The organism is Rossellomorea aquimaris (genome assembly GCF_003315075.1).
Taxonomy (GTDB): Bacteria; Bacillota; Bacilli; order Bacillales; family Bacillaceae_B; genus Rossellomorea; species Rossellomorea aquimaris_C.
In genome coordinates, this window is record NZ_QNRJ01000002.1 from 288,357 (window position 1) to 340,366 (window position 52,010).

Annotated in this window: 56 protein-coding genes (1 of these 56 only partly in view); 8 read left to right on the plus strand and 48 right to left on the minus strand. The window is 40.4% G+C overall.

Annotation, left to right across the window (positions count from 1 at the left end; translation table 11 throughout):
- The 30 genes from DET59_RS03880 to DET59_RS04025 form a co-directional block, all read right to left on the minus strand.
- Nucleotides 1–259, minus strand: the 5' portion of a protein-coding gene (locus tag DET59_RS03880) for a YggT family protein (protein ID WP_113968288.1). It extends 5 nt beyond the left edge of the window; the window shows 259 of its 264 coding nt (coding positions 1–259); its start codon is at nucleotides 257–259; the stop codon falls past the left edge of the window.
- 8 nt (nucleotides 260–267) lie between these two features.
- Nucleotides 268–711 carry a cell division protein SepF gene (locus tag DET59_RS03885; protein WP_113968289.1) on the minus strand — a complete coding sequence of 148 codons (444 nt, stop codon included), beginning with the start codon at nucleotides 709–711 and terminating at the stop codon, nucleotides 268–270.
- Between the two features lie 16 nt (nucleotides 712–727).
- Nucleotides 728–1,402 carry a YggS family pyridoxal phosphate-dependent enzyme gene (locus tag DET59_RS03890; protein ID WP_113968290.1) on the minus strand — a complete coding sequence of 225 codons (675 nt, stop codon included), beginning with the start codon at nucleotides 1,400–1,402 and terminating at the stop codon, nucleotides 728–730.
- The gene (pgeF, locus tag DET59_RS03895) at nucleotides 1,389–2,225 is read right to left on the minus strand and encodes a peptidoglycan editing factor PgeF (protein ID WP_113968291.1); all 837 of its coding nucleotides are present in this window, start codon (nucleotides 2,223–2,225) and stop codon (nucleotides 1,389–1,391) included. Before pgeF ends, DET59_RS03890 begins: the two co-directional genes overlap by 14 nt.
- Nucleotides 2,226–2,275: 50 nt before the next feature.
- The gene (locus tag DET59_RS03900) at nucleotides 2,276–2,563 is read right to left on the minus strand and encodes a YlmC/YmxH family sporulation protein (protein ID WP_113968292.1); all 288 of its coding nucleotides are present in this window, start codon (nucleotides 2,561–2,563) and stop codon (nucleotides 2,276–2,278) included.
- 145 nt (nucleotides 2,564–2,708) lie between these two features.
- Nucleotides 2,709–3,485 carry an RNA polymerase sporulation sigma factor SigG gene (gene sigG / locus DET59_RS03905; RefSeq protein WP_113968293.1) on the minus strand — a complete coding sequence of 259 codons (777 nt, stop codon included), beginning with the start codon at nucleotides 3,483–3,485 and terminating at the stop codon, nucleotides 2,709–2,711.
- 201 nt (nucleotides 3,486–3,686) lie between these two features.
- Nucleotides 3,687–4,406 (minus strand): RNA polymerase sporulation sigma factor SigE, encoded by a 720-nt coding sequence (gene sigE / locus DET59_RS03910; RefSeq protein WP_113968294.1) that lies wholly within the window; start codon nucleotides 4,404–4,406, stop codon nucleotides 3,687–3,689.
- Nucleotides 4,407–4,459: 53 nt separating this feature from the next.
- Nucleotides 4,460–5,386 carry a sigma-E processing peptidase SpoIIGA gene (gene spoIIGA / locus DET59_RS03915; RefSeq protein ID WP_113968295.1) on the minus strand — a complete coding sequence of 309 codons (927 nt, stop codon included), beginning with the start codon at nucleotides 5,384–5,386 and terminating at the stop codon, nucleotides 4,460–4,462.
- A gap of 302 nt (nucleotides 5,387–5,688) precedes the next feature.
- The gene (gene ftsZ / locus DET59_RS03920; RefSeq protein ID WP_113968296.1) at nucleotides 5,689–6,855 is read right to left on the minus strand and encodes a cell division protein FtsZ; all 1,167 of its coding nucleotides are present in this window, start codon (nucleotides 6,853–6,855) and stop codon (nucleotides 5,689–5,691) included.
- Nucleotides 6,856–6,896: 41 nt separating this feature from the next.
- Nucleotides 6,897–8,195 (minus strand): cell division protein FtsA, encoded by a 1,299-nt coding sequence (gene ftsA, locus DET59_RS03925; RefSeq protein WP_113968297.1) that lies wholly within the window; start codon nucleotides 8,193–8,195, stop codon nucleotides 6,897–6,899.
- A 115-nt stretch (nucleotides 8,196–8,310) separates the two neighbouring features.
- Entirely contained in the window at nucleotides 8,311–8,673 is a 363-nt protein-coding gene (locus DET59_RS03930; RefSeq protein WP_113968298.1) for a small basic family protein, read from the minus strand.
- A gap of 15 nt (nucleotides 8,674–8,688) precedes the next feature.
- The gene (locus tag DET59_RS03935; protein ID WP_113968299.1) at nucleotides 8,689–9,402 is read right to left on the minus strand and encodes a DUF881 domain-containing protein; all 714 of its coding nucleotides are present in this window, start codon (nucleotides 9,400–9,402) and stop codon (nucleotides 8,689–8,691) included.
- A gap of 72 nt (nucleotides 9,403–9,474) precedes the next feature.
- Complete coding sequence (locus DET59_RS03940; protein ID WP_258549570.1) at nucleotides 9,475–10,176, minus strand: DUF881 domain-containing protein; 702 nt, start codon at nucleotides 10,174–10,176, stop codon at nucleotides 9,475–9,477.
- Nucleotides 10,160–10,945 carry a cell division protein FtsQ/DivIB gene (locus DET59_RS03945; RefSeq protein ID WP_113968301.1) on the minus strand — a complete coding sequence of 262 codons (786 nt, stop codon included), beginning with the start codon at nucleotides 10,943–10,945 and terminating at the stop codon, nucleotides 10,160–10,162. The genes DET59_RS03940 and DET59_RS03945 overlap by 17 nt, the downstream gene beginning before the upstream one ends.
- Before the next feature lie 1,426 nt (nucleotides 10,946–12,371).
- Nucleotides 12,372–13,472, minus strand: a complete 1,101-nt coding sequence (spoVE, locus tag DET59_RS03950; RefSeq protein WP_113968302.1) for a stage V sporulation protein E — start codon at nucleotides 13,470–13,472, stop codon at nucleotides 12,372–12,374.
- Between the two features lie 112 nt (nucleotides 13,473–13,584).
- Nucleotides 13,585–14,934: a UDP-N-acetylmuramoyl-L-alanine--D-glutamate ligase gene (murD, locus tag DET59_RS03955; protein WP_113968303.1), complete on the minus strand. Its 1,350-nt coding sequence runs from the start codon at nucleotides 14,932–14,934 to the stop codon at nucleotides 13,585–13,587.
- Complete coding sequence (gene mraY / locus DET59_RS03960; RefSeq protein WP_113968468.1) at nucleotides 14,935–15,909, minus strand: phospho-N-acetylmuramoyl-pentapeptide-transferase; 975 nt, start codon at nucleotides 15,907–15,909, stop codon at nucleotides 14,935–14,937.
- Nucleotides 15,910–15,911: 2 nt separating this feature from the next.
- Entirely contained in the window at nucleotides 15,912–16,322 is a 411-nt protein-coding gene (locus DET59_RS03965) for a hypothetical protein (RefSeq protein ID WP_113968304.1), read from the minus strand.
- A gap of 2 nt (nucleotides 16,323–16,324) precedes the next feature.
- Complete coding sequence (locus DET59_RS03970) at nucleotides 16,325–17,785, minus strand: UDP-N-acetylmuramoyl-L-alanyl-D-glutamate--2,6-diaminopimelate ligase (protein WP_113968305.1); 1,461 nt, start codon at nucleotides 17,783–17,785, stop codon at nucleotides 16,325–16,327.
- A 219-nt stretch (nucleotides 17,786–18,004) separates the two neighbouring features.
- Nucleotides 18,005–19,921, minus strand: a complete 1,917-nt coding sequence (locus DET59_RS03975) for a stage V sporulation protein D (protein WP_258549561.1) — start codon at nucleotides 19,919–19,921, stop codon at nucleotides 18,005–18,007.
- 229 nt (nucleotides 19,922–20,150) lie between these two features.
- Nucleotides 20,151–22,346 (minus strand): penicillin-binding protein, encoded by a 2,196-nt coding sequence (locus tag DET59_RS03980; protein ID WP_113968307.1) that lies wholly within the window; start codon nucleotides 22,344–22,346, stop codon nucleotides 20,151–20,153.
- Nucleotides 22,346–22,714, minus strand: a complete 369-nt coding sequence (gene ftsL, locus DET59_RS03985) for a cell division protein FtsL (protein ID WP_113968308.1) — start codon at nucleotides 22,712–22,714, stop codon at nucleotides 22,346–22,348. The genes DET59_RS03980 and ftsL overlap by 1 nt, the downstream gene beginning before the upstream one ends.
- A 25-nt stretch (nucleotides 22,715–22,739) precedes the next feature.
- Nucleotides 22,740–23,675, minus strand: a complete 936-nt coding sequence (rsmH, locus tag DET59_RS03990) for a 16S rRNA (cytosine(1402)-N(4))-methyltransferase RsmH (RefSeq protein WP_113968309.1) — start codon at nucleotides 23,673–23,675, stop codon at nucleotides 22,740–22,742.
- Nucleotides 23,676–23,712: 37 nt separating this feature from the next.
- Nucleotides 23,713–24,144: a division/cell wall cluster transcriptional repressor MraZ gene (gene mraZ, locus DET59_RS03995; RefSeq protein WP_113968310.1), complete on the minus strand. Its 432-nt coding sequence runs from the start codon at nucleotides 24,142–24,144 to the stop codon at nucleotides 23,713–23,715.
- Nucleotides 24,145–24,394: 250 nt separating this feature from the next.
- Nucleotides 24,395–26,014: a bacillithiol biosynthesis cysteine-adding enzyme BshC gene (gene bshC / locus DET59_RS04000; protein ID WP_113968311.1), complete on the minus strand. Its 1,620-nt coding sequence runs from the start codon at nucleotides 26,012–26,014 to the stop codon at nucleotides 24,395–24,397.
- 90 nt (nucleotides 26,015–26,104) lie between these two features.
- On the minus strand, nucleotides 26,105–26,491 hold the full coding sequence (locus DET59_RS04005) for a DUF3397 domain-containing protein (protein ID WP_113968312.1): 387 nt from the start codon (nucleotides 26,489–26,491) through the stop codon (nucleotides 26,105–26,107).
- Between the two features lies 1 nt (nucleotide 26,492).
- Nucleotides 26,493–27,389 carry a 2-dehydropantoate 2-reductase gene (locus DET59_RS04010; RefSeq protein WP_113968313.1) on the minus strand — a complete coding sequence of 299 codons (897 nt, stop codon included), beginning with the start codon at nucleotides 27,387–27,389 and terminating at the stop codon, nucleotides 26,493–26,495.
- 137 nt (nucleotides 27,390–27,526) lie between these two features.
- On the minus strand, nucleotides 27,527–29,068 hold the full coding sequence (locus DET59_RS04015) for an acyl-CoA carboxylase subunit beta (protein WP_113968314.1): 1,542 nt from the start codon (nucleotides 29,066–29,068) through the stop codon (nucleotides 27,527–27,529).
- Nucleotides 29,069–29,153: 85 nt separating this feature from the next.
- Nucleotides 29,154–29,369 carry a biotin/lipoyl-binding carrier protein gene (locus tag DET59_RS04020; RefSeq protein WP_113968315.1) on the minus strand — a complete coding sequence of 72 codons (216 nt, stop codon included), beginning with the start codon at nucleotides 29,367–29,369 and terminating at the stop codon, nucleotides 29,154–29,156.
- Nucleotides 29,370–29,445: 76 nt separating this feature from the next.
- Nucleotides 29,446–30,795: an acetyl-CoA carboxylase biotin carboxylase subunit gene (locus DET59_RS04025; protein ID WP_113968316.1), complete on the minus strand. Its 1,350-nt coding sequence runs from the start codon at nucleotides 30,793–30,795 to the stop codon at nucleotides 29,446–29,448.
- A 231-nt stretch (nucleotides 30,796–31,026) separates the two neighbouring features.
- On the opposite strand from DET59_RS04025, the gene DET59_RS04030 reads away from it, so the two are divergent.
- The gene (locus tag DET59_RS04030) at nucleotides 31,027–31,503 is read left to right on the plus strand and encodes an N-acetyltransferase (protein WP_113968317.1); all 477 of its coding nucleotides are present in this window, start codon (nucleotides 31,027–31,029) and stop codon (nucleotides 31,501–31,503) included.
- Between the two features lie 52 nt (nucleotides 31,504–31,555).
- Here the strand turns inward: DET59_RS04030 and DET59_RS04035 are convergent, their stop codons facing one another.
- From DET59_RS04035 to DET59_RS04050, 4 genes are all read right to left on the minus strand, one after another.
- Nucleotides 31,556–32,179, minus strand: a complete 624-nt coding sequence (locus DET59_RS04035; RefSeq protein WP_113968318.1) for an RsfA family transcriptional regulator — start codon at nucleotides 32,177–32,179, stop codon at nucleotides 31,556–31,558.
- A 138-nt stretch (nucleotides 32,180–32,317) separates the two neighbouring features.
- Nucleotides 32,318–33,076, minus strand: coding sequence for an enoyl-CoA hydratase/isomerase family protein (locus DET59_RS04040; protein ID WP_113968319.1), 759 nt, complete (start codon nucleotides 33,074–33,076; stop codon nucleotides 32,318–32,320).
- A 134-nt stretch (nucleotides 33,077–33,210) separates the two neighbouring features.
- Nucleotides 33,211–33,384, minus strand: coding sequence for a 50S ribosomal protein L32 (gene rpmF / locus DET59_RS04045; RefSeq protein ID WP_044337494.1), 174 nt, complete (start codon nucleotides 33,382–33,384; stop codon nucleotides 33,211–33,213).
- 64 nt (nucleotides 33,385–33,448) lie between these two features.
- Nucleotides 33,449–33,991, minus strand: a complete 543-nt coding sequence (locus DET59_RS04050; protein WP_113968320.1) for a YceD family protein — start codon at nucleotides 33,989–33,991, stop codon at nucleotides 33,449–33,451.
- Between the two features lie 239 nt (nucleotides 33,992–34,230).
- Between DET59_RS04050 and DET59_RS04055 the strand changes: the two genes are divergently transcribed.
- Nucleotides 34,231–35,442, plus strand: a complete 1,212-nt coding sequence (locus DET59_RS04055; RefSeq protein ID WP_113968321.1) for a nucleotidyltransferase — start codon at nucleotides 34,231–34,233, stop codon at nucleotides 35,440–35,442.
- Nucleotides 35,443–35,480: 38 nt separating this feature from the next.
- Here DET59_RS04055 and DET59_RS04060 read toward each other — a convergent pair whose 3' ends face one another.
- Entirely contained in the window at nucleotides 35,481–36,524 is a 1,044-nt protein-coding gene (locus DET59_RS04060) for a SepM family pheromone-processing serine protease (protein WP_113968322.1), read from the minus strand.
- A gap of 5 nt (nucleotides 36,525–36,529) precedes the next feature.
- Nucleotides 36,530–37,309 carry a patatin-like phospholipase family protein gene (locus tag DET59_RS04065; protein WP_113968323.1) on the minus strand — a complete coding sequence of 260 codons (780 nt, stop codon included), beginning with the start codon at nucleotides 37,307–37,309 and terminating at the stop codon, nucleotides 36,530–36,532.
- Nucleotides 37,310–37,486: 177 nt separating this feature from the next.
- Between DET59_RS04065 and ylbJ the strand changes: the two genes are divergently transcribed.
- Nucleotides 37,487–38,701 carry a sporulation integral membrane protein YlbJ gene (ylbJ, locus tag DET59_RS04070; protein ID WP_113968324.1) on the plus strand — a complete coding sequence of 405 codons (1,215 nt, stop codon included), beginning with the start codon at nucleotides 37,487–37,489 and terminating at the stop codon, nucleotides 38,699–38,701.
- Between the two features lie 96 nt (nucleotides 38,702–38,797).
- On the opposite strand, the gene coaD is transcribed toward ylbJ, so the two are convergent.
- The 3 genes from coaD to DET59_RS04085 all read right to left on the minus strand — a co-directional run bounded on the left by coaD (nucleotide 38,798) and on the right by DET59_RS04085 (nucleotide 41,556).
- Nucleotides 38,798–39,295 (minus strand): pantetheine-phosphate adenylyltransferase, encoded by a 498-nt coding sequence (coaD, locus tag DET59_RS04075; RefSeq protein ID WP_113968325.1) that lies wholly within the window; start codon nucleotides 39,293–39,295, stop codon nucleotides 38,798–38,800.
- A gap of 15 nt (nucleotides 39,296–39,310) precedes the next feature.
- Complete coding sequence (gene rsmD, locus DET59_RS04080) at nucleotides 39,311–39,883, minus strand: 16S rRNA (guanine(966)-N(2))-methyltransferase RsmD (RefSeq protein WP_113968326.1); 573 nt, start codon at nucleotides 39,881–39,883, stop codon at nucleotides 39,311–39,313.
- 263 nt (nucleotides 39,884–40,146) lie between these two features.
- A complete protein-coding gene (locus DET59_RS04085; RefSeq protein ID WP_113968327.1) occupies nucleotides 40,147–41,556 on the minus strand; it encodes a hypothetical protein in 1,410 nt (469 codons plus the stop codon).
- 219 nt (nucleotides 41,557–41,775) lie between these two features.
- Here DET59_RS04085 and DET59_RS04090 point away from each other — a divergent pair, with 219 nt between their 5' ends.
- Entirely contained in the window at nucleotides 41,776–42,165 is a 390-nt protein-coding gene (locus DET59_RS04090; RefSeq protein ID WP_113968328.1) for a DUF7147 family protein, read from the plus strand.
- 89 nt (nucleotides 42,166–42,254) lie between these two features.
- Here DET59_RS04090 and DET59_RS04095 read toward each other — a convergent pair whose 3' ends face one another.
- Nucleotides 42,255–42,530, minus strand: a complete 276-nt coding sequence (locus DET59_RS04095) for a YlbG family protein (protein ID WP_113968329.1) — start codon at nucleotides 42,528–42,530, stop codon at nucleotides 42,255–42,257.
- 139 nt (nucleotides 42,531–42,669) lie between these two features.
- On the opposite strand from DET59_RS04095, the gene DET59_RS04100 reads away from it, so the two are divergent.
- Nucleotides 42,670–42,984 (plus strand): hypothetical protein, encoded by a 315-nt coding sequence (locus DET59_RS04100; RefSeq protein ID WP_113968330.1) that lies wholly within the window; start codon nucleotides 42,670–42,672, stop codon nucleotides 42,982–42,984.
- A 68-nt stretch (nucleotides 42,985–43,052) separates the two neighbouring features.
- Here DET59_RS04100 and DET59_RS04105 read toward each other — a convergent pair whose 3' ends face one another.
- The 4 genes from DET59_RS04105 to DET59_RS04120 all read right to left on the minus strand — a co-directional run bounded on the left by DET59_RS04105 (nucleotide 43,053) and on the right by DET59_RS04120 (nucleotide 44,822).
- Nucleotides 43,053–43,499: a YlbF/YmcA family competence regulator gene (locus tag DET59_RS04105; RefSeq protein WP_113968331.1), complete on the minus strand. Its 447-nt coding sequence runs from the start codon at nucleotides 43,497–43,499 to the stop codon at nucleotides 43,053–43,055.
- Between the two features lie 161 nt (nucleotides 43,500–43,660).
- On the minus strand, nucleotides 43,661–44,056 hold the full coding sequence (locus DET59_RS04110; RefSeq protein WP_113968332.1) for a hypothetical protein: 396 nt from the start codon (nucleotides 44,054–44,056) through the stop codon (nucleotides 43,661–43,663).
- Between the two features lie 92 nt (nucleotides 44,057–44,148).
- A complete protein-coding gene (locus DET59_RS04115) occupies nucleotides 44,149–44,391 on the minus strand; it encodes a YlbE-like family protein (RefSeq protein WP_113968333.1) in 243 nt (80 codons plus the stop codon).
- 14 nt (nucleotides 44,392–44,405) lie between these two features.
- Nucleotides 44,406–44,822: a YlbD family protein gene (locus DET59_RS04120; RefSeq protein ID WP_113968334.1), complete on the minus strand. Its 417-nt coding sequence runs from the start codon at nucleotides 44,820–44,822 to the stop codon at nucleotides 44,406–44,408.
- Between the two features lie 165 nt (nucleotides 44,823–44,987).
- Here DET59_RS04120 and DET59_RS04125 point away from each other — a divergent pair, with 165 nt between their 5' ends.
- The gene (locus DET59_RS04125; protein WP_113968335.1) at nucleotides 44,988–45,476 is read left to right on the plus strand and encodes a PaaI family thioesterase; all 489 of its coding nucleotides are present in this window, start codon (nucleotides 44,988–44,990) and stop codon (nucleotides 45,474–45,476) included.
- A 55-nt stretch (nucleotides 45,477–45,531) separates the two neighbouring features.
- On the opposite strand, the gene DET59_RS04130 is transcribed toward DET59_RS04125, so the two are convergent.
- Nucleotides 45,532–46,584, minus strand: coding sequence for a CAP domain-containing protein (locus DET59_RS04130; RefSeq protein WP_258549562.1), 1,053 nt, complete (start codon nucleotides 46,582–46,584; stop codon nucleotides 45,532–45,534).
- A gap of 414 nt (nucleotides 46,585–46,998) precedes the next feature.
- Here DET59_RS04130 and DET59_RS04135 point away from each other — a divergent pair, with 414 nt between their 5' ends.
- Both DET59_RS04135 and ytvI read left to right on the plus strand, forming a co-directional pair.
- Nucleotides 46,999–47,358, plus strand: a complete 360-nt coding sequence (locus DET59_RS04135; RefSeq protein WP_113968337.1) for a YugN family protein — start codon at nucleotides 46,999–47,001, stop codon at nucleotides 47,356–47,358.
- Between the two features lie 220 nt (nucleotides 47,359–47,578).
- Nucleotides 47,579–48,637 (plus strand): sporulation integral membrane protein YtvI, encoded by a 1,059-nt coding sequence (ytvI, locus tag DET59_RS04140; protein ID WP_113968338.1) that lies wholly within the window; start codon nucleotides 47,579–47,581, stop codon nucleotides 48,635–48,637.
- A gap of 53 nt (nucleotides 48,638–48,690) precedes the next feature.
- Here the strand turns inward: ytvI and DET59_RS04145 are convergent, their stop codons facing one another.
- The 3 genes from DET59_RS04145 to ctaG form a co-directional block, all read right to left on the minus strand.
- Nucleotides 48,691–49,836 carry a GNAT family N-acetyltransferase gene (locus DET59_RS04145; RefSeq protein ID WP_113968339.1) on the minus strand — a complete coding sequence of 382 codons (1,146 nt, stop codon included), beginning with the start codon at nucleotides 49,834–49,836 and terminating at the stop codon, nucleotides 48,691–48,693.
- A 123-nt stretch (nucleotides 49,837–49,959) separates the two neighbouring features.
- Nucleotides 49,960–50,421, minus strand: coding sequence for a DUF420 domain-containing protein (locus DET59_RS04150; protein ID WP_113968340.1), 462 nt, complete (start codon nucleotides 50,419–50,421; stop codon nucleotides 49,960–49,962).
- 72 nt (nucleotides 50,422–50,493) lie between these two features.
- Nucleotides 50,494–51,399, minus strand: coding sequence for a cytochrome c oxidase assembly factor CtaG (gene ctaG / locus DET59_RS04155; RefSeq protein WP_113968341.1), 906 nt, complete (start codon nucleotides 51,397–51,399; stop codon nucleotides 50,494–50,496).
- Nucleotides 51,400–52,010 lie beyond the last annotated feature (611 nt).

The window sequence follows — 52,010 nt, forward strand, 5'->3', positions numbered from 1 at the left end:
TCAGCCATCTAAATAATTGGTATAAACCAGATTGTGCCAGGTTCAATACAATGAATGCCACGATTGGTGAAATATCAATCATCCCGATTGAAGGAACAAAACGTCTGAACGGCTCTAAATACGGTTCGCATATTCTTGATAGGAACTGACCAATCGCCGTCTCCCTTGCATTTGGAAACCAGGACATCAGGATATAAATGATAAGTGCCCAGGAGTAAATTTGAATAAGGTTCGATAAAATATCATAAAGCAACACCATAATTTACATTACCACCTCGAATCTGATAGATCTTCTTCTTTTAAGAATTCAGAGATATTCCCGCTCACTTCCACATTATCAGGCGTACAAAGAAAAATATTATCTCCAACACGCTGAATGTCGCCGCCAATTGCGTACACAGTCCCACTTAAAAAGTCGACAATGCGTTTCGCTTGATCATGTTGAATCCGCTGTAAGTTTACCAGGACAGAGCGTCTATTCTTTAAATGATCAGCAATCTCTTGAGCTTCTGCGTATACTCTCGGCTCAACCAGAATCATTTTGGAAGACTTTTGAACACTTTGAAGACTTACAACATTTTGTTTCGAATTTGAAAGCTGCGACTTCATGGGCTTTTTCTCCTCGTATTCTTCTTCAAACTTTTCTTCTTCATAATCATATTCATCTTCATCCAGCAAAAAGAACGTTTTAAACTTTGACTTGATACCCATTTGTATTCATCCCCTCTCAGTCATTTCCAACTAATGCAGTTCCAATACGAATAAACGTAGCTCCCTCTTCGATTGCAATCATGTAATCATTGCTCATCCCCATGGATAATTCTGTACAAGGGGCGTAAGGAAGGTTTAATGCGTTGATTTCTTCCTGGATTGTTTTCAACTGTCTAAAACAAGTCCTTAAGAATGGTTCATCGTCCGTATGTGGAGCCATCGTCATTAATCCTATGACTTTAATATTTGTGAAGTCTTTTAGACTCCCGATAAATGGTTTTACTTCTTGAGGAGATAACCCATGTTTAGAATCTTCTCCCGAAACGTTCACTTGAACAAAACAAGACACAGGCTTGTCCGCTCTTTTATGAATTTCTTTGGCTAATGACAGACGATCCAGAGAATGTATGTATGATACTTTATCAATGATGTTTTTTACTTTTCTAGTTTGCAGAGATCCGATAAAATGCCACTGAGGTTTGTCCTGTAGAACATCCCACTTGGATAGCAGTCCTTCGTCACGGTTCTCACCTAAGTGTATGAGACCGGCTTCAACCGCTTCTTCGGCTCTCTCAATTGAAACGTATTTAGTGACCGCTACAACATGTACGTCGTCAGAATTTCTTCCACTGCTTTCACATGCATTTTTAATATTTTTCCTGATGATTTTAAATTTTTCAGATACCTTCATCATTTTTCTCCTTCCAGCCAATGAAGCTCATGATTCTTCCTGTATTCCCACCATCTCTTCTGTAGGAGAAAAACTCATTGTGACAGGATGAACAATAACTAGAAGTGTGGATTTGTTCAGCATTTAAACCAGTTTGCACTAAAAGCTGTTCATTCAGCTTCTTTAAATCGAGGTAATATTGTCCCTCTTCCTTTAAATTATAGGGTAAGTCGTTTTCATCTTCTAGTGTTTTTTTCACTTTATCGATCACGTAGTCATCAACTACATAGCAATTCTTACATATGGATGGCCCGATCACAACCTCCAGGGAAGACATGGAGGCCCCTTTCTCCATATATGCATCGACCATTTTGGGCCCTATTTGTGAAACAGTACCTTTCCATCCGGCATGTGCCAATCCGATTGTACCCGAATCTTTGTCCAGGAAATAGAGGGGAACACAATCCGCATAGCACATCGTTAAAAGAATATTTCCATCTCCTGTAATAAAACCATCGGTATCCTTGATGCTCGTGTGATAGTGCTTTGAACCTTTTCCCATGTCTACTTCTCCAACTTTATGAATATTGTTTCCATGGGTTTGTTCAGCAGCTGCCCACGATTCAACAGGCATCATTAAACTGGAAGCAAGTAATTGACGATTACGAACCACTGAACATTCATCGTCTCCCACGTGCAATCCCATATTTAGAGATTGAAATGGTCCTGTACTGACACCACCCCATCTGGTCGTGATCCCTGCAACTAGACCAGGATTATCTTTCGTCCATGAATTTATTGAATAATAAGATTCTGTTTCTCTATTGAAAGGCTCCTTAGACACGTTGAATCTCCTTCGTTTTTATTAAGTGTACCATAGTCTCCAAAGATTCGTCATGTATCGGGGGCTTGTTTCGGTTCCTGCAGTTGACCTTGAATATAAGAACTTTCTTTATATCTGACCAGAATAACGTCTTCCCCTATTTTCACAATACTGCTCCAAGGAATCACAATATCTTCATCTTTTCCGAAGAAACCCAGTATCTTCCCTCCACTTCCGATGACAATGGCCTCGATTCTTCCAGTATCCAGGTTAATTTCTATATCCCCTATATTCCCTAATTTCCGACCGTCTGATATACTCACGACATCTTTCACCTGAAATTCAGATATACGCACCATCTGATTTCACCCTCTCTTCTTGTTGTTTCTCCTTGTGTACTATCTATTCAAAAGACTGTTCATTTACCCAATTCAAGTAGTTATTACTAGTATATGCAACAAAAAAAAAGGCAGACCTACCCGAAGGAGATCCGCTTTTCTTTTCTTATTGAATATTTTTGTTCATTTGTTTGATTGCTGCTTTTTCGAGTCTTGATACTTGTGCTTGTGAGATGCCGATCTCGTCAGCCACTTCCATTTGTGTTTTCCCTTGAAAGAAGCGTTTGCTGATAATCAATTTTTCACGATCATTTAATCGTCTCATTCCTTCTTGAAGAGCTATTTCCTCAATCCAATGGAAATCGCGATTCTTTTCGTCGCTTAGTTGATCCATCACAAATATTGGGTCTCCCCCATCATTATAAATGGGTTCAAACAAAGAGACGGGATCTTGTATGGCATCCAATGCAAATACGATTTCCTCGTGGGATACATCAAGAACTTTGGCAATTTCTTCTGCAGTCGGTTCCTTGGATGTTTCCCCCATTAATTTCTCTCTAACTTGTAAAGCCTTATACGCAATATCTCGTAGTGAACGGGACACTCTTATTGGATTATTGTCTCTTAAATATCGACGGATCTCCCCGATGATCATCGGAACCGCGTATGTAGAGAATCGAACGTTTTGACCTAAATCAAAATTATCGATGGATTTCATTAATCCGATACACCCTACTTGAAATAAATCATCAACATACTCACCACGGTTATTAAAGCGTTGAATTACACTTAAGACGAGGCGTAAATTCCCATTTACAAGTTTTTCTCTTGCGGTAATGTCGCCGGCTTGCATTTGCTTGAATAGTACTCTCATTTCATCATTTTTGAGAACTGGTAATTTGGAAGTATCTACACCACAAATCTCGACTTTATTACGTGTCATTCTTTCCCCTCCTTGTAGGAGCTGCTGTACAAAATTCAGTATTTCCTTGAAGAGGAAAAATATGCATTTCATTCTGGCAAGCAATGGTTCATACTCTCCAAATCCCTTAAGATATCTGGATAAATTCATATAAAAAAATTTATAATGGTTTTAAACAAAAAAAACTGACCTCCTCTATTGAGAAGGTCAGTTCTTGACAGGTTATACCATTTTATTGAATTCCTTCTTCAGACGCTTAATAATCCTCTTTTCTAAACGGGAGATATAGGACTGGGAGATTCCCAGCATATCCGCTACATCCTTTTGGGTTTTTTCTTCTTCTCCCATTAGACCGAACCGGAGCTCCATGATCTGTTTTTCACGATCAGAAAGCTGGTGAAGAGCGTTAAAGAGCAGTTTTTTGTCTACGGTCGCCTCAAGATCTTTTGTTATAATATCTTCATCTGTTCCGAGTACGTCCGATAATAGTAATTCATTCCCGTCCCAATCAATATTGAGTGGCTCATCAAACGAAACTTCAGAACGGATTTTATTATTTCTTCTTAAGTACATAAGGATTTCATTTTCTATACATCTGGAAGCATACGTAGCTAATTTGATTTTTTTCTCTGGATTGAAAGTGTTTACTGCCTTAATCAGGCCGATCGTACCAATGCTGATCAGGTCTTCAATATTAATTCCTGTGTTTTCAAACTTCCTGGCGATATACACGACTAACCTTAAGTTTCGTTCAATCAACAGAGAGCGGGCAGCTTTATCACCTTTAGGCAATTTATTGAGTAATACTTCTTCCTCCTCTTTCGTCAATGGAGGGGGAAGTGCTTCACTACCACCTATGTAGTAAATTTCATCTGTCTTCAGTCCAAGTTTGATTAACAGTTTGTACCAATAGTATAAAAATTTGAATTTGAATTTTTTCATTGTTGCTCCCCCTTCTATTTCTTTAAATTGTGAGTATAGTAGTAATAATTGATTTAAGAAACGTTTAGTACCGGCTTACGCGAAGCCATTTTCGGATGAACGATCGCTTGAAAATTCCCATCTGCTGAAAGCGGTTCCTCCCTGAAGGCAATCAGTCCATTCGGGATCGCCCACTCTGATTCATGATCCTTTAGGATGAGAGAATCAGGCTTTATAGCAGCCAGAAGTTGACTTTTTCTTCCAACTGATTGGGCGGGGACAATTCTCATCCGGTCAGACCAGCGTGTGTCGATATTTTTCTCTCCAGAGAAGATTTCATCAACATCATGGCATAGTGCCCTCACTTCTTCTGGAATTCCCCCCTCTATCTCAGCGATGGAGAGTATCATGACCGGACTTTTGGATATGGGGTCCTGAAGTTGGTTTCCACTGTCAACAAGACCGTTTACGGTACATTGAAAATCTTCAATTTTTATGGTTACTTTCAGAAGCTGATCATACTGAAGCTTCACATGCTCAATGCTATCCACTCTGCCCTTAGAAAAATACCAGGCAAGAGGCAGGGCCAGCATAACAAATACCCAGCTTATCGGATCTCCAAATCCACGGATGCTTGCAAGCAACATGGAGGATTCTGTACCAGGGTCGAAACTTATAAAATAATGAGTCCCAATTAATATCCCACCTGTAAAAAAGGTAACAAAATAGAACATAAGAAGATTTGTTAAGTAATAGCGCAATCTTCTATACCCAAAAGCTGAGTACACCATGATAATTGAAAATAATAATTTTATAAGAGGGTTTCCTATTAGAGTTGCAAATGGTGAAAAGGCCAGAAGAATTATGATCGATCCTATCAAACTGCCAAGTCCAATTCTCCAAAGGGCATATTGTCTTTTTAAGATGATTCCAGTTAACCATAATAAGAAAAAGTCTACCAACAGATTTAACAACCAGATGACATCCAGATATAAGGTCAATCTCTACCCTCCTTTTGAAACTTCACCCAGTGACAGTTATTTAAATTTCAAGATAGGAATGACTTATCAGAAGTATATCGTACATACCCTTTAAAAGGTTGTCATTTTTTGTATGCTTTAGAGGAAAACTTTTCAGAGATAAGAGCGAAATATGTCACTAAATATATCCCTGAATCGAGGTATAAAAATGCTTTTGGGAGTGGATTTTAATTTGATGGATATGAGGAAATAAATATGCAAGCAAACAGCCCCGAAGGCATCGATGCCTTCGGGGCTGTTTAACTTTTCTTATGGTCAAGCAATTATCTGCGACGGTTACGGTTGCGTAGGAAGGTTGGGATATCCAGTGTTTCTTCCGCTCCCTGATTTTGATTGGAAGAGGTTCTCACCGGCTCTTGGTGTTGAGGCTCTTCACGTTTAGGTTGTTCGCGCTTGATAGATTGGCTTGGGTTTGGACTTTGATTTGGTTTCATTCCACCAAATGTTGGTCGAGTTTGCTTTGGAGGTTGAATGACCTCTTCATTAAACCCGGTTGCAATAACGGTTACGACGATATCATCTTTTAATTCTTCATTAATTACGGAACCGAAAATCATGTTTACTTCTTGATCTGAAGCAGATGCAACAATGTCCGCAGCTTCTTGAACTTCATATAGACTTAAAGATGTGCCGCCTGTAATGTTCATCAGTACACCTTGAGCTCCATCAATGGATGTCTCAAGTAATGGACTTGAAACGGCTTTTTTTGCAGCTTCCGTAGCACGATTCTCACCAGATGCTGCACCGATACCCATGAGGGCTGAACCTTTGTTAGACATAATTGTCTTTACATCGGCAAAGTCAAGGTTAATAAGACCAGGAGTTGCGATTAGATCTGAGATACCTTGAACACCTTGTCTTAATACGTTATCTGCTTCTCTGAATGCTTCAAGCATTGGCGTGCTCTTATCTACGATCTCAAGCAGACGATCGTTTGGAATAACGATAAGAGTATCTACTCCTTCTTTCATTGCAGCGATACCACCGCTTGCTTGATTTGAACGCTTTCTGCCTTCAAAGGTGAAAGGTCGTGTCACAACACCGACCGTCAATGCTCCGATTTCTCGGGCAATTTGAGCGATTACCGGGGCTGCACCAGTTCCGGTTCCCCCACCCATTCCAGCCGTAACGAAGACCATATCCGCTCCTCTCAGAGCCTCTTCGATCTGTTCTTTACTTTCTTCAGCAGCTTTTTTACCCACTTCCGGATTGGCACCTGCTCCTAATCCTCTGGTTAATTTACCACCGATTTGCATTTTTATTTCAGCTTTTGATAGATTCAAAGCTTGTGCATCTGTATTGACAGCGATAAATTCAACACCCTGTACACCATGCTCAATCATGCGGTTTACAGCGTTGTTACCTCCACCACCGACACCGATAACTTTTATTGTCGCTAAAGAATCTAAATTTGTATCAAACTCCAACATGACAAATCCTCCTAACTCGTCGAATCTATGGATTCCTTTATTTATTCAAAGAAGTATCCAAAGAACTTTTTCACTTTTGACATGGCCTTTTCATCTTCATGTTCTTCTTCTTTTACCTTCGCAGGTTTTGGCTTTTTATTAGCTGGTTTCGATTGACGCTTCTCAGCAGCCTCTACAGGCACTGGCTCTGCACTAACAGATCTTCCTTGTAATCTAGCATTCTTTTGAGCGTATTTAATTAAACCTACTGCAGTCGTATACTGAGGTTCCCTAACTCCAATATAATCAGGGATTGCCACCCGTACACGATTTTGGAAAACGATTTGTGCTAATTCTAACACACCTGGAAGATTTGCTACACCACCAGTTAACACATATCCACCTGGCAGGTCTCTGATTCCCATTCGTTTCAGCTCATGGCTAATGAGGTCTAAAATCTCTTCCAGCCTTGCTTCTATGATATCAGAAATTTCTAATTGATTAAATTGCTGGTGTTGATCGCTACCAATAATTGGCACACTGAACACTTCATCTTCTGATGCATGGTCATAATAAGCATGTCCATATTTTGTTTTGATTTTCTCTGCATCGTCTGTTGAGGTTCTTAATCCAATCGATAAATCTTTAGTAATATGTTCTCCCCCAACAGGCAGTACAGTTGTGGCTTTAAGGTGACCATGTTCAAAAACCGCTATCGTTGTAGAGCCGCCGCCAATATCGATTAACGCAGCACCCAGGCTCTTCTCATCCTTTGACAAAGCAACTGAACCAGCTGCAAGTGGTTGAAGAACGATATCGACAATTTCAAGGCCGGCCTTTTCTACACAACGGAGAGTATTATGTAAAATCGTCTTAGATCCCGTAATGATGGTGCCTTCCATTTCCAATCGAACACCAATCATTCCCCGGGGATCTGTAATCTCATCCAATCCATCAACAATGAATTGTCTTGGGATTACATTGATGATTTCTCTTTCTGGAGGAATAGAAACAACCTGGGCTGCATCCATCACTCTTAGAACATCTTCATCACCGATTTCCCGATTATCACTTGATACTGCCACTACACCATGACACGATTGAAGCGACACATGGTTCCCGGTAATACCTACGATGACCTGGCTTATAGATAAACCAACCATCCTTTCCGCTTGTTCAACTGCTTTCTTAATTGTATGAACAGTTTCGTCTATATCTACGATGGAACCTTTTCTGATTCCTTCTGAGTTCACATTTCCTACACCGATAATGTTTAAGGAATCATTTGTCATTTCACCAATGATTACTTTTACTGTGGATGTACCGATGTCTAGGCTAACGTAAATTTCATTGCTGTTCACTCTATGGCACCTCCTTAAAGAATGTTTATTTGGAACAACAACCCTAGAAAAACACTATTCTAAGTATATCTTATTATGATATTCGTCGTAACAAAAACGATTCCCTTTTAAAATTCTAATTTTTTTCTCTTTTTTCTTGATTATTTGACCAATTGCTAATAAGTATTCGTCTAATCACTGCAATGTTCTGGAATAACCTTACCCCAAAAGCAAATACAGCCGCCAGATATAAGTCTACACCAAGATGTACACCTAGAAAAGCTAAACTTGCTGCTAGTAAAATATTAAAAAAGAATCCAGAAACAAAGACCTTATCATCATAAATATTCTGGAGGTGGGCACGTATGCCGCCAAATAATGTATCCAACGCTGCCAGGACGGCGATCGATAAATAATTCGAGTACTCATCTGGAATTCTAATATCTGTAAGAAGCCCCAATACGACCCCTACCAGCAACCCTAAAAGGGGAAGCCACATATTACCCGTTCCCTCCTATTCCTTCACCGGTTCCATTAAACGGACCCGGATGGTATCTTCATATGGTGGAACCACCACTTTTTCTAAAGGCTTTGAAATTGAGACTCGAAGATTATCGATAAAGAAGTCCTCAACAGACTGGGATACCTGCATTCGGTTATACAACCCTTTAGCAGTCTCTAAGTCTTTGGTTAATACTCTCACTTCAAATGGTATTTTCTTTATTGAAAATCCATCCACCTTGGTTTCTCCATTAATATCCCGAATGACAGAGGTATTGATTAAACGATGACCATCGATGGAAATATCCATTGCTTCATATTGATTCAGTTCATTTACCAGTCTTTCCAGCAGTTCCGGCGATATATTCTGAACTTTTTCGCCAAGGAGGATCTCTTCCATGGCAGGTTCAATCGTTAATATGACACCAGGTCCTGTTTTCTCAGTCAAACCTGCTTCTGTTTTCAATTCCTCTAACGTTTGTTTTAACGCACGTTCCGGGCTCGACTGTTGCTCTGTCTTATATTGTTCCAACTTTGCTTCAACTGCACGCATTTCTGCATAGAGATCGGAATTGACTTCTTTTTCTTTTAATAATGCATTTCTTAGTTCCCATATATCTCGTGTATCCCGGACAACAGGTTCTTTGACTGTTTGGAACTGTATAGCAATCATAAACCCAATAATAATCGTAATAATGGTAAAACTTATTTTTAATTTGTTGTCCATTCATTGCACCTTACTTTCACAGCTAACCCTTTCTCGGTAACAGTCCGATTATTCCTTGGGACCATTCACTGCTTATGATTCACTAATGCTAGGTTCTAAAATTACTGCATTCTTTTTTTCCAGTTTAAAAATGATATTATCATTTACAAGCTGGTCTTTAACGCCGCCTGTGATATTCATGGCTGATGATAGTACTTCGGGATCTCCAATAGCTGTAATTTCAAATGGAGCGGGATATTCGATTCCATCAATTTGAATAACGGGACCGTTACACAGTATGTATGAATCATGCTTTAGCCTTTGTCCATTTATAGCTACGACAGAAGCTCCCGCAATGTATAATTCATTGATCACCTTAAAGACATGGTGTTCATGAACAATATAATTATTGGCGTTTTCTTCATTGGAATCGTAGTCAGCGTCTGATAACGTCACGTTTATCCCAGGGCCTTTCACTTTTGTTTTGCCCAGGTACATACGATATTTCTCCGCATCTTCTGCCAGGTTAAAATATATTTGTTTCTCTTTAGAGAATTCCTTCTCCATGTTGACGACCTTTTCCTGTTTTTCATAGAGTTCTTCTTGCAGATTATTATTTTTCTGCTGATACTCAAGGATTTGATCCCTCAATGCTTCTTCCTGTTTCCACTGACCATTCGTTCGATTCCCAAGTTCCGCTTGCTCTGTGTTAGCCAGACTGAATGAAAAAGCAAGGATGAAACCTAACACCAGACAAACAAGAGAGAGGATTACGTGCTTACCTCTCACCCTCATCCTCTTCATCGCTTTGTTCACCTTCCGTTTCATATGCCCTGAAATAAGAACCTACCTCTAAATCGATGACACCTTTCACTGAAGGGTCCAATTGACTGACAATAGAGGGATAATGCACCATTTTCTCTGAAAAGGTCCGGATGGTGGCACTGACTTCAAATCCATCATTCATGAATAGGGTCAAGTGATATTGATCTGTTTTCTTTGGAACCAGGTTAATCTCAGATATGAGGTGCTGAACTTCTTTCGGAAGCTCCCCTAATTCTTCTACCATTTTCACTAAAGCCTTGTCTTCCTCGAAACCTCTGAGTAAAGGAGCATCAACGGGTATTGACTCTGTACCTTTATTCAGAACGTTCCCATTCTCTAATATGACAAAGAATTTATTATCTTTCGATAGATATGCCTTTTTATCATATTCTTGGATGTGTATTTCATAGGAATTCGGAAAGGACATTTTTACCGTCGCATTTTTTACTTCAGGAAGTTTCTTTAGTTGTTTCACGGTTTTATCTTTGTTTACACTCCACAAATTCATGCCGCTGTCAATTCCACTTTTCTGAAGAACCGCCTCATTTGAAACAAGTTCATTCCCGTGCACCACCACTTCTTTTACATGACTTAAAGGTGATTGAAAGTAAACAACCGATAGAATCATAAGCAAGAACAAAGAAAGTAAAAACAGCAGTCTGCGATTCGCTTTCTTTTTTCGGTGTTGTTTTAATTTAGGAATACGATCTTCAAGGGAAACAACATTTTCTTTTTTCATTTCGTTCTCCTCAATTTCACTTTGTATTCATTAAGTCATGAATAAGAGAATTCTCACCACGTCTTATAATGAAAGTACTCTTTACATTGGGATACCTTACATTCTATATGAAGGCAGCAAATGTTAAAAGAGGAACAGAACGTTATTTTCTGCCATATGACATAATGTTGAACAAGAAACCATTATGGTAGAGTTGAAGGATGGATATACCGGTGTTTGTTCTCAGATAACGAATCAAGGTAATCCAGCATTTTCTAAGCTACATTGTCCATACACCTTTTCGTATATGTACGTCCGTTCCTTTTCAGAAAGAAGCCATCCTATTTAATACACTCTTGCACTCTATTTTAAACACCAATTTCGACATAAAGAAGGTATGTCATTGAATTGTAAAAGATTTGGTTAACAAAAGTAATAAACTCTCCTTTATTTTGAAAAGGTCTGATCATAATGCATTACGTATATGTAATTAATTGTAACATCTCACCAATGATTATCCTATCGTTATTTCAATAAAAACAAGGAATTTCAGCGTTTTTTCTTTCATTCAAAAAGCTCTTTCGTCAACATTGTTATTTACACACAGAAAGAACGGCCGTTGAGTATACTTGTCGCTCCTTTAGAATCTCGCCCACCCATTAATGCGCGAAATACAATAAAAGTGAATTTTCCTTTTGAATGAGTGCTAGTGTGAAACATAGTCCGTTCCTTTTCGCTCCAGGCACTTGCTTTCCGCGGGGAGGAAGTCAAGCCTCCTCGGGCTTTGCCCTGTGGGGTCTCGACCTTTCCTCTATTACCCGCAGGAGTCAAGTGCCTTCCGCTACAATCCACTCTGTGCTACTAAATCCTTACTGCTTGTATGTATAGATACACAAATACAAAAACAGCTCCTATTCTAAGTATGTTAAGAGTTTCTCCCCCTAAAACAAAGTATCTACAAAGGAATAAAAGAAGATTTTATGTTAACACCTAAATCAATGAATCATTGAACAATCTTTCAAATGAATCAAACAATGCTCCAACGGTAAATAACTTCTTGTAAAGAGAACGATAGTCCGTATTCTCTAGATTGTTTTTGTGACTGTTAAGCTTTGTCACGAAATTTTCTTATAGATGGTGAGGGGAACTGTGTAGACTCCTCCGGAAGTACGGGCGTGCGAAGACCCCATTCGGCTAAGCTTAGGATGCATGGTCGAACGCTTGCTGCAAGCGGAGCAGTTCCTTTCACCGTCCCATCATAAACTAATTTGACTGAGCTCCATGCAGTTCTTATGTTATAGAACAACAATCTTTGCAAAAAAACCATTCAAAAAGAGACTGACCGTAAATAACAGGGGAGGATGTGAATGATGGGTTCCTGGCTATCAGGATTTTGCCCTTCACTTCTTCCGAGCTGTTTTTCACAGTCAGTCTCTTTATTAAGTCATTACCGTCTCGTATAGCGGCTAATATTCAGGAGCACTCCGACAGCCATTAGCATGAGGGTCAATGAGGAGCCCCCATAGCTTAGAAAGGGGAGTGTGATGCCCGTAACCGGCATGAGGCCGGTTACGACCCCAACATTGATCATCACTTGGATCGCAATCATTGAAACGATCCCCAACGCGAGAAAGCTTCCGAATAAGTCAGGAGCCCCTAGTGCAATTCTGATCCCTCTCCATAAAATCAAAGAAAACAGAAGAAGGACCAGTGTTCCCCCGATAAAACCGAGCTCTTCTGCTAAAATGGCAAAAATAAAATCGTTTTGAGGTTCGGGCAAATAGAAGAACTTCTGCCTGCTCTGTCCCAGGCCCAATCCGAACAAACCTCCCGGGCCGATTGCATATAGTGACTGAATGATCTGGAAGCCGCTATTCAATGGATCCTGCCATGGATCCAGAAAGGAGGTTATCCGTGCAATGCGATAAGGTGCAGATATAACAAGTCCAATGAAGCCGACTAATCCAATCATCCCGAGACCGACAAAATGCATGATCCTCGCTCCTGCAATAAAGATCATCACTACTGAAGTACCAACCATGACAGTACCCGTACCCAGATCCGGCTGGAGCATTATCATTCCAAAAGCAGCGAATACCAAGAGAAGCGCCGGCAGGACTCCTTTTCTAAAAGAAGTAATATACTTCTGGTTTTCCGATAAATACTTTGAGAGAAACGCAATCATGGCAAGTTTCATAAATTCTGAAGGCTGAATGGAAAACGCCCCTACTCCTATCCAGCTCCTGGAACCATTTCTTAGAACCCCGATACCCGGGATTAACACCAGTACAAGAAGGACAAAGCAGATGATGATGATGATTTTCGCCCAATTTTTCCAAGTCCAATACTCTACATTCATGATGAAAAACATAGCGAATAACCCTACGCCCGCAAAGAGCACTTGCCTTTTGGCAAAGAAAAACGAGTCATCAAATTTGTAGTCAGCCCATACAGCGCTTGCGCTGTATACCATAATCAGTCCAATCGCAAGTAAAGTGAGTGTAACCATAATGAGGATAAAATCGGGAGTCGATTTTTTTAAAGGCAATCTTAAACACCTCGAATAGACAAATTTTGAGCCGTTCGAGCAAGGAAACTACTTATCTTGGATTGGTATGCTGGTTGTTAAAGTATGGATGCTCTTTATGGACAAGCCCTTATTAAAGCTTATGCACCGCTTCAATAAAAATGTCACCACGTTCTTCAAAAGTTCGATATTGATCCCAACTTGCACATGCTGGGGATAGTAACACAACATCTCCCTCTTCGGCATGTCCAAAAGCAACAGGAACTGCCTTTTCAACATTATCGACAGGAATAATGGTTTGTATCCCTGCCTTTTCTCCTGTTTTCACGAACTTCTCAGACGTTTCCCCGAAGGTGATCAACGTTTTTACATTCTTCAAATATGGAATCAGGTCATCAAAATCATTTCCACGGTCCAAGCCTCCAGCAAGCAGGATCGTAGGACCCTCAAACGCATGAAGAGCACTTTTCGTTGCCAGGCTATTCGTTGCTTTCGAATCATTATAAAACTTTACACCCTTCACTTCCCTGACAAATTGCGTTCGATGCTTCACCCCCGTAAAGGTGCCGAGGACCTTCTTAATACTTTCATTTGGCACTCCATAGATTTTACACGCCGCAACCGCACAAAGGATATTCTCCAGGTTATGGGCACCAGGTAATACAATTGAATCAACTTCAACAACCAACTCATCTTTGAAATAGACTGCCCCGTTTTTAATATAGGCCCCTTCCGCTACTTCTTTCTCCGTTGAAAATGGAATCAATTGCGCTTTTGTAAAGGCAACTGAATCTTTCACATGCTCTTGATCAGCATTAAAGATGAGATAATCATGTTGTGTTTGATTTTTCGTTATATTGGATTTCGCTTTCCAGTATTCATTCAGGTTTCCATGGTAATCCAGATGGGCATCATATAAATTCGTTATGATGGCAATATGAGGAGCGAATTCTTCGATCCCCATCAGTTGGAAAGATGAAAGCTCAACTACCATTTTTTCATTTTCTTTCGCTTCCTGGGCTACTTCAGAAGCGACCGTTCCGATATTTCCTGCAATAAGAGGCTTTTGATCGGCCTCTTTAAGCATTTCAAACAGAAGTGTCGTCGTCGTGGTTTTTCCATTTGTTCCTGTAATCCCGATCAATTCTGCCTCAGAAATTAAGTAGGCAAGCTCAACTTCTGTCAGGACGGGTATGTTCTTTTCGATTGCTTTCTTAATCAATGGGTTGTTATAAGGTATACCTGGATTCTTAATCACATACTGAAAACCTTCATCAAGAAGTTCGATGGGATGACTTCCGCAAATCACTTTAATACCTTCCTGAAGAAGCCCTTGAGCTTCCGGGTTTTCAGCTAAGGGCTTTTGATCGTTCACCGTTACAAATGCTTCTAACTTATGTAGAAGAGAGGCAGCACTTACCCCACTTTTTGCTAATCCTAATACAAGAACTTTTTTATGTTTGAACTTCGTTATCTTCTTCAATTATAACCACACCTCAATATAGATTCCTAAAACGGCAAATAGCAAACCGACGGTCCAAAACGTTACAACGACCCGCCATTCAGACCAACCGACTAACTCATAATGGTGGTGCAACGGGCTCATTTTGAATATTCGCTTTCCAGTTGTCTTAAATGATGCGACCTGTAAGATGACGGATAGTGTCTCGATGACAAATACTCCACCAATAAGAATTAAGATGATTTCCAATTTGGTTAAAATGGCAATCGTCGCGATCGCTCCACCTAATGCTAAAGATCCTGTATCTCCCATAAATACTTTAGCAGGATGGGCATTGAATACTAAGAATCCGAGTACCGCCCCGACTACTGCCACTCCGAATATCGCGACATCATACTGGGATTGATTCCAGGCTAATACGGCTAGTGCACCAAAAGCAATGGCGCTCGTTCCTGATACTAATCCATCTAATCCATCCGTTAAATTGACAGCATTTGAAAATCCTACAAGCCAAAAGATAATGAATAAACAATAAAACCAACCTAATTCAAATGAAAAATCCGTTAAAGGAATCGAAACTGTAGTCGGAAAGTCATTTTGCTTAAAGATTAGATAAAAAATGACAGAGATGACAATCTGACCTAAAAGCTTTTGCTTGGATGTGAGTCCTAAGTTCCTCTTCATTACCACTTTAATAAAGTCATCAAGGAAGCCTAATAGCCCAAAACCGACGGTCACTAGAATCATTAAATAGGTTTCAGGACCAGGCTCTGAATATTTACCAGTCATGACAAATGTGGTAATCACGATGGAGACCAGGAAGACAATTCCACCCATTGTAGGTGTGCCTGTCTTTTTCTGGTGAGACTGAGGTCCTTCATCACGGATACTCTGCCCAAACTTCAATCTTCTCAGGAAAGGGATGAAAACGGGGGCAAGCAATACTGTTACAAGAAATGCCATAATGATTGTAAAAAAGATCACTTGTTCCATCATCATCATTCCCCTCCCTTTCCGTTACCGGATTCGCTCGATGATACGTCTGTTACTTGGTTTTGTTCAGATTCGCTGTTAAAAATAAACTTCGTCATAATTTCCCACTTTTCTTGATTGTAATTTTGTGTGTAATCCTCTAGTAAGTCAATGTAAGCTTTATAAACATCTTCAACCATAAACAATGGAAAGTGGTTCGGAACAAATGAAGGTACTTCTTCATTCTTCGGCCAAAGTGAAGCAATCGCTCCTAAATCAATACTTTCGAAAAGGTTTATTTCATCACCAAAAGGGACATATAGTCCCTTCTCCATTCCCATACTAGTTGAATTTGAAACTACTAGAAACGTAAAGCCGGGTAGATGTATTCCTGATGTTTCAGGAAATAATTTCTTTACATCATCATAAAAGAGCATTCTTACATCCCCTTTATGATTTGTCTGGCCACTTCGCGGTCATCGAAATCGTATACGTTGTTTCCTATAATTTGATAGGTTTCATGACCTTTCCCGGCGATCAGGACAATATCGTCAACTTTTGCAAGACTTAAAGCCTCTTTAATTGCTTCTTTCCGATCAACTATTAATTGATACTGTTTGCCGACCACTCCAGATTCCATATCCCCAAGTATACTTTCAGGATCCTCCGTTCTTGGGTTATCAGAGGTGAAGATAGCAAAGTCCCCGTATTCACAGGCAATCTCTGCCATTATAGGCCGCTTAATCTTATCACGGTCTCCTCCACACCCGACCACCACAATAACCTTTCCCTTGGTAATCGATTGTATGGTTTCTAATACATTTTTCAAACCATCCGGAGTGTGTGCGTAATCAACAATAACCGAGAAAGGCTGGCCTTCAGAGATCGTTTCAAACCGGCCCCTGATTCCATGTGCTCTCTCCAGGCTCCTTACGCTGTCCTCGATGGGTATACCTGCTGCACTGGCTGTTGCAATCGCAGCCAAAGCGTTATATACATTAAATTGCCCCGCTAAATTTAATACCATCTCTTTTTCTCCAAATGGTGAAACGAGTGTAAAAGCGGACTTTGTTGCTTTCAGGACAATATCTCTGGCATAGAAGTCAGCAGAAGGAGACAGACCATATGTAAATACATGTGCGGCCGTTGCTCTGATAAAAAAATCAGCTGCTTCATCGTCTTTATTAATGATGGCGTATTTGGGGGATTTCTTAAAATAAGTATTCCCTAATTGTGAAAACAATAAGCCTTTTGCATTTCGGTAATCGTCCATGGATTTGTGATAATCCAGATGATCCTGAGTCAGGTTTGTAAACACGGCAATATCATAGTCACAGCCGTGAACCCGTCCCTGATCTAACGCATGTGAAGAGACTTCCATGATCGCACTTCGTACCCCTTTATCACAAAACTGTTTAAACGTTTGTTGGAGCGTTAAGCTGTCAGGAGTCGTATTATGACTTACTTGTAACTCATCCCCCACTTTTATGTGCATTGTACCGATTAAACCGGTCTTCATCCCACAGTGTGTAAGCACCTGGTCAATCAGATGGGTGGTCGTGGTTTTCCCATTTGTGCCTGTCACCCCTACCAACAAAAGCTGGTGGGAGGGCTGCTTATAGAAGTAGTCGGCTAGAATGGCCATTGCTTTCTTCGTATCCGGTACGATAATAACCGGCACGTTTGCTTCTATGCTCCTCTCAGAGAGAATCGCAGCTGCACCGTTCTTCTCTGCCAGTGGGGCCAGTGAATGGCTATCAATCTCTAATCCGTTAATACAGATAAATAAATCGCCATTTTTCACTTTCTTATGGTGGTTAGCGATGTTTGAAATAGCTGGATTCCCTTCACCCTCTACTGAGAAAAACGGCAGTACTTCCAGCAAAGTGTGCAATCTCATCTTTTCAACTCCTCACAGGTAGAAAGCAACCTTTTTATATTTTACAAAAAAATGCGTATGAAAGCTATAAACCTTTTAACTTAGTTCATTATGAATATGAGAAAATGGCACTCTGCCACACTAATTAAAGAAAAACGGGGCTCCCCTTACGGATATAAAGCCCCCGGCATAAATAAAAAGTATATCACAAATACACCATCATGTTGACTTACTTCCAAATCATTCCGAAAGATACACCCTCACTTTGGAGCCTTGCTTGATCTTCACTCCCGGATCAGGAGATTGACTGACCACTTTATCTCCACTTCCACTTACATCCAGATTAAGATTCACTAGCTGCTGCTGTAACTCTTTTTTCGTTAAACCAACTAAGTCAGGGGTTTCAATTAATGGAATATCGGTCCACGTCATCTCTTTCTCGATTTGACCTTTACGTTTTGGTACTCCCATTGCTTCTAAACTATCGCCTATGATACTGCCTCCAATAGGTGCAGCTACGACTCCACCGAATTGAATGGTGCCTTTCGGGTTATCGACAGCCACGTACACGACAATTTCAGGGTCATCCGCAGGCGCTATTCCCATAAAGGAAACGATGTGATTGTTTTCTAAGTATTTACCATCCTTTGCTTTTTGAGCGGTTCCCGTTTTCCCGCCTACCCGATAACCATCTACAAAAGCTTTCTTACCGCTCCCTTTCGCTACAACACTTTCCAATGCTTCACGAATCTGTTTTGAAGTTTCTTCCGAGATGACCCTCTTCTTCATTTGAGGGGTCTTTCTCATCACCACTTCTCCAGTTGAAGGGTCAATCAACTCCTTAGCGATATACGGTTGATACAGGATCCCTCCATTGACGGCTGCTGATACAGCCGCTACCTGTTGAATCGGCGTGACGGCAACCCCCTGACCGAAGGCGGTCGTAGCTTGTTCTACAGGACCGACTCGATCAAGATTAAAGAGAATCCCTTTCCCCTCTCCTTGAAGATCAATGCCGGTCTTTTGTCCAAAACCAAAATCATGAATATAGCTGAATAGTTTTTCTTTCCCTAATCTCTCACCTAACTCGACAAATCCCGGGTTACATGAATTTTGGACCACTTCCAAAAATGTTTGGGTTCCATGTCCTCCGCGCTTCCAACAATGAAGGGTGGATCCCGAAACTTCAACATGGCCGGGATCATGGAACTTTTCTTTATAAAGATCCACCTTATTTTCCTCCAGCGCAGCAGCGAGAGTAATGATCTTAAACGTCGAACCAGGTTCGTAAGTGCTCCAAATCGGTAAATTCCGGTTATATATTTCCTGGGGTACATTCCGGAAATTCGCCGGGTCAAAGGTCGGCCTGCTTGACATCGCCAATATCTCGCCATTTTTGGGGTTCATAGCAATGGCGATAATTCCATCGGGGTTGTAAGTCGCTTGAGCAATATCCAATTCACGCTCCACGATGGTTTGGACTTTCGTATCAATCGTAAGCTTTAAATCCAAGCCATTTTCCGGTTTTTCAAAGTCATCTGCCATATCAGGCATTCGCTTTCCTTTTGCGTCGGAGAAAAATTTAACATACCCTTTATCACCACTAAGCTCCTCATCATATGACAATTCAAGCCCCATCAGCCCTTGATTATCAATTCCCGCGAAGCCAAGCACATGGGATAAATAACTGCCGTATGGATAATAACGTTTAGAGTCTTCGCCTAAGTAAACCCCTTTTAAATTCAGGTCCCTGACCTCTTTTGCCTTTTCATATGAGATCTTTCTAGCTTCTTTAATCAACACCATACTGTCTCTCTGTGTAACATATTTATATGCAGATTCTACTGAAATATTAAGAACAGCTGCCAGTTTATCCGCTGTTCCTTTAGGATCTGTGATTTGTCTCGGAACGACAAATATCGTCGGGGCACTTTGGTTTCCAGCTAGTTCTACCCCATTACGGTCTACTATTTTCCCTCTCTCCGGTTGAAATGGGATATTCCGACTCCATGAGTCTTTTGCTAAACTTGTAAGCCAGTCCCCTTTAAAAAACTGAACATACCCCAGCCTTATATCAATAATGGAGAAAATCAGGACTCCTACTACAAGCGCTACCGCTAACCTTTTCCTTACCGTTACATTGGATACTCTTTTCACTAATGGAACCTCCCCTTCTATGGCTCGTTCCATTATATGCTTGTACTTATTTGGGTATGTTTGAAATCCATGAAAGGATGAGGGAGGCGTAATCATTCACGTCAATTTTTATCGATTGTTCCCATAAGAAAAGGGCGACTTCGATGTGAATGGCACTCGAACCTAAATCGGTTCAAAAGAGATCGATTCGGGTTCGAGTGAGTCACATACATAAGTCAGCCCTATTTATTTAGTTCAGCGGTGGTTCTTCCGTATTTTCATCTTGCTGTACTTGTTCTTCCGGAGTACTAAAATTAACCACTAGAGGCTCTTCTTTTCCCACAGGAACCCCCGGTTGAATATTTTGACTGACAGCATAGCCGTTTCCAACCATATTGATTTTCAGACCTGCAAGATTTGCCACTTTAAAGACATCCCTTACAGACCATCCCTTCATATCCGGAATCGTGGTGTCTCCATCGGATTTGATTACGACTCTTTCCCCTTGCAGAATATCACTGCCTGCTTGCGGCAATTGCTTTTCTACTTTAGAGCCATTACCGACCACAACAGGTGCAGCACCTGCTGCCTCCAGAGCTTTCTTTGCTTCTTCTATACTCATTTCCTTCGTATCGGGAAGCGTCAACTTTTTCAAGCTCACTTTTTCCTGAGGTTTAATGTTTAAGTACTTTAGGCTATTCTGCATAACCGGTCTGAAAATAGCCGATACAGGGTCAGACCCTATTTCACTATTCTCCAACTCAGGCTGTTGAACACCGACATAAACAATTAGCTCAGGATCTTCAATAGGTGCCATGCCCATGAATGAAAAAAGATAGTTTTCTTTTCCTCTCATGTATTGCCCCGTTTCTGGATCAGGAATCTGGCCGGATCCAGACTTTCCTCCAACACGATAACCTTCAATAGCAAATCTCGTACCTGTACCATCTTCTGAAGTAACCGTTGTTTCGAGATATTCTCTCGTCTTTTCAGCCGTTTCTTTTGAAATGGGTTTCCCTGCTACTTCAGGTTTTGTTTCTTTGATGACTTCCTTTGAATTCGGGTCGACTATTTTAGAGATCACATAAGGTTTCATCATTTCACCATTATTCGCTATTGCAGATTCTGCCTGAATCATTTGAAGTGGAGTAACGGTGGTACCTTGCCCAAAAATGGTCGTATACTTTTCAATTGGATAATGATAAAGAATAGATCCGGACGCCTCATTCGGTAATCCGACATCGGTTGCTTTTCCGAATCCAAACTCATGCAAGTAATCTTCGTACTTCTTGAAACCGATTTTATCCAAAAGGTTCGCAAATGCCACATTAGAAGATCTCTGGACCCCTTCTAAATAGGAAATCGTCCCCCAACCTTCCCCTCCATTGTGATCTCTGATGGGATTAGGGACATTTTCAACATAATATTTACCTGATTCATACAGTTCATTGGGATTGAACTTTCCTTCATTCACAGCCGCTGCAAGAGAAAAGGACTTCATTGTGGAGCCGGGTTCGTATGTATCCTCCACGATGATATTCGTCCAGTTATCCAATAAACCTTCTCTCGAATCCGGGTGGAATGTCGGCCTCTGTGACATTGCTAGAATTTTCCCGGTTTTCGGGTCTGATACGATGGCAAACATTTTTTTAGGTTTATATTTTTTCTGGACTTCATTCATTGCCTCTTCTAAGAACGTTTGAATTTTTTTATCGATGGTTAAATAGATGTCATCCCCATCTTGGGGAGCGGTAACATGCTCATCAGCGTTAGGGAGTAAATATCCCCAAACATCACTCTTATATTCCACCGAACCGTCCTTACCACTTAACACATCATCAAAACTTGCTTCCACACCCATTTTTCCTACTGTTTTGGAATCACCATTATCCGCAGTGGTTTTTTGTGCAAAACCTATAAGATGAGATGCGAATGAGCCATTAGGATAAAAGCGCTTTGCTTCTTTCCTGAATGTGATTCCAGGTATGTTTTCCTCTTTAATCTCGAGCATCATTTGATGAGATAGATCTCTCCCTGCAGAACCAAATTCGACCTGATACTTTCCATCTTGATTAAGGCGGTCATATATTTTGCTCTCCTCCATATCAAGGTATGGTGCCAGAGCTTTTGCTGTTTTTCGGGGATCTGTTACATGCTTAGGCTTTTTCGGATCACTCGTGATGCTCGGATTTAATATGGCTACGAGCGTATAGGCAGAAGTATCCTCGGCAATGACTTCACCTTTCCCGTCAAAAATCGTCCCCCTGTGAGCTTCTAAAATTTGACTTTTTATATATTTTTTTGCCGCTTGTGATGCCAGGACTTTACCTTCAGCTTCCCCTGTGACCTGAATCGTGACAAAGCGAACCATTAATACAAAAAAGAGCAAGCCGAAAAATCCGAAAAGGATGGCTGCCCCTATGTTCATACTTGGTCTTTTTTTCATTACTGTTCAACAACCTTAACGTTCTTTTCTTTCAGATTAAGTCCAAGCTCTTTCGCTTTTTCAAGAATACGCTCATACGTACTAAGCTCACTTACTTGAAGCTTAAGGTCATTATTCGCCTTTTCCTGCTTTTCAATGGTTGATTCAACGTGCTGAACATCTTTATTCACATCATAGATGGCAGCTTGTGTTGTCACAATCTGAACGGCTAAGAAGCAAAATACCGCTGTGAAAATGGCTACAAGGATCTTTTCCCCCGGTGTAATGACGGATCTTCTCTCTTCACTAAGGCGCTTAGGATTGGCTTGAACGGATTGATTGGTTTTCTCAACTTTTTGCTGCTCGTACTTTCTGGCTAAGTTACTCAAAATTCTCCCTCCTGTTTCCTTCTATTTATATATTTTTTTCTGCGATTCTTAATTTAGCTGACCTAGCGCGGTTATTTTCTTCTAATTCGTCATCACTAGGCAGGATCGGTTTTCTCGTTACAAGCTTCAGTTCTGCTTCATAACCCTCAGGAATAATCGGTAATCCCGGAGGCAGGTCAGGTCCTGATGCCTTCTCCTTGAACATCGTCTTACAAATGCGATCTTCGAGGGAATGGAATGTAATCACGCTCACTCTTCCTCCCTTATGGAGAAGCTCTATCGCTTGTTCAAGTGAGTCTTCAAAGGCTCCCAGTTCATCATTGACGGCAATTCGTATGGCTTGAAAGACTCTCTTAGCAGGATGACCGCCTTTTCGTCTTGCAGGGGCCGGAATACCATCCTTAATGAGATCGACTAGTTCACTCGTTGTTTCAATCGCCTTTTTGTCACGTGCCGCTTCAATTTTTCTCGCAATTTGCTTAGAGAACTTTTCTTCTCCATATCGGTAAAAAATACGAACCAAATCTTCAAACGACCAATGATTAACCACATCGTAAGCCGTTACGTCACCTTGCAAGTCCATTCTCATATCGAGAGGAGCATCATGGTGATAACTGAACCCTCTTTCCGGAGTATCCAGTTGAGGCGATGACACACCAAGGTCGTATAAAATCCCGTCCACACTATGTACTCCAAGTTGTTCAAGTTCTTCCTTCAGATTCCGGAAATTTGATTGAACGAATGTAACTCTATCCTGATAGGATGAAAGCTTTTCTTTTGCGTGGTTGATGGCTGTTTCATCCTGATCGAAGCAATACAGATGCCCCTCAGGTGATAACTGGCTTACGAGGTACTCGCTATGCCCTGCTCCACCCAGAGTACAATCTACATAGACTCCATCTTCTTTAATATCCAGACCATCCACCGTTTCTTTTAATAATACAGTTGTATGTTTAAACATGTTGACTTCACCTTTCCAATCGAACGTTTTGTGGGGGTTAAATATCAAACCCAACCATCTTTTCTGCAAGCTCAGCAAATGAATCTTCAGACTGTGTGAAATAGTCTTCCCATAATGATTTACTCCAAATCTCAATTCGATTGGAAACTCCTAAAATAATGCATTCTTTATCTAATTGTGCATAATTCACAAGTGTAGCAGGAATATTCACCCTACCCGTTTTATCTAATTCGCTCTCAGTTGCTCCCGAGAAGAAGAATCGAGTGAAGGCACGGGCATCTTTTTTTGTCAGTGGTAGGGCTTTGAGCTTGTCTTCAAGAGCTCGCCACTCGTCCATGGGATAACCAAATAAACATTGATCCAACCCTCGGGTGATGACAAATGAATCTCCGAGGTGATCACGGAACTTGGCAGGTACGATTAAACGGCCTTTATTATCAATGTTATGTTGATATTCGCCCATGAACATATGCACTGCCCCCACTTTCTAACACAAATGTACCACATCCCCCCACTTTTCTCCACTCTTTTCTAAATTCTTTACTTGCAAAATATTTCCTCTATTTTTCATTAGTGTTTTTCTCTCTTTTCCAGACAATTTTCCTTAGGTGAAATTTGTCTTTATCCAACGTAAAAAGGACCTAATTCGCAATATAAAACGAATTAGGTCCTTTTATTTTTTTGCTTGTCGAGACTATGAATATCGTACGAGTCTTCCATTAGATATAGACCACTTTGTGAGTCCCATCAAATGTGAATTCAAGAAGTGTCAGGTCTTCCACAAAATGAGGTCCGTATTTGTTTAAGAAATAAAGGACATTCCACGTTCTTTCCTGTGGGCCTTCATTTGGCCTGATACTGTTTTCCACCTTCATGAATTGATTAAAAGTTAATGAATTCTTATCCTTCAAGGCTTTGTCCACTTTGTTGCGCAGATAATCGAATTGACTCAAGTGGAATTCAAGATTCTTATCAATGATCGGATGTAACCCCTGATCAATACTAACTGCCTGTTCGCGAATCTTTTCATATTTACGCTGCAGTTCTTCCTGAATTTCCTTCATTTCAAACTCTAAATCAGGGCGCTCGAGGGATTTCCAAAATGCATCACGAGCCGTGGAAACTCCTTCTGTAATCACTCCATGCAGAGTCAATTGAAGATCTTGGATTCTCTTCTCTATTTCTCGTTCCACTATGGTTATATTTAACCTTGGGACAACCGGAGGCATTTTCAAGTCCACATATTCAAAGGCTTTTTTCAATTCACCCCAATAGGCAATTTCACCAGGGCCAGCCACAAATGCGAGTGTTGGAAATAACCATTCTTGCATCATGGGTCTGGTGACAACATTATTGCTGAATGATTCCGGACTTTCATCCAGAATGGAAAGTAGTTCAAGATTGGAATAGGCTTTACCGCTATTCTTCTCAAAGAACTTATTACCTTCTCTTTCTAACAAAGCACGTTCATCCTGAAGCTGGATAAATAGATTAGCGGCTAATGGGGAAATGTCCAATTGAGTTCCATACCCATTTTTCCGGATTTCTTCTTGTTGCTCAAGCACCTTATCCGTGATGGATTGACTGTTTTCAATCAAATGGTGAAAATGTCTTGATTCAAGCTTCCTTAATCGGGGATAAGCAGAATCGATGACCAATAATCCGAAATCTTTGAATAAGCTCATCACGAAATGGGCAAAGAATCGAACAATATCCTCTTCTTCGTCAATCATTTTAGTCAGGTCGGATGCCAGCTGTTTTGTATGCTCTGTTTCTCCCAGTATTACTAATATATCATCAAGCCATTTCTTCATGACTGTTTTTTCATACGTAATATGAGAGGTCATTTTCTTTTCTGTTATTCTTTCCGGATACCCGACTTTATCAAGCTTTGATCCTTTTTCAACGTAAATATGATTCACTTCTTGATAATCATGATCTTCACCCGCAATCCAAAAAACAGGTACAACAGGATGCTTTAACTCAGCTTCCTGTTGCCTGGCTAGTTGAATGACCGAAATGATTTTATGTATGGTGTAGAGTGGACCAGTCATTAGACCGGCCTGTTGCCCAGCGATGACGGTTACGGCATCGTTTCTCAATTTCCCCAACGATTCTTCTACCTTTTCAGATGACGGCAATGACTTCATATAAGAAGATATACATTCTGCAAGATCCTCTCTCTGAAACTGACGGGAAGCCAAATCTTTCATCCGGTCAGAATAGACGGAAGAACTGTTTACATTATAGTGAAAAAAAGAAGTGACTGGCTCTTCTTGTTTTAAGTATTGAGAGGCGAACTTATTTATTGCTGGAATGTTTAAGCTTTCCACTTCCATTTGAATGACTCCTTTTCTAGCACTTTATATCCTAACGATGAGTATATCATTACACATGAAGAAAAGGAAAAAACTTGCCTGTTGTTTTTTCTAATATAAATCCAGAATACGGAGGATCAGTCCTGTGATCATCAGTGTTATATAAGCCGTAAAGAATAACAGAAAGTTCAGTCGCCAGAAACCTCTCAGCACCTTAGGGTAGTGTATCTCACCCTTCGCTTTCCAGTATAGGATGGCAAATAGAACTCCAATGGAGCAAATGATAAGGAAGATCAGCCATAGGTATGAGGTTTGCCAAATGGCAATGACGATGAAGTGAACTGAGACGATTAATAAAAAGGTTGTAACATCTATGGCCAGATGAACGGCTTTCCGATGGTTCTTCATGATCTCTTTCGCTAGAATGAAACTGATGAAATATCCCAAAAATGGGATTAACACAAATATGGCAATGATGGTAGAAAAAATTGAAGCCATTTTATCCCCCCAGACCTTCTCGTTCAATTCCTTTAACTAATCTGTATACTACATTCATGATGGGTACAAAATGGTGTTCTCTTTGTGCTTTTTCCAGAAGAACGCCTAAGATAGACTCTATTTCTGTTTTCCTTTCAGATTCAATGTCTTTTAGCATGGAAGACCTGTTTTCGTATGTATTATTGCAAATCTCCACCACCCCTTCAAAGGAAACATTTCTTTCCATATGAGGATATAGGAGAAGCAGTTCTTGGAATAAGTCCCTTTGTAATTGATGAAGATGCGGGTTCTCAACCAGCTTCCCGTTCCTTACCCGGGTTAAAGCAGTCAGAGGGTTGATGAGTACATTGACGAATAACTTAGTTAGGAGCATTTCCTCAAAGTCTTGTTTTAATAAAAATGGAAAAGAAGGAATACTCTGTGATACTAATTCTTCTACAGCTCCCCATTCTCCTTTAATTAAAGCAAGATTTGTCTTCCCTACTCCTAAATGATGGAGCACGTGGTCGTTTTCTTTCAGAGCGCCATGCTCTACGGAACCCGCTAGTAAATTGTGGTGGGGCAAAGATTCCACCCATTCCAGATGTCCAATTCCATTCTGAAGAAATAATAGGGGTTGATTCTTATCCATAAGCTCCAACACTTTCTCCAGGGGTTTTAAATCATATTCCTTCACTGCCACAATGACGAAGTCAAACTTCATGGAAACTTCCGTAAGAAGATCAGAGTCGACTCGCGTTGTGAATGAAGAGCCTCCTTTATGTACAGTTATCCCGTTCATTAACAGACTCTGTAACTGTAGCTCTCTCCTAACAATAAGAGTGACATCAAACTTTTGGCCCAAATACCCTGCAAACAAAAGCCCAACTGCTCCTCCTCCAATGATTCCTATTTTCATAATGACTCCTTACTCGTACATGTTTTTAAGAATAGTTTACCAAATTTTCGGCAACTAGAAAACCATAGGCTAAAAGAATCACCCTTCACTCGAAAGAAAAGACCCGTCCCAAAGGAACGAGCCATACATAACCTTGTTTAAACAGGATATACGGGATGTTTTCTTTCACTAAATTGAACATCTTTCGTTTCATAAAGTTTATAACGTTGAATTAATACGGAACGCAACTCATTCGGTGCTGTAATTTCATCTACAATTAATTCCGATGCCAATTTATAAATATCGATATGCTCTTTATATTCCTTCTGCTTTTCTTGAACATATTGAATTCTCTCTTTTGGATCTTCGATAGCTTGTATCTTATTTGAATAAACCGCATTTACGGCTGCTTCCGGTCCCATTACAGCAATTTGGGCTGTAGGGAGGGCAATACAAACATCCGGATCAAAAGCTGGACCTGCCATTGCATATAGACCCGCGCCATATGCTTTTCTTACAATGACAGATATCTTCGTAACCGTTGCAGAGCTCATGGCTGCTATCAACTTTGCTCCATGGCGGATGATCCCGGCTCTCTCCACTTTTGTCCCTATCATAAACCCAGGCACATCGGCCAGGAATAATAACGGAATATGGAAGGCATCACATAACTGGATGAATTTCGCCCCCTTGTCCGCAGAATCATGGAATAGGACTCCTCCCTTTACCTTCGGCTGGTTGGCAATGATTCCGACCACTTTACCATCCATGCGCCCGAAGCCCGTGATTAATTCAGGAGCGAAAAGTTTTTTCATTTCAAAGAAACTTCCTTCATCAATTAATGTATCGATGCAATCGTACATATTAAAAGGGGCATTTTGATGTTCCGGGATAATGTCTTCCAACAGCTTCTCATGCTTAGGAGCGAGACCTTCCTTAACGGCAGGCTTGTGCTGATAATTCGCTGGGAAATAACTTAAATATCTCTTCGCTTCTTCAATCGCTTCCTCTTCAGATGCTGCAAGAAGATCTCCACATCCACTGACAGTGCAGTGCATTCTTGCACCACCCATTTCTTCAAGCGTTACTTTCTCACCGATCACTTTCTCTGCCATTCGAGGAGAACCAAGGTACATAGACGCATTCCCATCAACCATGATCACTATGTCACAAAAAGCAGGGATATACGCCCCACCAGCTGCTGAAGGACCAAAAAGAACGCAAATTTGCGGAACCATTCCTGACATTTTCACTTGATTGTGAAAGATTTTACCTGCCCCACGCCGATTAGGGAACATATCTAACTGATCGGTAATACGAGCTCCGGCCGAATCTACTAAATAAAAGATAGGCACTTTTAAATTCAGCGCGGTTTCTTGAATCCGAATGATTTTCTCAACGGTTCTCGCTCCCCATGATCCCGCTTTAACTGTGGAATCATTCGCCATTACGCAAACAGTCTGGCCTCCGACCTTCCCGATTGCCGTTACGACTCCATCCGCCGGCAGATCTTCTGCCTTATTGTTTGCAAACATACCATCTTCTTGATAATCCCCATTATCAAATAATTGTTGAAGTCGATCACGAACAAACATCTTTTTCTGTTCTTTCAATTTCTCATGATATTTCGGCTGACCACCCGAAGTAATCCTTTCTCTCGTTTGTTCGAGAGTGTTGATGATCGTTTTAGATGTCGACATAATATCCCCTCCGTCGTTTTATGTAAATGCGTAAACAAGTCAGAGATGAACACATCATCTCTGACTTAATGTCTGCATACTCGGGTTAACCTTCAATAACGAGTAATACATCCCCTTCATTGACAAAATCCCCTACACTCACTTTAATTTCAGAAACCTTCCCTCCCGTTTCAGCTTCAACGGGGATTTCCATTTTCATTGATTCTAGCATTAAGACAGTATCTCCAACAGACACCTCTCCACCTTGTTCTACCAGTACGTTTAAAACCGTTCCTGCCATTGATGATGTAATTTCCTTCATGATTGATTCCTCCAGTTTGTTCTCTTATAGTTGAATTCTTTACAGACACTACCTTAATGTGCTGCATTTATTGTTCTTACGTTTGGTTGGCCGTTAAAAAGTCCTGTAGCCATTTCGTTGTATAAGTTCCTTCAATAAAGCCTCTATCTTCAATGATATCCTTGAAGAGAGTGACATTTGTTTTAACCCCTTCAATGTTTACCCCTTCAAAGAAGAGCTTGGCTTTATGTAACGCGTCCTTACGGTCATCTCCTTTGATGATGCATTTAGAGATCATCGGATCATAGAAAGGAGTGACTTTATTCCCCTCTTCATAACCGCTGTCTATTCGAACATCATCCCCATTACCCCATCGTAAGGTCGTTAACTGACCTGGAGACGGGTAAAAAGTCTTTGGATCCTCAGCATATACCCTGAACTCAATGGCATGACCGTTTACATGGATTTCCTCCTGTTTGCTTAGAGGAAGAGGCTCTCCAGAAGCTACCAAAAGCTGCCACTTCACTAAATCCAATCCCGTGATGGATTCAGTGACCGGATGCTCCACTTGAAGTCGTGTATTCATTTCCAAAAAATAAAAATTTTCCTCATCATCAACGATGAACTCCACTGTTCCAGCATTCGTATAGTCTACTGCTTTACCAGCTTGGATGGCAGATGCAAACATTTTCTCCTTCGTTTCTTGAGAAAGGCCTGGGGAAGGTGATTCTTCTATCACTTTTTGGTTTCTTCTTTGCACAGAGCAATTACGCTCAAAAAGATGCACCAAATTCCCATGATGATCTCCAAAGATTTGTACTTCAACGTGTCTCGCATTTTCAATACATTTCTCAAGAAAGACTTCCTCTTTCCCGAAATAGGCTTTAGCCCGGTTTTTAGTAGAATCGAAGCTTTGAACGAGCGCTTGCTCATTTTCACAGCGAATCATACCGATTCCACCGCCTCCACCACTGGCCTTCAACATAACGGGATAACCAATTTCATTTGCTACACTCTTGGCAGCATCAATGGTGTCCACTCCTCCATCACTTCCAGGAACGACTGGTACGGATGCATCTTGCATCACTCTTCTAGCCTCTACCTTGTCTCCCATCTTTTCGATGATATCATGAGCTGGCCCAATAAAGGAGATGCCTTCTTCTGCAACTCTTCTGGCAAAGTCCGCATTTTCTGATAGGAGACCATATCCGGGATGGATTCCATCCACTTTTTCCTTTTTCGCTACATCGAGTATATTGTCCGCTACCAAGTATGAGCGGTTCACCTGTGATTCACCTATGCGGTGAGCAATATCCGCTTCTTTAACAAAGGGCATATCCTGATCTGCATCGGAATAAACCGCGACTGTTTGAATGTTTAATTGTTTACAGGTTTTAATAATTCTTGAAGCAATTTCTCCCCTATTTGCAATTAGAATCTTCTGCACAATCTCTCCCCTTTCTTTATAGAACACATCTGTTCATATTACGAATTCTACAAAAATCGTCGAATTCCTTCTTCTTTATTGTAAACGTTTTCTTAATTAAGTGCAGAATTTTTTGTTTATTTGTTATATAATAATAATAAATACTTGCTTGATCACACGATCAGTTGCAAACGGATACATGATTCATCATGTTTTCCAGATTTATTTTTCAGCAATTTAGGAGGTCATACGATGGCAGTGAAAGTGGAGAAATTAAAAGTAAACTATAAAACTCTCGAAGAGTTTAAGAAATTTAAAGAATATGGTGTCCAGGAATTATCCATGCTGGAAGACTTACAAGCAAATATTATTGAAAATGACAGTGAATCACCATTTTACGGAATTTACTTTGGCGATACGCTGGTTGCCAGAATGAGTTTGTACCAGCGCAATGCCCGATTTGATCAGTACTTCGATCCACCCCAAAATTACTTGGAGCTATGGAAGCTTGAAGTATTACCAAAATATCAAAACAAAAGCTATGGAAAAATGCTGGTAGAATTCGCAAAAAGCTTAGGTTTACCCATTAAAACAAATTCCCGTATCAAATCCCAGGGGTTCTGGGAGAAAATGGGCTTCGAAGCCGTAACATACGAAGTGGAAAGAGATTTAGGCGAAAATCCATACGTATGGTTCCCTGAAGGTGTCACAGAACAGAAAATCAGCTAATACAAACCCAAAGATAGGCTGGCTAAAGATATTAGCCAGCCTATCTTTCTCTTCATTTATTCAACCGCTGAAGGTTACCGTTTTTATCCATTTGAAACTTTACCTTGTCTTCATTTCCTTGCAATAGAGCCATTTTCCTTGCTTTTTCAAAAATAGCTAACAATGACTTATGATCTTCTTCAAGGAGATTAAATTTTGCTTCGTATTCTTTCAACTCCTCTTCAACCTCTTGAAGCTTCTCTTTCAATAAAGAGATTTGTCCATGGAGCTGAGTATTTTCATTCCTTACTTTTTCCCCATTTCGAACGGCTTCCTCTGCTTTTTGAAGATAATTTATCATGCTTCCCATTGAAAACACTTCGGGAACTTCAAGCTCCGAGGAACTCTCCACTGGTTGTTTCGGCACTTCCTGCTTTTCCTCGTTTGCCTTAACGATTGGAGAATATTTCTTAGACTGCTTTCTCTGTTTTTTAGCCAGTTCGATTCCAGATTTATATTGTTTGCGAACAAATGAGTTCCAGCGAAAGCCGCAGGCTGCTGATGTTCTAGATAGTTTTCTTCCTACCTCTTCAAACGCTTGAAGCTGGGTACCGCCTTCTCGTATATGACGTAATACCACTTCCGCTAACAATACATCTTCATCTTGACTCCATGCATCCTGTCGATTCGAAGACATTTCCATCCCCCCTGTAAGATCAGTTTATCCATACATATGCTCTTACTAGAGAAGATAGAATCTGCACCACTATTTTTTTAAGCATACAAAAAGGAACAGGGAGTCAATCTTCACCTGTTCCTTTTTGTTATGTTTCACTTATTTTTCAAAGAATTTGTCCACTGCTTCATGGTGCTCATCACTTGCCCAGAGCTTAGCACATTGTCTTATTTCCTTCCCGATATTCTCTTCTATTCTTTTTTTATCCCATCTCTCAAGGAGCTGCTGCTTATATGCCTTCAATACCCCCTCTGATTTCAATGAGATCATTTTAATGAGGGGAATTTCATGGGGTGGCATGATGTCATCCACTAACTCATCCACGAACCCTATATCATGAAGGAATTCTGCTTCTTCTACCCTGGCTGTCATCAGGAGTGAAAGCGCATTTGACACTGAAATCCTCTCAAGAAGTAAGGTTCCGCCTCCCCAGCCAGTGGTAATGGCTAGATTCCCTTGGACGAACCCCATTTTCGCAGTTCTTTTAGCAATTCTAAAATCACATGCCGTTGCGATCTCACATCCGCCGCCAATTGCCGTTCCATTTATAAAGGCGATCGTGGGCTTTGGCAGAAAGGCAAGCCTCGTAATGAGTCCCCCCATTTTACTGAGCATTTCATAACTTTCACTCTCTGTCTTAAGGTTATGAAATTGAGTCAAGTCCCCACCGGAGCAAAAAGCCTGATCACCACTTCCCGTTATAAGGAGTGCTTTCACGTGATCATTATACATACACTCGTTTAAAGCTTTTTCGAGTCCCTCCATAATTTCATAACTGACTGCATTCCGTTTCCCGGGGCGGTTGATGATAAACTGCAGTATTCCACCTTTGTTCATATGTATGATATATTCTCCCACTTTAAAGACCCCTCCTGTCTTACTTATAGTGTATGGTTTTCTGTATGGGATGAACAGGTCTTTCTTGAAAATGACAATAAAAAAAGCGTGAAGAGCCATGGCCTCTTTCACGCTTTTTTCGGGTGTAAACAATATTATTTGTTTACAACTTCTTTACCTTTATACGTTCCGCACTCTTTACAAACACGGTGTGCTAGTTTCATTTCACCACAGTTTGGGCATGCTACCATACCAGGTACACGTAGTTTGAAGTGTGTACGACGTTGTCTTTTTGCTGTTTTAGATGTTCTTCTAAAAGGTACTGCCATTCTTCCCACCTCCTTAAAAGAGATTCATACTCATTATGAAGCCAGTCGAACTGGTACTTCGCTTTTAAGATTTCTTGTTTTGATCAAGAAGTTTTGCTAAGTCAGCGAGGCGAGGATCAACTTTCTTCTCTTCCTCTTGTTCGACTTGATAAGCTTGTTCTTCCGTCATTACTTCCCAGTTCTTACCAGAAGGCATCTCATCTTGTTCTCTCGCTTCATCACTGATTACTTGCATCGGAATCTCAAGTAATAGTAATTCTCTAATAGCCGGTTTTAAATCAATAACATCACCTTGAATACGATGTACTTCCTCTTCACCATACTGATCATAATCAGCTTCATTTAGAAGATACGTTTCAATCGTATTAATGTCAACTGGTAAATCAACATCCACAAGGGTTCTTGAGCAAGGTAATACTAACTTTCCTTCTATATGGAGATGGAAAGTGACGCGGTTTGAACCGATATCTGCCTTTCCGGACACTCGAATAGGTGAGACTTCTATAATTTGGGGATCGATTTCTTTCAATTCATCCAAATTAATTGTTTCGTCAATGGAAAGTCCCTTGTCTCTAAATTTTTGTAATTGTATTATTGACCATTTCAATGTAATCACCTCAAGGCAACAAAGGTAATTATAGCTTTCATAATACCGTTTGTCAATATTTTTTCTTTACACTCTTTACAACCATAGTGTTGTAATTATAACGTTTAAATATAAGGACTTTCAAATATTTTATAATATTAGTTATGATTATGTCATAAAAGGGGAGAATCTATATCATTTCCTTATATAATGATTTACATAGCAGATAGTTTTGACTTAGAAAGGATGTGGAGAATTTCATGAAAGCAACAGGTGTAGTAGTAGAATATAACCCCTTTCATAATGGTCATTTACATCATTTAAGGGAAACGAGGAAGGCAACTGGCGCTGATATAGTGGTTGCGGTTATGAGTGGGCATTTCCTGCAGCGTGGTGAGCCTGCGCTGGTCTCTAAATGGTCCCGCACCAGAATGGCTTTAGAAGCAGGGGTTGACGTCGTAATTGAACTTCCCTATTGTTTTGCCACTCAGCATGCTGAGATTTTTTCGAGGGGAGCCATTTCACTCCTTGATTCCATAGGCTGTGAGAGTTTTTGTTTCGGCAGCGAGGATGGGGATATTGATACTTTTGAGAAAACGGTCGTATTCATTGAAGAGAATCGGGAGCGATATAATACATATATTAGTGGGTTTATCCGGGAAGGCATGAGCTATCCTTCCGCCCTTGCTAAAGCCTTTCAAACACTAGGGAACGGAGACTCCGTTATCGATTTAAGTAAACCGAATAATATACTGGGGTTTCATTATATGGAAGCTAGAAACCAGATTCACTCGTCACTTAAAGCGTACACCATTACAAGGGAAGCTGCCGGGTACCATGATCAACACTTCTCTTCTCCTTCAATTGCAAGTGCAACAAGCATAAGGAATAATATATTCAGTAGCGAGGGTGACCATAAGATTGATTCTTATCTCCCGTCGACCTCCGTTGATCAGTTAACTCAGTACCAACTCGAGTATGGAGGATTCCATCGTTGGGAAAATTATTGGACGATTTTGCAGTATAAGCTTCTTTCCTCGTCCAAAGAGGAACTGAAGGAGATATATGAAGTAGAAGAAGGGATAGAAAATCGGATGAAGGAGTGTGTTACAACCTCGACTTCCTTTGAAGAATTCATGACGAAGCTTAAAACAAAGCGCTATACATGGACACGCCTTCAACGAATGCTCCTGCATATTCTGACGAATACCCGCAAGGAAGAGATGCGTAACAGACACGCCTCCCCAAGCTATATCCGCCTGCTTGGAATGAATAAAATGGGAAGGGAATTTCTCCATTCTAAGAAAAAAGAAATGCCCTTGCCTTTAATCAGTAAGCTTTCAAGTGCTAATCAAAGTGATATAGAATTAGATGTTAGAGCCGCTGAAATATTTTCATTAGGTTTAAAAAATGCGTCAGCCCGAAAAAAATCGCTACATCAGGAATGGTCTCAACCGCCTGTAATGATATAAAAAAATAGAAAGAGGCTGACCTAAGACAGCCTCTTTAACTATTTTGCTAATGTTTGTAAAAATGCTAATGCTTCATCAAAGGTTTTCACAGGTATTACCTTCATATCAGTACCAATGTCTTCAGCAGTTCTTTTGGCAGCAGTATAGTTCGATTCAAGTTCAGGATACTTTTCTTTCATTTCTTTTGTAACATTTTCATGAGGTGCAAGGAAATATTCTGCACCTGCTTTGTCAGCAGCAATGACCTTCTGCTCTATACCGCCAATGCGTCCTACTTCCCCCTTTTCGGAAATCGTACCCGTCCCCGCAATAGAATGACCCTTCGTAATGTCATCCTTCGTTAGTTGATTATAAATCTCCAAACTAAACATCAATCCTGCTGAAGGACCACCAATTTCTTCAGTATCCAGTTTCACCGGGGGGTCGGTTTTGATTTCTTTATCGTCACTTAGCGTAATTCCAAGACCAACTTTATCCGGCATATCAGGGAAAGCCTTCAAGGAAATCTTTTCTATCTTTTCTTCCTTATCCCGAACATAAGTAATCTTCACAGAATCCCCACTTTTTTTCTTACTGACATATTCAATGAATTCCTCTGAAGATTGAAATGTATTGCCATCAACGGCCGTAATACGATCACCGGGCATTAAGACTTCTTCTGCCGGCATGGATGGGTAAATATTCAAGACATATATACCTTTGTAGGTGTATTCATAGAATTTACCCGCTTTTTTATAGGCCACTTCAATGGCATGGTTTTGAGAGTCAGCCATAAGGTGCAGTTGACGAAGATTATACTCCTCGTCACTTTCATGAGGGCTTCTGATTTCCTCAACCGGGAAGATATATTCGTATTTTTTTAAGCTGGCCAAAAGATAGGCATAGATATTTGCTCTTCCCATCCTGACGGTTGTAAGCATTAATTCACCTTCGTCCTCATAGCCATTCTTCACCTCTACGATCGGATCCAGTTCATGGGCCCCTCCCGGCTTCGTTACATAAAAGGGAAGATAATAAAAGGATGTAGCAACCATGATAATGGTCATGATGACTAAGGTTCTGATTAATGTTTTCGTTTTCATGCTCTTTACTCCTTCCAATTATCTAAAGCTTTCTGAATAGAAGGAATAACCTTCTTCGCCTCTTCCTCCCCCATATCGATAATTTCATCAATATTCTTAAAGGCTCTGGTGCTATACATTTCCACATGGGGTCTGATCATAAAGTCAGAAGCAAATTCACGGTGTGCGACGATTTCTAATTGAAGGATATCGATGCTTTGCATGATCACGTCATAAATCGTTGTGATTTCAGCATTCCTTTTTACATGAGATACATCGACGCCGATGACGATGTCAGCCCCCATCTCTTTAACAACCGAAACAGGTACCCGGTCAATGACTCCTCCGTCCACGAGTAAGCGGCCGTTTATTCTTTCAGGTACAAATATACCCGGGATCGCAATACTTGCCCGGACCGCACTTGAGATAGGGCCGGTCGTAAACACCACTTTTTCACCATTTGTAATATCTGTGGCAACAACACTTATGGGAATATTTAAATCTTCAATATTTTTATTATGTGTAAAAAGCTGAATGAATTCTTTTATCCTCTTACCCGAAATAAAGCCCATCTTCGGAACGGTAAAGTCTAAATAATATTTTCTTCTGAAGGTGGTGGAAAGCTTGTAAAGGTCTTCCATCTTATGCCCTACCCCATAAAAGCAGCCCACAAGAGCCCCCATACTGCTTCCTGCGATCATATCTACAGGGATCTTTGCATCATCAAATGCTTTTAAAACCCCTAAATGTGCAAATCCTCTTGCCCCACCCGAGCCGAGGGCTAATCCAATTTTGGGTCTGTCCATGCCCTTCCCCCTTTTGCCGAGTTATCGGTACATTTCATCATATGGTCTATTTCAATTATGTATGAGTATATTGAATAATATGAGGACAAGTTGAATTAATCCCATTTTATCATTCTTTTCCCGATTCACAAGGAATTGATACAGAAGGTACTTATTTCATAAGAGGGGGAAGTCCGGTTGTTCAAATCGAAAATCAAAACCTTGGCTTTATCGATGAGCGTGACTTTATTTGCGGCATCTCTCATCATAATGCCGGGAGAATCTCTTGAGGCCTCCATACGGGGATTAGATATGTGGTGGGAGATCGTATTCCCCTCGTTATTGCCATTTTTCATCGTGTCAGAAATGTTGATTGGTTTTGGTGTAGTCAGGTTTATCGGAGTCATGTTGGAACCCTTGATGAGGCCACTATTCCGGGTCCCCGGGGTCGGCGGGTTTGTGTGGGCAATGGGAATGGCATCAGGTTTTCCATCGGGAGCCAAACTGACGGCCCGTTTGAGGCAGGAAGAACAAATCACGAAATTGGAAGCGGAACGCCTTGTTTCTTTCACGAACTCTTCCAATCCTTTATTCATATTTGGAGCTGTGTCGGTTGGGTTCTTTCAAAATGCTACCCTCGGAATTGTTTTAGCTGCCGCTCATTATATTGGAAACATCTGTGTAGGTGTCGTCATGAGATTCTATGGGGGAAAAGAAAAGGAGGAATTGAGAAATCGGTCTTCCGGGAAAAAAGGCTTTATCATTCGGGAAGCCTTTTCTGCTCTTCATCGCACAAGACTGCAAGATAAGCGCCCTATAGGTAAACTCTTGGGAGATGCTGTCACCTCTTCCATTCAAACCTTACTGATGATCGGTGGTTTCATTATCTTATTTTCGGTCATCAATAAAATGCTTTATCACTTGCATATTACAACCTTTATTGCTGAAGGCTTTTCAACTCTATTTATTCTGCTCCAATTACCAGAACAATTAAGCATTCCTTTTATTTCAGGCTTGTTTGAAATCACGTTAGGCTCTAAGCTGACAAGTGGAGTAAATGAAGCTACTCTGCTTCAGCAAGCCATTATTACAAGTTTTATATTGGGGTTCAGTGGGTTCAGCGTCCAAGCGCAGGTGGCAAGTATATTAGCAGAAACCGATATACGGTTCAAGCCTTTTTTCTATGCCCGATTTGTTCATGGAATAGCCGCGTCCGTCACGACCATCATCATTTGGAAACCGATATACGAGAGATTTTCGGATGAGCAGCTTTCCAATGCCATCCCTGTATTCGCCATGAAAAACAATGCATTCTGGACGGAAATGCTGTATTGGTTTAAGACAGCAGGTCCAGTGATCACGATATTCAGTTTGATTCTCTATATTGTTCTGTATGTAAGAAGAAAAGGTTAAAAATAAAGAATGGGGTTGATCCCTTTGGCTATGACAATATACTTCTCACAAATGGAGAAGGGTAAAGTCTGCACACTTGGATCAACCCTGTATTCATTATTGGGGCTTGTTTAAATCACTAAATTTTTCCTTTAATGATTCTTCCACCCGTTTCGGCACTAATTCGGATATGTTGCCTCCATACTTAGCCACTTCTTTTACTATACTCGAGCTCAAGAAAGAATATTGATTATTCGTCATAATGAAGAACGTCTCGATATCATCTTCTAAAACCCTGTTCATTGAGGTGATCTGCATCTCATACTCAAAGTCTGATACCGCACGCAATCCTCTAATGATTGCTTTCGCATTCACTTTCTTTGCGTAATCAACCAAGAGACCTTGAAAAGAATCGACAACTACATTAGGAATGTCTCCCGTAACCTCACGAATCAATTCAATTCTTTCCTCTACAGAGAATAGTGATTGTTTAGAAGAGTTATTTAAGACCACCACATAAATTTGATCAAAAACTTTCGCACCCCGTGTAATGATATCTAAATGTCCATATGTAATGGGATCAAAACTACCCGGACAAACTGCAATGCTCGTCATTATATTACCCCCTGGCTATTTATCGTTTCTTCCTTCGTTCCCCTTGGAAAAAATGGAGATTCTTATGAGTCCATACGTTTCTTCCCTTATTTTCTCCAAGCCCCCGACTCTATCTCCCAGTGTAATCTCCGACCCATGTTCACACATGACGTAACCGCTTTCATTCAGAAGATTGTGCTCGTCGATGAATTCCAGGAGTTGTTGAAGCTTCTGCTGTTTATAAGGAGGATCAAGAAATATATAATCAAAGGTGATCTCTCTTTTTAAAATTGCCTTTAACGCCCTAGTTGCTTCGTTCCTATACACTTCGCTTTGCTCCACCAGGTCACAATCGTGGAGGTTTGCCTTAATGGTTTGAAAGGCTTTTGCATCACGGTCCACGAAAATCACAGAATGGAGTCCACGACTCAGGGCTTCTATTCCGAGTCCACCGCTTCCTGCAAATAAATCCAATCCTGTACCCCCTTCAAAATAGGGACCTAACATATTAAATATAGATTCTTTCACCTTATCTGTTGTCGGCCGTGTCCCACTGCCAGGAACAGCTTTCAACGGTCTTCCTTTTAACGTTCCTGATATTACTCTCATAATCATCCACCATATATGTATTTTTTCTTCACTATCCTATCATATCTCGACAGATATCGCTACATACTGAAATTGCCCCAAAACATGTATAAAATCATTCTGATAGGTGATAATGGAAGTAACAGCATCCTAACTGATGTTGTTGCCAACCGCGGAGAAGACTTACGATTCCCCATAAGTTCTTCCTCCGGTTTCTCCTCTCCCTTTGCCTTCTTTCCAGAAATGGATATAGAAGGACCCTGCAGAAAGTTCTGCAGGGCTTTTTACGTTCCTTCATCATCTCTGGAGGAAGCTTCCTTATTCGTCACTTCTACCTTGAACAATTTCTCGAACCAGTGAACATCCATATAGATGGAATCCCCAACCGTTTGGATGGGATTCGTTAATAAGCCGTAATTTTCTTCATTATAAATAAAATAATCTTCATTCACATAAAACCTGAATGTATTTCCATTCAACGATGTGAAAAATACGTTTGGCTTTATCTCTTGAATGTCCAGCCCCAAAGCCTTAACCGCTTGTGGAAATTGAATCAGTTCTTTCTGTTTATACAATATGTAAGACAGGTTATGTGAATTTTTGTTGAGGAGTACAGGATTATTGCTTTTAAGAATCATTGGGACGTTCTCTTTTCCATTTACACTTTCAGCAAAAAATGTAGAGTCAAAGCCTGTAACTTTTCCTAACATCCTATCTAATTTTGTTGTATCAACGGTTTTGGTCTTGTCCTCTTCCATCCTCCGTTTAAATACATCCAATTGGGAAGAGGTCAGTCCTTCCATTACTTCTTTATATGCCCATGCAGATTTTGAAGTGTGCGGTTGTTTCCCCAAAAGGATGCTAACGATAAATTCTTTAAGCCAAGCCTCTTCATCAGTGGAAAAATACTGTTGATACAGTAAGCTCCCTTTCAGTTCATTCAACAGCTCCCTTTCAGCTGTGTTCCTCACAATCAGATATGGGGATACATAGGGCTCGATTTTGTCCGTGATGATGACGGTCACAAATCCTTCAAATGAGCCTGGTTGGACTGCCTCAGCCTCTTTTGTGCCGGTGCGATCGTACAACATTCTCACTGTAGATGAAGCTTTCTCCATCAGTGGATTTCCTGACCAGTATAATGCGGAAGGCTCCCCCTGACCAATGAAAGAATAATAATCGATATAGTTCTTTTTTTTATGGCTGGCAGATTTATATCCTGCTACCCATTTCCCAGTCTTCAAACTCTTTTCTGTTATGTGTATATCTGTATTTAGCGTTTCGATAGAAGATAGTGCAGGGTGCCAATCTTTCACTAACATACCTTCTGTTTTGATCTGCTGTTCGAATGAATAGGTAATCGTGATCTCTTTAAGGTCTTTATAGAGATCACTTAATTGGAATTCTCCATTTTCTTTCGTTAAACACTTATCCCCTCTGTCATTTACACATGAAAAATCCTTTGCATCACTTGGCCATTGAATGGTTATCTGTTTAGGGATTGTTGATAAGAAATGAATGGTTTGTGTCACGAAAAATGTGTTTTCCTCATGTGTGATGGAATAAGATTGATTTACCTTTACAGCCCCGGTCTCTTCGGCACTTTCTGTTGTGAATCCCATCCATTGAAAGAAAAGAATGCTGGAACTAATCAAAATCATAAGTAGTCCAAATGTAAATAGGATACGTTTCATACTATACTCCTTGACTCCGTCTGTTACATAAAGAATAGCAGATTCCGGCAGCTAATGGTTGAATATTTTTAGATTATTTCCAATCATTTAACCAAAATCAAGATCTTTACTGTCTGCCGTCACGATCACCTCTATAAGTTATTTTGAATCTTTACTTATCACTATATGTTTGAAATAATAAGGAATTGATAAACTCGGTAAGAAAAGGAGATTGAATGAATGATTCAACGTTTTATTGAATTAGGAGAAGGATATTCAGATATTTATGAACTAATGGAGCTTGCAAAAGCCAATAAAGAGCGATTGCAGCATATGATGGCATTTCATACTATTGTTAATAACCGGGCCGTATCATCCCTGGCGGTCGTGATGAAACCTACAGAACAGGGCAAATTCCAAGCCATTTATGTTTGCCGGGAAGGAATCCCAAATCCGAATATCACACCAAACCAGCGCTACTCCCTTTTTGAAGAAACGGCTAAGGAATTAGACAGGGTCATCATCCAAATGGATGTGAAACCCTCCACTCTCTATCCGGAAAAAGCATTGTACTATCAGCATCTGATCGCGATACTGCGATTAAATCATTATATACTGCCTTTACAATAAAATAGGTTAATCGTGCAGCTTTTTGTAACAGGGAGATGTATCACCCCTAAGAAAAAAGCTGCCAAAACAACTCTCTTTGGCAGCAAACATTAAAATCCCATTTTGTAATCATATTCCTTTGCCTTATCCGGGCGGGAGTTTTCAAAAACGGACTTTATAAATGGCTTATGGGAAGGATCTACCTTTTTCACGTAGGAATAGGCAGCTATTCTTTCCATTACCGTGTCGATTTCATCTTGATTACAATAAAGTACAACATATTTCATTTTCTTCGAAACATAGTGAACATTCCCAAATCGCCTCAGGGACTTGGCATGCTTCAAACTATGTAACCAAACAACTAAACCTTGTCTCTCAGTTAACATATAGTTTCCCCTCTAGGAATCACTTTTTTATAAGTCTAGCATAATAATGTGGCGGTAAGCAATACGTAATGGTGTGAACTTTCATGAAACAAAGCGTACAGTGAATACTACATAATGAAGGACAGAACGGAGGGTCACCATGGATTTGAATATGATTTGGGACTTTTTTATCGATCAACTTCGACAAGCGGACGGGATTGAAGATGCGCATGTGAAATGGAGCGCAGGCATCCCATTTATCTATATAAGATCCAAGAAAGAGAAGAGTGACATCGAGTACTCCATTAAAAAATGGTCGGCTAGAGCGATGCGGGGAAAGAGACTGCATTCTGATACGATTTTTTTCAGGGAAGAAGGATCATTGTATGTTTATCGGCATCGGTTCTATGTCCCACAGGAAAAAATGTTTTGTTGCGGAAACCTCTGTGTGGACTGTGTTCGGTTAAGACAGTAAGGAATAAGGATCAATACCACAAAATGAAAAGAAGAGCAGACACATTGTCCGCTCTTCTTTCCATTTGATTAGGCTGAACAACCGCAGCTTCCGCCAGATCCGCAGCCTCCCCCGCATGACCCTCCGCTTGAGAAGAAAGGATTCCCTGAAGGAACCTTTACATTTTTAGACACGGAATGTCCAATTAGCAGGCTCACTTGATCAAGCAGATCCTGCAGCTCGTTTTCCACTCTTCTGAACTCCGCTACATTCTCATCAAGGTCCATTTCTCTTTTCACTTCACGGATTTCTTTCATGATGGTTTTGTAGTCCGGGTGGTAACGACCGAAGCGTTGAACTTCTTCGTAACTTTCTTTCATTCGCGAAAAGGTTTGTACTTTTCGTTGAGTTTCAGAATTGTTGCGAAGTTTATATAAAGACTTACGATAATTTTCTGCCACATCAGATTCTAAAATCCACTGAGATAATTCGTCAGCTGAATCCAATATTTCCATTCTTTCTATAGTAGCAAGCATAACGCTCACCTCCGTAACGATATTTTAACACGTTTCACGCAAGGAAGCGAATATGCACATTGAATTTTTTGGTTTTATCCACTTTATCCAATGATGTATGAATCCCCATAAAATACCGCCGTGAAAAAAATATTTTCACGGCGGACATTAAGAAACAATGATTATTGAATTGTCACATAAAACTGCTTTTTCATCCCTAAAGGTTTGTTATTCGTCCCTACTATTTCAACGTTGAGAAGATGCACACCTTTTGGTAACCCTTTTACAACAAATGCGGCTGTATGATACTCCTTATACAAATTGCCGGTATTTGAACGAACGACGATCTTTCCTTTTTTCGCTCCGCTTTTTTCTGATGTGAATGTTACATTGGGAACGATACATTCAATATACACTTGACTTCCTTGTACCATATGTTTGATGGAAAGAGGTTTTTCCTCAGATTTCGCAGCTTCCACTTTTTTAATAAACGTAAAGCTTTCCGGTTCAGGCATTTTTTCCTTACAGCCGCTTAAAACAACAAGTAACGCAATGGATAGAAATATGATTTTCTTCATCGTGTACACCACTCCTTACTAATAGCCTTGCCCAACCGCTTCGCTTTTTACTCAAAACTTTTTTTTGGACGTTCACACAAAAAAATAGTGCCTCAACTCTCGGCACTATTCATTGATTGAAACATACTGATCATCATGGAGGCCATTTGGACTCCGTTTGAAAATTTTTGAACTCGATGAGGAATCGTTTTTTGAAAATGGTTAATCGACGCAATTTCGAATTTCTCTAATTCATTGGGATTTCGCGAAAGTGTACGATACCACTGTGGCTGATCTCTTAAAAATAATTTCAGATCTTCTTTGGCATAAATATACTCAATAATGTCCGCTCGCATCTTTAGTCACCCTCCTAATCTTTCCGGAATGAAAATGGATGGGAGGGTTTAGATGGTGTTTCAGTTTTGGTTGTTGTCCCTGATCCTCTATTGTTATTTGACTGAAATTGACTAAGTACCCCTTGTACTGCTCCCAAGGCCTCACTTAAGCTGTTAATATGTTGTTGCAATTGATTAGCGTCCATTTTTTTCACCATATCTCCAACCTGATCCATCCAGCCGCTTTTACTTCCTTGGTTGGTTGGGTTTGATTCTTTCGCGGCTTCGTCCTTATACTTATCCCACCTTGTATCATCTTCCCCCAATAAGTACCAGTCTTCAAAGAGATCCTGCCAATTGGCATCACCATTACGCACATCTTTCACAATTTTCGGATGCTTTCTCACAAATCCTTTAAACTCTTTTACCTTAGGGTGTAGTGATTTACCCATTATATGAACACCTCCATTACAGGCATCTACCTACTACACTTTATGAAGGATTCAAAAGAATGGTGATACATTCCTTTTTGTAGTAATATTTACATGTATAGTAACGTTGATTTTACAGTATCCAATGAATGATTTGGCTGTGAATAAAGAAAAGGATGTATGAAAATGAAAGAACAGGTACAACAGTTGTTAGATGAATGTCTTACAGGAGCATCGGATGAGGATCTTCTAATCTTGAAACAGCTTCTCGAAGGAGTTAAACGTAAGAAAGACAATGAAAATGGATCAATCATAGGCGGAATATTTGCCATGGACCGCGAAGTGAAAGACGGGAATTTCGAAATAAGTATTCCGATTACGCCCGTTACACATAATTCACTGCAGATCGTTCACGGAGGAGTAACCGCTACTTTAGTGGACTCCGCTATGGGCACATTAGCCAATATGGTGCTTCCTGAAGGATATGGAGCTGTAACGACAAATTTAAACATTCACTACTTGGCACCGGGGATAGGAGACCGATTAACTGCTCATGCTACTGTCGTTCATCAGGGAAGCAAGACCATTGTAGTGGACGGGAAAGTGATCAGTTCAGACGGTAAGATTGTTGCTCATTCTACCGGGTCGTTTTTTATTTTCAAAAAGAAACGGTAGACCTTATTGGAAGTAATAAAGGTTGATTCCCTGAGACGTAAGGGAATCAACCTTTTTATTCTTTGTCTTCAAATTTCTCTATAAAGTTTTGTGTGTAGTACCTTTTATAAACCCCTACTCCAAGATGGGTGAATTTTTGTTCCAGCAGAATCTTTCGGTGGCCTTCTGAATTCAGCCAGCCATGAACGGCTTCTGGAGCGTCCGAGTACTGGGAAGCGATGTTTTCCCCTGCAGTCTTGAACATAACATTTTCACTTTCCAGACGCTCAGATAGGTTCCCGAAGGTGGGTGAATCATGTGAGAAATAATCTTCTTCATACATTTCTTGACTATGACCCCTCGCTACCATTGCCGTTTCTTCATCCCATTTTAGTATATCTTCTTCGAATTGATGTCTGATCACATTTGTAATATCAAAAATCTGCTGTTCGCTTGCACGATTCACTTTATCCCATTCGTCCTCGCTTGGCTCTTGTTCCTCAGCCAATTCCCCTCTATACATCATTTCATATGGATGCATCTCGATCAGTGTTTGACTATCAAGAAAGCGGATACTCGTAAGTCTCCCTGTGAATTTGTCCAGATAAAGCTGGGCATAAATATCTCCAAGGGTTACGAGAAGCCGTGTATTCAGGTCCTCTTCATTTAATTCAAACTGATAAGCACCTGATTCGTCATTTACAACGATTTCAGAATCCACAATGGTAAAACGGTAAATGTCTTCTAAACGTTGTCCCAATTTATAAGGAGCCACATCCACCTGATTTCCAATGGCAAACAACGTAACGACTTTATGATTGTTAACGCCAATTTGTATGTATTGTTTATCCGATATCGGGTAGATCCACCATTCATACCCGTAGGAGCTTGGTTCGACCCGCTCTGGGTCTCCCAAAGCTTCAATTACCTTTTTCGTATCTTTGCCGATCCAAGTTGATAACCCTGATGCAGGTCGTTCACCTGGAGCTTCGATTGATTGATTTAATTGGTTTTCGTTGTCTTCTTTAAGAGTTTGGGTTTCTGGTCCTTTAAGAGGCTCATTTTCTTGTTTTTGACCTTGATAAATACCAATAAATAAAATAATGACGAGAATGATCAAAATACGCAAAACGGTTCTCAGAAATTTCCCTCCTCTCTGCTATCTCTATCAGGATATGCCACAAATACTAGAATTATTATACCATTGTTTATGATTCAAAAACTTCAGTCTAGTATAAAGGATAGCATATTTTCATTCCTTCTAAAACAAATGAATCTCTATAGGGAGAGGTTTCTACCCCAAATTAAATGGAGAGATAACCCTACTTGGTCATTCCTTTCTCCTGCAGGATATTCATTTTTTTAAAAATGACAAATTCAAATGATTGAAGACATTGCAAGATAAAGGTTTTTCCACTATTATTAAGAATGAGAAATACCGCATTTAGTATCATTGTACATACACCGATATAAATGCTTCTACCATACGAAAAGCATCAGGGCTCGTAAGTCCTCATGCCGGACAATATAGGAGGGAATTTTTATGCGTTTTGAAGGAACTGAATTTGAAAGCTTAAAAGTGGACTTAAACCGGTTAGACGAGATTATGGAATCTCACGGACTTGTTCGTGCAGGTCAATGGGATTATGAAAGAGTGACGTACGATCGTAAATTCGAAATCAGGGAAGGAATCTTCTATTTACGAATCCAAGGTCTTGCTACTGAGGGAGATATCGGAAAGCATGACGCCGTTATTCAACTTATGACTCCATTATTAGGAAAACATTACTATCCACACGGTATTGAATACGGTGAAGGTGAAGAATTCCCTAAACATCTGATTACTTCTTGTGAAAAACTTATTGCAGATGTTAAAAAAGAAGCAACGAACTTTGCCTGGTAATATCAGTTTATGTAAAGACTGTCTATCTTCGGACAGTCTTTTTCTCTATCATCCACTGAACATTTATCCAAACTCCACTAAGTGCCCTATTCTAGATACGCTTGAACTCTAATATAAATAGATGTAAAACCTTCGGAATTTCACTTTCTTCCTACTGTTCATTCTTCTCATTCTCTCATATAATGATAGTAATAGGTTTCTGTTAGAAAGGGGTACACCATTGTCCAAGTTTTTCACGAAAAAAGTTTTAATGATCACACTTATCACCTTAATACTGGCTATAGTTGCTATTTTTATATTACCTGTTTCAGTCCCCTTGATTACTGCGATTATAACAGCTCTTTTCCTTGAGCCTGCCGTTAGTTTTATACAAAATCGTTTCTCTGCAAAACGTCGAATGGCGGTACTTTCGGTTTTTATCCTGTTCCTGCTGCTTATAAGCGTAACCTCGTTCTTCGTTACTACAAAAGTCGTTGGTGAAGGTATTAAGCTGATAGAAGATGCACCTAAATATGTAAACCAATTAAGCGATATTTGGCTTGATTACGAGGATCGCCTGCTGAATGCGACAGAGGATCTTCCTGATGAACTAGTGAGAAGCTTCAGTGAAGACGTACAAAGCTTTTTAAATAGTGGAAAGACGAAGATTCTCAACTCTGTCAATATTGAAAAGATAAGTGTGTTTTTATCTTATATACCCAATTACTTAGTGAGTTTTCTCGTATACTTAATTGCTCTCTTTCTTTTCATGTTGGACTTACCTCGAATTAAGAAGTCCATTTATGGTCACCTGACAGAAAGAACAGCGGAGAAAGTGGCGTTTATGACTTCCCGACTCACCTATGTTATTTTTGGATTCTTTAAAGCGCAATTCCTGGTGAGTATCATCATCTTTTTCGTTTCCTTGATTGGACTTCTATTCATTGCTCCAGAAGTTGCGATCGTGATGTCGATTATCATATGGGTGATTGATTTTATTCCTTTGATAGGATCCATCGTCGTTTTGGCACCATGGGCTATTTTCCATCTGCTGACAGGAAATATCGCATTAGGAACTCAACTCGCAGTATTGGCAGCCATTCTTCTAATCATAAGAAGAACGGTAGAGCCTAAAGTAATGGGAACCCACATTGGTTTATCCCCGCTTGCTACATTAATCGCCATGTACCTCGGCCTAAAACTCTTTGGTGTATTGGGCTTTATTATCGGGCCGCTCATCCTTATCGTGTTTAATTCGGCTAAAGAGGCTGGTATTATAAAAACGAATTTCAAGTTGTGAAAATAGACCAATTCCCATTAGCAGGGAATTGGTCTATTATCCTTTATTTTCTCTTAAAAGAAATCGTAAAAGAATGGATACTTGCCCTGGGATAAGGATTGGAGCTTATGAAAATCCTCCTCCCCAACCTGAAGTTTTCCCATTTGGAGCAGTTCCTCTGGGGTATGCACTCCAAAGATCAATGCTGTGAAAGCTTTGATGTCGAGCGAAATCGGTGCCTCAATCTTTTCACCAACCATCACTTCATTTTCATTAAGAATAAAAGTGCTGTTATTCCAAGCCGCTGTCGAATCCGTAATGGAGAATTCAAGTTGATACGGAAAATCGATCTCTTTTACATATCTCTTCAAGAAGTTTTCTACATCGACGATTCTTGCCATGAAGTATGGGTGCTTCTCCAATTTAATTCTTGGGTCCTTCAACATGATTGGTAGCACTTCACAGGGGTTCAATATAAGTTCAGCTTCATTCACCATGGAGTCGTGCTGACAAATGAAGTTCCATAAACCAATTCTTGCATCACTTGTCAGTGGAACAAACTCTTCCACCTTCATCTTTTCCTTTTTCACTTCATAAGTAAGGTACCCGGTTGCTTCCCCTGCATCGTTATAATATATCGCTATCCACAGATCGGTGATGCTCCTTTCCCTCCACCAGTTTTTTGAACGTACCAGCATCCCATTATGCTGCTCCGCATAGCGATCATAAATCGATTCCAATTCATTTGGGTATGTATCCTTCTTAAATCTCCTGATACGGCCATTGTAAGGCTTTAATGGCACAAGATCCTTCTTCACAAGCTGCACCTTGTGAAAAGATGCAAATACTTCCCATCCGAATTTCCGATAGAAATCAATGGAAAATGGATGAAGCATGGATAGGACTTTGCCATCTTCCTTCATCTTCAGTAATGAATGATTCATTAATTGGCGCACATACCCTCTTCTTCTGAACTCCGGATAGGTGGCGACTCCGGCAATACCTCCCATCGGATACACATGTTCACCCAGCTGGATTTGGAGCGGGATCAAATGAAGCTTCGCAGCTAATTTCTCTTCTTCATGTATTCCATAAACAGTATGACCTTTGGTCTGTTGAAAGCGTCTTTTCCTGTCTTCACTTGGTACTACATATTGAAACGCATATTCGGATAACTGTAAAGATTCTTCAAACTGCCCGTGATTCAATTTTGTAATCATGATCTATCTGCTCCCTTCTACTATTTCTACATTCGACGGTGCTTCTACCATTCCCTTTAGTAAAACACTTTTTAACAGTCAAAAAAAACCTATCATGTGATGAATCACATAATAGGTTTTTGTTTAATATCCGAGTATTGCACGAATGACAGAAGTTGTTTCTCCGCCTTTATAGAATACGTAAAGGAGCAGATACACAGCGACTCCTGTAATAGCCGTAAAGAACCAGATAAAACTTGTAATTGGCCCCAGCTTACGGTGCCTTGCTAAACGGTTTTTATAGCCCGTCCACAAGCTCATCAAGCCAAATACTGCCCCGGTTGTGGCCAAAGTTATATGGAAAACAAGGAAAATCGTATAATAAATCTTGATGCTATCGGGACCGCCAAAGGACGTGTTTCCAACAAAAATCGTTCTGCTCATATAAATGATGAAAAAGATAAGCGCCAAAATACCTGCAAGTGTCATGGTTTTTTGATGTTGCTCAATCCTTCTCTGTTTAATCTGCCACCAGCCAATCGCAACTGTTACTGCACTTAACACGATAAAGGTGGTACTAATGGTAGGTAAAATAGGTAAACCCATCTCTGTTCCTCTCTTTTCTAAAGATAATATGCTATGTAATCAGAGGAATGACGTTCATCATCCCTTCATACGTTACTGTTCTGTCAACTTAGGATCAACGGGATCATAGGAGAGCTTTTCTTGTTTCTCCTGATCTTGGCGATACCATTGAAAAAACAGGTTGAACAGCATAACTCCAAAAACAATTTCCTGAATAATCTTCATGATCACTCCGCCAAGCTGCTGATCATTTTCTAAAGACATATCGGTAAATAACTCAGGACCCGTCAGCGTCAACCCTTCCAGAGTATCCACGGGCACACAAAGCGCCAACGCTTTAAGAAACTCCTGTGGATCATAATAAGTAGCATATAAGGGATTCTCGGCAAAAATGATCAATCCGCATGCCGGAGTTAATAAGACTGCACTCCCAAGAATATATCCAATACGCTTGAGCCCGCTTAAGTCAATATCGTCATCCACTGGATTTAGTAAAGGCCACCACATAAATAATGATAATAAGAATAGTATAACGGTTGCCATACCGTGAAGAGTGGCATCAGTTCGGACATTATCAAACACTACAGGTATATGATATATCGAAAAGATGATATTGAAAGATAATAAAGAGATCAATGGTTTTGTCATAAACTTAAATACTTGCTTAACCACCGGTAACTCAATTGCAGCTTTCCAGACCCATTTAGGAATTCCCAATACGAGCAGTGGAGTGACCACTAAATATAGTAACGCCATCTGAGTCATATGAGCAGAAAATAAAATGGTACCTAGTACCTCCACCGGCGAACCCTTAATTCCATATAATAGGACCATTGTCAGAATAAAATAAGTGGCTTCTTTTCTGGTCAATTTTTCACTTTCTTTAAAGCCGTCTCTCCATTTGACAGTGATCAAGAAATACACGACCGTAATAAATACTAAAGCCAATATAAAGAATGGGCTCCATAAAGCCATAAAACCAAAAATACCCAAAGGCATTTGCTCACCTCATTTCACATTTAACACCTATCCCCATTATACTGACAACCCTCCCCCACTTCAACGGAAGGTAATGACAAGTTCTTGACAATTCGAAAAGCGGAGGCGGCTTGATCAGGCCCGACAAGCATAAGACGATTCTGCCGGAAAGGCGTTTTTTGCCTTTTTGGCAGAATTGGCTTATGACCTCGAGGGCCTAGCCGCTGGAGCTGGACAATTAGAAAAGCGGAGGGGCTTTGCACAGAGGCGACAAGCATAAGACGAACATACCGGAAAGGCGCTCTTTGCCTTTTTGGTATGTTTGACTTATGACCTCGAGCCTCTAAGCCCCGGAGCTGGACAATTAGAAAAGCGGAGCCGACTGGGTAGGCCCGACAAGCACATTGGGAAAAGCCAAAAAGGCGCTCTTTGCCTTATTGGCTTTTATCAATGTGACCTCGAGGGACTAGGAGGCGTAGCTGGACAATGAAAAGCGGAGAGGCTTTGCACAGAGGCGACAAGCATAAGACGAACATACCGGAAAGGCGCTCTTTGCCTTTTTGGTATGTTTGACTTATGACCTCGAGCCTCTAAGCCCCGGAGCTGGACAATTAGAAAAGCGGAGCCGACTT

Bases quoted from the DNA above. Each gene is read 5' to 3' on its own strand.
- ctaG (WP_113968341.1), bottom strand. From the start codon at position 51,399: ATGCCTTTGGGTATTTTTGGTTTTATGGCTTTATGGAGCCCATTCTTT.
- DET59_RS04110 (WP_113968332.1), bottom strand. From the start codon at position 44,056: ATGAAGAAAATCATATTTCTATCCATTGCGTTACTTGTTGTTTTAAGC.
- DET59_RS03945 (WP_113968301.1), bottom strand. From the start codon at position 10,945: ATGAAAAAAGAAAATGTTGTTTCCCTTGAAGATCGTATTCCTAAATTA.
- DET59_RS04060 (WP_113968322.1), bottom strand. From the start codon at position 36,524: ATGAAAACGAAAACATTAATCAGAACCTTAGTCATCATGACCATTATC.
- DET59_RS04030 (WP_113968317.1), top strand. From the start codon at position 31,027: ATGGCAGTGAAAGTGGAGAAATTAAAAGTAAACTATAAAACTCTCGAA.
- DET59_RS03890 (WP_113968290.1), bottom strand. From the start codon at position 1,402: ATGAAGGTATCTGAAAAATTTAAAATCATCAGGAAAAATATTAAAAAT.
- DET59_RS04005 (WP_113968312.1), bottom strand. From the start codon at position 26,491: ATGGCTTCAATTTTTTCTACCATCATTGCCATATTTGTGTTAATCCCA.
- DET59_RS04085 (WP_113968327.1), bottom strand. From the start codon at position 41,556: ATGAAACGTATCCTATTTACATTTGGACTACTTATGATTTTGATTAGT.
- DET59_RS04055 (WP_113968321.1), top strand. From the start codon at position 34,231: ATGAAAGCAACAGGTGTAGTAGTAGAATATAACCCCTTTCATAATGGT.
- DET59_RS04100 (WP_113968330.1), top strand. From the start codon at position 42,670: ATGGATTTGAATATGATTTGGGACTTTTTTATCGATCAACTTCGACAA.
- rsmH (WP_113968309.1), bottom strand. From the start codon at position 23,675: ATGTTTAAACATACAACTGTATTATTAAAAGAAACGGTGGATGGTCTG.
- DET59_RS03885 (WP_113968289.1), bottom strand. From the start codon at position 711: ATGGGTATCAAGTCAAAGTTTAAAACGTTCTTTTTGCTGGATGAAGAT.
- DET59_RS03900 (WP_113968292.1), bottom strand. From the start codon at position 2,563: ATGGTGCGTATATCTGAATTTCAGGTGAAAGATGTCGTGAGTATATCA.
- DET59_RS03940 (WP_258549570.1), bottom strand. From the start codon at position 10,176: ATGAGGGTGAGAGGTAAGCACGTAATCCTCTCTCTTGTTTGTCTGGTG.
- DET59_RS04015 (WP_113968314.1), bottom strand. From the start codon at position 29,068: ATGTCGACATCTAAAACGATCATCAACACTCTCGAACAAACGAGAGAA.
- DET59_RS04120 (WP_113968334.1), bottom strand. From the start codon at position 44,822: ATGGGTAAATCACTACACCCTAAGGTAAAAGAGTTTAAAGGATTTGTG.
- DET59_RS04135 (WP_113968337.1), top strand. From the start codon at position 46,999: ATGCGTTTTGAAGGAACTGAATTTGAAAGCTTAAAAGTGGACTTAAAC.
- DET59_RS03965 (WP_113968304.1), bottom strand. From the start codon at position 16,322: ATGCTCTTTTATGATGATGTAAAGAAATTATTTCCTGAAACATCAGGA.
- bshC (WP_113968311.1), bottom strand. From the start codon at position 26,014: ATGGAAGTGGAAAGCTTAAACATTCCAGCAATAAATAAGTTCGCCTCT.
- DET59_RS04150 (WP_113968340.1), bottom strand. From the start codon at position 50,421: ATGGGTTTACCTATTTTACCTACCATTAGTACCACCTTTATCGTGTTA.
- DET59_RS04035 (WP_113968318.1), bottom strand. From the start codon at position 32,179: ATGTCTTCGAATCGACAGGATGCATGGAGTCAAGATGAAGATGTATTG.
- mraZ (WP_113968310.1), bottom strand. From the start codon at position 24,144: ATGTTCATGGGCGAATATCAACATAACATTGATAATAAAGGCCGTTTA.
- coaD (WP_113968325.1), bottom strand. From the start codon at position 39,295: ATGACGAGCATTGCAGTTTGTCCGGGTAGTTTTGATCCCATTACATAT.
- DET59_RS04125 (WP_113968335.1), top strand. From the start codon at position 44,988: ATGAAAGAACAGGTACAACAGTTGTTAGATGAATGTCTTACAGGAGCA.
- DET59_RS04145 (WP_113968339.1), bottom strand. From the start codon at position 49,836: ATGATTACAAAATTGAATCACGGGCAGTTTGAAGAATCTTTACAGTTA.
- DET59_RS04115 (WP_113968333.1), bottom strand. From the start codon at position 44,391: ATGCGAGCGGACATTATTGAGTATATTTATGCCAAAGAAGATCTGAAA.
- sigE (WP_113968294.1), bottom strand. From the start codon at position 4,406: ATGAAAAAATTCAAATTCAAATTTTTATACTATTGGTACAAACTGTTA.
- DET59_RS03935 (WP_113968299.1), bottom strand. From the start codon at position 9,402: ATGGACAACAAATTAAAAATAAGTTTTACCATTATTACGATTATTATT.
- ftsZ (WP_113968296.1), bottom strand. From the start codon at position 6,855: ATGTTGGAGTTTGATACAAATTTAGATTCTTTAGCGACAATAAAAGTT.
- sigG (WP_113968293.1), bottom strand. From the start codon at position 3,485: ATGACACGTAATAAAGTCGAGATTTGTGGTGTAGATACTTCCAAATTA.
- rsmD (WP_113968326.1), bottom strand. From the start codon at position 39,883: ATGAGAGTAATATCAGGAACGTTAAAAGGAAGACCGTTGAAAGCTGTT.
- DET59_RS03970 (WP_113968305.1), bottom strand. From the start codon at position 17,785: ATGAGATTGCACACTTTGCTGGAAGTACTGCCGTTTTTCTCAGTAGAG.
- DET59_RS04090 (WP_113968328.1), top strand. From the start codon at position 41,776: ATGATTCAACGTTTTATTGAATTAGGAGAAGGATATTCAGATATTTAT.
- rpmF (WP_044337494.1), bottom strand. From the start codon at position 33,384: ATGGCAGTACCTTTTAGAAGAACATCTAAAACAGCAAAAAGACAACGT.
- mraY (WP_113968468.1), bottom strand. From the start codon at position 15,909: ATGATGGAACAAGTGATCTTTTTTACAATCATTATGGCATTTCTTGTA.
- DET59_RS03980 (WP_113968307.1), bottom strand. From the start codon at position 22,346: ATGAAAAAAAGACCAAGTATGAACATAGGGGCAGCCATCCTTTTCGGA.
- DET59_RS04095 (WP_113968329.1), bottom strand. From the start codon at position 42,530: ATGTTAACTGAGAGACAAGGTTTAGTTGTTTGGTTACATAGTTTGAAG.
- DET59_RS04065 (WP_113968323.1), bottom strand. From the start codon at position 37,309: ATGGACAGACCCAAAATTGGATTAGCCCTCGGCTCGGGTGGGGCAAGA.
- DET59_RS04020 (WP_113968315.1), bottom strand. From the start codon at position 29,369: ATGAAGGAAATTACATCATCAATGGCAGGAACGGTTTTAAACGTACTG.
- DET59_RS03930 (WP_113968298.1), bottom strand. From the start codon at position 8,673: ATGTGGCTTCCCCTTTTAGGGTTGCTGGTAGGGGTCGTATTGGGGCTT.
- DET59_RS04105 (WP_113968331.1), bottom strand. From the start codon at position 43,499: ATGCTTGCTACTATAGAAAGAATGGAAATATTGGATTCAGCTGACGAA.
- DET59_RS04010 (WP_113968313.1), bottom strand. From the start codon at position 27,389: ATGAAAATAGGAATCATTGGAGGAGGAGCAGTTGGGCTTTTGTTTGCA.